Annotated in this window: 46 protein-coding genes and 4 pseudogenes; 25 read left to right on the top strand and 25 right to left on the bottom strand. The window is 60.1% G+C overall.

From position 1 onward, the window contains the following. From Q0072_RS09500 to Q0072_RS09460, 9 genes and pseudogenes are all read left to right on the top strand, one after another. Nucleotides 1–710: pseudogene (locus tag Q0072_RS09500) on the top strand (coproporphyrinogen III oxidase); the annotation flags it as partial. Between the two features lie 48 nt (nucleotides 711–758). Then, the gene (locus tag Q0072_RS09495; RefSeq protein ID WP_298328966.1) at nucleotides 759–1,361 is read left to right on the top strand and encodes a hypothetical protein; all 603 of its coding nucleotides are present in this window, start codon (nucleotides 759–761) and stop codon (nucleotides 1,359–1,361) included. 36 nt (nucleotides 1,362–1,397) lie between these two features. After that, the gene (gene rsmI, locus Q0072_RS09490) at nucleotides 1,398–2,249 is read left to right on the top strand and encodes a 16S rRNA (cytidine(1402)-2'-O)-methyltransferase (RefSeq protein ID WP_298328963.1); all 852 of its coding nucleotides are present in this window, start codon (nucleotides 1,398–1,400) and stop codon (nucleotides 2,247–2,249) included. Beyond that, nucleotides 2,246–2,629, top strand: a complete 384-nt coding sequence (locus Q0072_RS09485) for a YraN family protein (RefSeq protein WP_298328960.1) — start codon at nucleotides 2,246–2,248, stop codon at nucleotides 2,627–2,629. The genes rsmI and Q0072_RS09485 overlap by 4 nt, the downstream gene beginning before the upstream one ends. 65 nt (nucleotides 2,630–2,694) lie before the next feature. Continuing rightward, complete coding sequence (gene gshB / locus Q0072_RS09480) at nucleotides 2,695–3,651, top strand: glutathione synthase (RefSeq protein WP_298328957.1); 957 nt, start codon at nucleotides 2,695–2,697, stop codon at nucleotides 3,649–3,651. Between the two features lie 187 nt (nucleotides 3,652–3,838). Continuing rightward, a pseudogene (locus Q0072_RS09475) lies at nucleotides 3,839–4,753 on the top strand (ATP-binding protein); the annotation flags it as partial. A 70-nt stretch (nucleotides 4,754–4,823) separates the two neighbouring features. Then, the gene (locus Q0072_RS09470) at nucleotides 4,824–5,249 is read left to right on the top strand and encodes a hypothetical protein (protein WP_298328954.1); all 426 of its coding nucleotides are present in this window, start codon (nucleotides 4,824–4,826) and stop codon (nucleotides 5,247–5,249) included. Between the two features lie 166 nt (nucleotides 5,250–5,415). Further along, nucleotides 5,416–5,895, top strand: a complete 480-nt coding sequence (locus tag Q0072_RS09465) for a Panacea domain-containing protein (RefSeq protein WP_298328951.1) — start codon at nucleotides 5,416–5,418, stop codon at nucleotides 5,893–5,895. Next, entirely contained in the window at nucleotides 5,849–6,286 is a 438-nt protein-coding gene (locus tag Q0072_RS09460; RefSeq protein WP_298328948.1) for a hypothetical protein, read from the top strand. The genes Q0072_RS09465 and Q0072_RS09460 overlap by 47 nt, the downstream gene beginning before the upstream one ends. A 17-nt stretch (nucleotides 6,287–6,303) precedes the next feature. Here Q0072_RS09460 and Q0072_RS09455 read toward each other — a convergent pair whose 3' ends face one another. Further along, complete coding sequence (locus Q0072_RS09455) at nucleotides 6,304–7,263, bottom strand: IS1595 family transposase (protein WP_298328945.1); 960 nt, start codon at nucleotides 7,261–7,263, stop codon at nucleotides 6,304–6,306. 104 nt (nucleotides 7,264–7,367) lie between these two features. Here Q0072_RS09455 and Q0072_RS09450 point away from each other — a divergent pair, with 104 nt between their 5' ends. After that, nucleotides 7,368–7,598 (top strand): DUF6471 domain-containing protein, encoded by a 231-nt coding sequence (locus tag Q0072_RS09450; RefSeq protein WP_298328942.1) that lies wholly within the window; start codon nucleotides 7,368–7,370, stop codon nucleotides 7,596–7,598. Here the strand turns inward: Q0072_RS09450 and Q0072_RS09445 are convergent. Continuing rightward, nucleotides 7,578–8,504: a hypothetical protein gene (locus tag Q0072_RS09445; RefSeq protein WP_298328941.1), complete on the bottom strand. Its 927-nt coding sequence runs from the start codon at nucleotides 8,502–8,504 to the stop codon at nucleotides 7,578–7,580. The two genes, Q0072_RS09450 and Q0072_RS09445, sit on opposite strands and share 21 nt — an antisense overlap. Before the next feature lie 126 nt (nucleotides 8,505–8,630). Here Q0072_RS09445 and Q0072_RS09440 point away from each other — a divergent pair. The 3 genes and pseudogenes from Q0072_RS09440 to Q0072_RS09430 all read left to right on the top strand — a co-directional run. Continuing rightward, nucleotides 8,631–9,302: pseudogene (locus Q0072_RS09440) on the top strand (ATP-binding protein); the annotation flags it as partial. A gap of 69 nt (nucleotides 9,303–9,371) precedes the next feature. Continuing rightward, a complete protein-coding gene (locus Q0072_RS09435) occupies nucleotides 9,372–10,928 on the top strand; it encodes a response regulator (protein WP_298328938.1) in 1,557 nt (518 codons plus the stop codon). A gap of 76 nt (nucleotides 10,929–11,004) precedes the next feature. Then, entirely contained in the window at nucleotides 11,005–12,699 is a 1,695-nt protein-coding gene (locus Q0072_RS09430) for an MFS transporter (RefSeq protein ID WP_298328936.1), read from the top strand. Between the two features lie 37 nt (nucleotides 12,700–12,736). Here Q0072_RS09430 and Q0072_RS09425 read toward each other — a convergent pair whose 3' ends face one another. Beyond that, nucleotides 12,737–15,019 carry an NADP-dependent malic enzyme gene (locus tag Q0072_RS09425; RefSeq protein WP_298328933.1) on the bottom strand — a complete coding sequence of 761 codons (2,283 nt, stop codon included), beginning with the start codon at nucleotides 15,017–15,019 and terminating at the stop codon, nucleotides 12,737–12,739. A gap of 257 nt (nucleotides 15,020–15,276) precedes the next feature. Between Q0072_RS09425 and mutS the strand changes: the two genes are divergently transcribed. The 7 genes from mutS (at nucleotide 15,277) to Q0072_RS09390 (ending at nucleotide 27,440) form a co-directional block, all read left to right on the top strand. Next, entirely contained in the window at nucleotides 15,277–17,982 is a 2,706-nt protein-coding gene (mutS, locus tag Q0072_RS09420; protein WP_298328930.1) for a DNA mismatch repair protein MutS, read from the top strand. Between the two features lie 15 nt (nucleotides 17,983–17,997). After that, nucleotides 17,998–20,877: a [protein-PII] uridylyltransferase gene (locus tag Q0072_RS09415; protein WP_298328927.1), complete on the top strand. Its 2,880-nt coding sequence runs from the start codon at nucleotides 17,998–18,000 to the stop codon at nucleotides 20,875–20,877. Nucleotides 20,878–20,958: 81 nt separating this feature from the next. Further along, nucleotides 20,959–22,656, top strand: a complete 1,698-nt coding sequence (locus tag Q0072_RS09410) for a PAS domain-containing methyl-accepting chemotaxis protein (RefSeq protein WP_298328924.1) — start codon at nucleotides 20,959–20,961, stop codon at nucleotides 22,654–22,656. 689 nt (nucleotides 22,657–23,345) lie between these two features. Next, nucleotides 23,346–24,041: a hypothetical protein gene (locus tag Q0072_RS09405; RefSeq protein ID WP_298328921.1), complete on the top strand. Its 696-nt coding sequence runs from the start codon at nucleotides 23,346–23,348 to the stop codon at nucleotides 24,039–24,041. 106 nt (nucleotides 24,042–24,147) lie between these two features. Then, nucleotides 24,148–25,734, top strand: coding sequence for a murein biosynthesis integral membrane protein MurJ (gene murJ / locus Q0072_RS09400; protein ID WP_298328918.1), 1,587 nt, complete (start codon nucleotides 24,148–24,150; stop codon nucleotides 25,732–25,734). Nucleotides 25,735–25,872: 138 nt separating this feature from the next. Beyond that, nucleotides 25,873–26,868, top strand: coding sequence for a tryptophan--tRNA ligase (gene trpS / locus Q0072_RS09395; protein ID WP_126422228.1), 996 nt, complete (start codon nucleotides 25,873–25,875; stop codon nucleotides 26,866–26,868). Nucleotides 26,869–26,882: 14 nt separating this feature from the next. Continuing rightward, complete coding sequence (locus tag Q0072_RS09390; RefSeq protein WP_298328913.1) at nucleotides 26,883–27,440, top strand: copper chaperone PCu(A)C; 558 nt, start codon at nucleotides 26,883–26,885, stop codon at nucleotides 27,438–27,440. Here the strand turns inward: Q0072_RS09390 and Q0072_RS09385 are convergent. From Q0072_RS09385 to htpX, 7 genes are all read right to left on the bottom strand, one after another. Next, nucleotides 27,437–28,183 (bottom strand): dienelactone hydrolase, encoded by a 747-nt coding sequence (locus Q0072_RS09385; protein WP_298328910.1) that lies wholly within the window; start codon nucleotides 28,181–28,183, stop codon nucleotides 27,437–27,439. The two genes, Q0072_RS09390 and Q0072_RS09385, sit on opposite strands and share 4 nt — an antisense overlap. Beyond that, complete coding sequence (locus Q0072_RS09380; RefSeq protein ID WP_298328907.1) at nucleotides 28,183–28,971, bottom strand: dienelactone hydrolase; 789 nt, start codon at nucleotides 28,969–28,971, stop codon at nucleotides 28,183–28,185. Before Q0072_RS09380 ends, Q0072_RS09385 begins: the two co-directional genes overlap by 1 nt. Before the next feature lie 210 nt (nucleotides 28,972–29,181). Continuing rightward, entirely contained in the window at nucleotides 29,182–30,786 is a 1,605-nt protein-coding gene (purH, locus tag Q0072_RS09375; protein WP_298328904.1) for a bifunctional phosphoribosylaminoimidazolecarboxamide formyltransferase/IMP cyclohydrolase, read from the bottom strand. 148 nt (nucleotides 30,787–30,934) lie between these two features. Beyond that, nucleotides 30,935–32,668 (bottom strand): heparinase II/III family protein, encoded by a 1,734-nt coding sequence (locus Q0072_RS09370; protein ID WP_298328901.1) that lies wholly within the window; start codon nucleotides 32,666–32,668, stop codon nucleotides 30,935–30,937. Between the two features lie 4 nt (nucleotides 32,669–32,672). Next, nucleotides 32,673–33,332: a ribulose-phosphate 3-epimerase gene (gene rpe / locus Q0072_RS09365; RefSeq protein WP_298328898.1), complete on the bottom strand. Its 660-nt coding sequence runs from the start codon at nucleotides 33,330–33,332 to the stop codon at nucleotides 32,673–32,675. 9 nt (nucleotides 33,333–33,341) lie between these two features. Continuing rightward, on the bottom strand, nucleotides 33,342–34,736 hold the full coding sequence (locus tag Q0072_RS09360) for an RsmB/NOP family class I SAM-dependent RNA methyltransferase (RefSeq protein WP_298328895.1): 1,395 nt from the start codon (nucleotides 34,734–34,736) through the stop codon (nucleotides 33,342–33,344). Between the two features lie 245 nt (nucleotides 34,737–34,981). Further along, nucleotides 34,982–35,878 (bottom strand): zinc metalloprotease HtpX, encoded by an 897-nt coding sequence (gene htpX, locus Q0072_RS09355; RefSeq protein ID WP_298328893.1) that lies wholly within the window; start codon nucleotides 35,876–35,878, stop codon nucleotides 34,982–34,984. Nucleotides 35,879–35,979: 101 nt separating this feature from the next. Between htpX and Q0072_RS09350 the strand changes: the two genes are divergently transcribed. After that, complete coding sequence (locus Q0072_RS09350) at nucleotides 35,980–36,219, top strand: DUF1674 domain-containing protein (protein WP_298328890.1); 240 nt, start codon at nucleotides 35,980–35,982, stop codon at nucleotides 36,217–36,219. A 25-nt stretch (nucleotides 36,220–36,244) separates the two neighbouring features. Here Q0072_RS09350 and pyrF read toward each other — a convergent pair whose 3' ends face one another. Further along, nucleotides 36,245–36,928, bottom strand: a complete 684-nt coding sequence (gene pyrF / locus Q0072_RS09345) for an orotidine-5'-phosphate decarboxylase (protein ID WP_298328971.1) — start codon at nucleotides 36,926–36,928, stop codon at nucleotides 36,245–36,247. 158 nt (nucleotides 36,929–37,086) lie between these two features. On the opposite strand from pyrF, the gene Q0072_RS09340 reads away from it, so the two are divergent. Then, entirely contained in the window at nucleotides 37,087–37,821 is a 735-nt protein-coding gene (locus Q0072_RS09340) for a MarC family protein (protein WP_232037042.1), read from the top strand. 2 nt (nucleotides 37,822–37,823) lie between these two features. Here the strand turns inward: Q0072_RS09340 and Q0072_RS09335 are convergent, their stop codons facing one another. Together Q0072_RS09335 and Q0072_RS09330 are read right to left on the bottom strand one after the other, a co-directional pair. After that, a complete protein-coding gene (locus Q0072_RS09335) occupies nucleotides 37,824–38,621 on the bottom strand; it encodes an SDR family oxidoreductase (RefSeq protein WP_298328968.1) in 798 nt (265 codons plus the stop codon). Further along, on the bottom strand, nucleotides 38,618–39,037 hold the full coding sequence (locus Q0072_RS09330; protein WP_013477548.1) for an Rrf2 family transcriptional regulator: 420 nt from the start codon (nucleotides 39,035–39,037) through the stop codon (nucleotides 38,618–38,620). The genes Q0072_RS09335 and Q0072_RS09330 overlap by 4 nt, the downstream gene beginning before the upstream one ends. A 161-nt stretch (nucleotides 39,038–39,198) precedes the next feature. On the opposite strand from Q0072_RS09330, the gene Q0072_RS09325 reads away from it, so the two are divergent. The 3 genes and pseudogenes from Q0072_RS09325 to Q0072_RS09315 all read left to right on the top strand — a co-directional run bounded on the left by Q0072_RS09325 (nucleotide 39,199) and on the right by Q0072_RS09315 (nucleotide 43,092). Continuing rightward, nucleotides 39,199–41,220: a potassium transporter Kup gene (locus Q0072_RS09325; protein ID WP_298328883.1), complete on the top strand. Its 2,022-nt coding sequence runs from the start codon at nucleotides 39,199–39,201 to the stop codon at nucleotides 41,218–41,220. A 54-nt stretch (nucleotides 41,221–41,274) separates the two neighbouring features. Beyond that, entirely contained in the window at nucleotides 41,275–41,775 is a 501-nt protein-coding gene (locus tag Q0072_RS09320) for a DUF2199 domain-containing protein (RefSeq protein ID WP_298328881.1), read from the top strand. A 75-nt stretch (nucleotides 41,776–41,850) separates the two neighbouring features. After that, nucleotides 41,851–43,092 (top strand): annotated as a pseudogene (locus Q0072_RS09315) (argininosuccinate synthase). A gap of 85 nt (nucleotides 43,093–43,177) precedes the next feature. On the opposite strand, the gene Q0072_RS09310 reads toward Q0072_RS09315, so the two are convergent. The 12 genes from Q0072_RS09310 to Q0072_RS09255 all read right to left on the bottom strand — a co-directional run bounded on the left by Q0072_RS09310 (nucleotide 43,178) and on the right by Q0072_RS09255 (nucleotide 54,585). Further along, on the bottom strand, nucleotides 43,178–43,624 hold the full coding sequence (locus tag Q0072_RS09310; RefSeq protein WP_298328879.1) for an NUDIX domain-containing protein: 447 nt from the start codon (nucleotides 43,622–43,624) through the stop codon (nucleotides 43,178–43,180). Nucleotides 43,625–43,637: 13 nt separating this feature from the next. After that, complete coding sequence (locus Q0072_RS09305; protein ID WP_298328877.1) at nucleotides 43,638–43,919, bottom strand: type II toxin-antitoxin system RelE/ParE family toxin; 282 nt, start codon at nucleotides 43,917–43,919, stop codon at nucleotides 43,638–43,640. Further along, nucleotides 43,897–44,190: a ribbon-helix-helix protein, CopG family gene (locus Q0072_RS09300; protein ID WP_298328875.1), complete on the bottom strand. Its 294-nt coding sequence runs from the start codon at nucleotides 44,188–44,190 to the stop codon at nucleotides 43,897–43,899. The genes Q0072_RS09305 and Q0072_RS09300 overlap by 23 nt, the downstream gene beginning before the upstream one ends. Nucleotides 44,191–44,307: 117 nt before the next feature. After that, complete coding sequence (gene gyrB / locus Q0072_RS09295; protein ID WP_298328873.1) at nucleotides 44,308–46,755, bottom strand: DNA topoisomerase (ATP-hydrolyzing) subunit B; 2,448 nt, start codon at nucleotides 46,753–46,755, stop codon at nucleotides 44,308–44,310. Nucleotides 46,756–46,757: 2 nt separating this feature from the next. Further along, on the bottom strand, nucleotides 46,758–47,882 hold the full coding sequence (gene recF / locus Q0072_RS09290; RefSeq protein WP_298328871.1) for a DNA replication/repair protein RecF: 1,125 nt from the start codon (nucleotides 47,880–47,882) through the stop codon (nucleotides 46,758–46,760). A gap of 4 nt (nucleotides 47,883–47,886) precedes the next feature. After that, nucleotides 47,887–48,393 carry a GNAT family N-acetyltransferase gene (locus Q0072_RS09285; protein WP_298328869.1) on the bottom strand — a complete coding sequence of 169 codons (507 nt, stop codon included), beginning with the start codon at nucleotides 48,391–48,393 and terminating at the stop codon, nucleotides 47,887–47,889. Nucleotides 48,394–48,395: 2 nt separating this feature from the next. After that, nucleotides 48,396–48,677, bottom strand: a complete 282-nt coding sequence (locus Q0072_RS09280) for a DUF1778 domain-containing protein (RefSeq protein WP_298328867.1) — start codon at nucleotides 48,675–48,677, stop codon at nucleotides 48,396–48,398. A 101-nt stretch (nucleotides 48,678–48,778) separates the two neighbouring features. Then, nucleotides 48,779–49,900, bottom strand: coding sequence for a DNA polymerase III subunit beta (gene dnaN, locus Q0072_RS09275; RefSeq protein WP_298328865.1), 1,122 nt, complete (start codon nucleotides 49,898–49,900; stop codon nucleotides 48,779–48,781). 145 nt (nucleotides 49,901–50,045) lie between these two features. Continuing rightward, on the bottom strand, nucleotides 50,046–51,470 hold the full coding sequence (gene dnaA, locus Q0072_RS09270; protein WP_298328864.1) for a chromosomal replication initiator protein DnaA: 1,425 nt from the start codon (nucleotides 51,468–51,470) through the stop codon (nucleotides 50,046–50,048). Nucleotides 51,471–52,109: 639 nt separating this feature from the next. Then, nucleotides 52,110–52,376 (bottom strand): 30S ribosomal protein S20, encoded by a 267-nt coding sequence (rpsT, locus tag Q0072_RS09265; RefSeq protein ID WP_013479861.1) that lies wholly within the window; start codon nucleotides 52,374–52,376, stop codon nucleotides 52,110–52,112. A gap of 171 nt (nucleotides 52,377–52,547) precedes the next feature. Further along, nucleotides 52,548–53,429 carry a bifunctional DNA-formamidopyrimidine glycosylase/DNA-(apurinic or apyrimidinic site) lyase gene (mutM, locus tag Q0072_RS09260; protein WP_298328860.1) on the bottom strand — a complete coding sequence of 294 codons (882 nt, stop codon included), beginning with the start codon at nucleotides 53,427–53,429 and terminating at the stop codon, nucleotides 52,548–52,550. A 235-nt stretch (nucleotides 53,430–53,664) separates the two neighbouring features. Then, nucleotides 53,665–54,585 (bottom strand): aldo/keto reductase, encoded by a 921-nt coding sequence (locus Q0072_RS09255; protein ID WP_298328857.1) that lies wholly within the window; start codon nucleotides 54,583–54,585, stop codon nucleotides 53,665–53,667. Nucleotides 54,586–54,934: the final 349 nt, after the last annotated feature.

Below are 54,934 nucleotides of genomic sequence, written 5' to 3'. Positions count from 1 at the left end.
CGCGGGAAGCGCTTACGGGGCTAGAGACCGCCTTGTCTGTCTTTGAGCGGGTGTCGCTGGACCTGATCTATGCCCTGCCGGAGCAAAGCCTAGAAAACTGGGAAGATGAGCTGCGGCGGACCGCGAGTCTTGGAATTGAACATATCTCGCCCTATCAACTGACCATCGAATCCGAGACCGCCTTCGGGCGCGCCGCCCGGCGGGGGCAGTTGCGCATTCCCGACCCCGAACAGGGCGAGGCCTTCTATGATACAACCCAGTCTGTCCTGAGCGAGCTGGGCTATGAGGCCTACGAGGTGTCGAACCATGCGCGCGGCGTGGCCGCACGGTCCCAACACAATATCAACGTCTGGGAAGGCGTGGACTATGTGGGTATCGGACCCGGCTCTCACGGGCGTGTAAGCTTTGACAATTCGCGCCATTCGACGGTCGCTGAGCCTGATCTCAAAGCCTATATCGCGCGTGTCCGCGAAACAGGCCACAGCGTGACCCCTGAACCCTTGTCGCTCGATGAGGCCAGCGAAGAGGCGCTGATGCTGGGTCTGCGTCTGATCGAAGGGGTGCGGCTTGAACGCATTGCCGGGTTACCGCTGAACAAGCGCGATGAGTTGATCGCGGAGGGCTTTTTGGAACTGACGCCGGAGCGTTTGCGCGCCACGCCGAAGGGGCGGGTGGTCCTCGACCGGCTGCTTCTGGAGCTTCTGTCATAATTTTTGCCGTTTTGTTGCTTAAACAAGCGGTGAAAAAGGGGGCTTCCCATGCACAAATGGCGCAGAATTCTGATCGGACTGACCGTTCTGGTGGTCGTTATCGGCGGTCTTGTCTGCTGGGACGTCTATCGGGCGCAGGTCGTGGCTATCGACACCCTGACCTATGCCAGCGCCGGTAAAGTGGCCCGCGTCGAACCCCTGATCGACGGCACGGCCATTACCAACCGTCTGTATAACGAGATCGCGCCTTATGAGGTCATCCCGGTAGAGACGCCCAAGCCCGCCGAACACAAGGAAGGCTTCCTGCAACGCATGTGGGACAAGGGCACGTCGCTGTTTGGCGGCAAACCCAAACCGGCCCCTGAGCCCGAACCGCAAAAGACCATCGACCTGCATCTGTGTGCCCAGACGGCGGGTGAGGCTCAGGGCTTTGTCACCCTGCTCAAATACCTCAAGCCGCAACCGGCCAAACTCAACTGGAAACCCGATCCGCGTATCCGTTACGGCAGCTTTGCCGCCCGTCAGTACCGCATCAGTGGCGACGACTATCTGGTCGTGTCGCGCAATGGCCTCGACTGGAAGGTGACGGGGCTGGAACTGAGTGTGGCGCGGCGCAAGGCACTGGCCCGCACCTGCGCCGGCATTATTTAGGCTTTCCAAACGGCGGCCCATGCGCCAGATAGGGGCATGAGCGATTTCTTTGCCCCACCGCCCCGTCCTGTCGAAGGCGGGCTGTATATTATTGCCACGCCGATCGGCAATCTGCGCGACATCACCCTGCGCGCGCTCGATGTGCTGCGCGCCGCCGATGTGGTGCTGTGCGAGGACACGCGGGTGACCGGCAAGCTGCTCTCGGCTTATGATCTCAAGAAAAAGCTGATCCGCTATGACGACCATTCGGGGCCACAGGTTATTCCGGAAATCCTGACCCGCCTGCACGCCGGTGAAATCGTAGCCCAGGTGTCGGATGCCGGCACGCCTCTGGTCTCCGATCCGGGCTTCCGGCTGGTCAATATGGCGCTCGAAGCCGGGGCAAGGGTGCATCCCATTCCGGGCCCGTCGGCGGTGATGGCGGCCTTGTGTCTGGCCGGCTTGCCGACGGACCGGTTTATGTTTGCGGGGTTTCTGCCCAACAAATCAGCGGCCAGGAAGACCTTTCTGTCTGATTTCAAAACACTTGAATCGACAGTGGTTTTCTTCGAAACCGGCCCGCGTTTGCACGAATCCCTTCGCGATATGCGCGCCGTTCTGGGCGAGCGCCCGGCGGCGGTGTGCCGCGAACTGACCAAACTCTATGAAACCTGTGTGCGTGGCACGCTTGGCGAACTTGTCGAGTGTCGCGAGCTTCAGGAGCCGAAGGGCGAGATTGTGGTGCTGATCGGGCCAGGTCAGACCGAGGCAGCCTCTGCCGACGATCTGGATGCGGCCATCATCGACGCGCTTAAAACCCTGCCGCCGTCCGAGGCCGCGGCTCTGCTGGCGCAGAAGTTCGACCTGCCGCGCAAGGTCATTTACAAACGGGCGCTGGATTTGAAATGAAACAGCCCAATGCCCACAAGGTTGAACGCGGGCAGAAGGCGCACAAACGCGGGCATCTGAGCGAATATATCGCGCTTGTTCATCTCCTGCTCGCCGGGCATCGCATCCTGGGGTTTCGTCTGAAAACGCCGGAAGGTGAAATCGACATTCTGGCCCTGCGCGGCCAGCGGCTGGCGGTCATTGAGGTTAAGCAACGCCGCACCGTTATGGAAGCCCTGACAGCGGTCTCCCCCACTCAAAGATACCGTTTATGGCAGGCAGGTCATCAGCTTCAGGCCCGCCGCCCGCAACTGGCCAAACTCAGCCTGCACGTTGATCTCTATGTCGTGACGCCACGGGGTGTGCGCTATGTGCGCGACGCCTTTGCCGACGGAATCTGACTCCCGTCCCCTTGTGCTGACGCTCAGGCTCTATAAATAGATGGCAAGAAACGAGAGGTACCCCTATGACCCTGCGCGTTGCCGTCCAGATGGACCCCATCGAAACCATCAATATCGCCGGGGACACCACCTTCCTGCTGATGATGGCAGCGCAGGCGCGGGGCCACGAACTGTGGGTCTATGAACCGCAGCACCTGTCGCTGGAAGACGGTGAGATTTTCGCCCGTGCGCGTAAGGTGACGCTGCGGCCGGTCAAGGGCGATCACGTTACGGCTGGGGCGCATCAGAAACTTAATCTCGGCAGCGATGTCGATGTGGTGCTGATGCGTCAGGACCCGCCGTTCGATGTGGCCTATATTACCGCCACCTACCTCCTCGAAATGATCCATCCGAAGACGCTGGTCGTTAATGACCCGCGCAGCGTGCGCGATTGTCCGGAAAAGCTGTTCGCTCAACACTTCCAGGGCCTTCAGCCGCCGACCCTGATCAGCGCCGATCCCGAAGCCCTGCGCGATTTTCAGCAACGCCACGGTGACGTGATCCTGAAACCTCTGCATGGGGCGGCCGGTGGCGGTATCATCAAGCTCAAGGCGGACGACCGGAATCTCGATGCCCTGATCGAACTGCACGCGGCGATTGGTCGTGAGCCTCTGGTGCTGCAAAAATTTATTCCGGCCGTGTCGGCGGGCGACAAGCGCATCATTCTGGTTGATGGCGAAGTGGTCGGAGCCATCAATCGTGTGCCACAAAAGGACGCGGTGCGTTCCAACCTGCGCGTTGGCGGCACGGCGGTGCCCACGACGCTGACGCCGCGTGATCTGGAAATCTGCGCTGCAGTGGGTCCGGCCCTACGTGAACGAGGCCTGATTTTTGTGGGACTTGACGTGATCGGGGATTATCTGACAGAAATCAACGTGACGTCGCCGACGGGCGCGGTGCAACTTAAAGCGTTTGACGGCATAGATGCGGGCGACGCTCTGTGGAACGCGGTGGAACGTAAGCTGTCCACAGCCAAGGCCTAGAATCTAAAGGAAAATATCCGAGATTTCGCAGTTATGGCAGGTCGTATATTACAGTTATATGTAATTATGCCATTTTGTTCGATTTTTGTTCTTGATTTGTCTAAATTCATTCCCTAGGGTGTGGATAAGATTTGCGTAAGCGTGGCGCTTTGGCGTTTCCTTATGCGGCTATCCATCGGAGGGGACTATGCCGGCGCGTGTGACAACCGTGGCGTTTGAGGGGGCGAAGGCGCATCGCGTCGAGGCCGAGGTGCAAATCACCTCAGGCAATCTGGCCTTTGTGGTGGTCGGGCTGGGGGACAAGGCAGTGGCGGAAAGCCGTGACCGGGTACGCGGAGCCTTTGCCGGTATGGGTTTGAGCATTCCCGCCAAGCGCATTGTTGCCAATCTGGCCCCCGCTGATCTGCCGAAGGAAGGCTCGCATTACGATCTCCCTATCGCACTGGCCCTGATGGTGATGATGGGCGTCATCCCGCAGGATGCGCTGGATGGCTATGTCTGTGCCGGTGAGTTGAAGCTGGACGGGCAGATCGGGGCTATGGCCGGGGCCTTGCCCGCGGCGATTGCCGCAGGCTCTTACGGCATGGGGCTCATCTGTCCGGAAGCCAATGGCCGTGAAGCCGCCTGGGCCGGCGATGTGCCCATACTGGCGCCGCGCTCGCTGATCGACCTGATTGCGCATTTCAAGGGTCAGGCGGTGCTCAGCGCGCCGCAACCCGGCGAAGTGATATCAAAAGGGGCGCAGCCGGACCTCAAGGAGGTCAAGGGGCAGGAGGCCGCCAAACGGGCCCTCGAAATCGCCGCCGTCGGGGGACACAATCTGTTGTTTGTCGGCCCGCCCGGATCGGGCAAATCCATGATGGCGCAGCGACTGCCCGGTATATTACCGCCCCTGACCGCCACAGAGTTGTTGGAAACCTCACAAATCTGGTCGATGGCGGGGCTGCTGGAAAAGGGCAATCTGACGCGCGAGCGTCCGTTTCGTTCGCCCCATCATTCCGCTTCGATGGCGGCGCTTACGGGCGGTGGCTTGCGCGCCAAACCGGGCGAGGTGTCCTTGGCGCACAATGGCGTCCTGTTCCTTGATGAATTGCCGGAATATTCCGGCATTATGTAGCAAATACACCAACGTTTGTCACGCTATAAAATACGTTTCCGGTTATGTTCCTCTCATGGAAAGACCGAACACCGTAGCGGGCCTCATGGCCAAGCGAGACGAGCTTTTTAAGCTGCGTAAGGCGCTTGAAAAAGACCTCCACAAAGTCACCTGTGACATTGACCACCTAGACGCGGCAATTGCCCTGTTCGATCCAGAACAGACACCAAGGGCCATACAGCGCTACGTGACGAAGCACAGGGCGAAGAAGGGCAGCGTTCAAAGGTTCGTTCTGGATTATCTGCGTAAAGCGTCTGGGCCTGTTACGTCTAAGGACATAACGACGGCATGGCTTGAAGCGCGAAACCTGCGAACAGACGACGAGACTTACGTCATCATCCGTAAGCGCATTGGGGCATGTCTGACTAAGTACCAAGAGCGCAAAACGGTTGTAAGCGCAGGCCACATAGGCGAATACAAGGCTTGGGTGTTAGCGGTTTAGCGCATTGTGAAGATGTGCATATTGCGCATAATCGTCACTTTCACGTTTGTGGTGACAGTTATGGATTGCAAAATATACCAAACGGACGCATATATGTGAACGGAACAAACAAGAAACTTGACAAAGCGTTAAAGTTCCGTGTTGGCGATTCGGAAAGGAGGTCGTTATGTCAAATCATCGCGCGTTGGCTGTCGCGAACCATTTCCTGCGCTTGTCGCCTTCGATTGGCGGCGATCAAATGAAGCTGCAAAAGCTGGTTTACATCTCTCACGGGTTTAATCTGGCCATCAATCACGAGCCTTTGGTCCGAGATCGAATAGAGGCATGGGACGGCGGTCCTGTATTTCGATCAATATGGGATCATATTCGAGATTTTGGTTTGAAAGACGGGTTGCTAGTAAGTCCCATCACAAAGCAGCCGTATGAGGCAGAGCTTACTCCAAACGAGTGTGAAGTCTTAGAGCATGTTTGGGGGAGATACGGTTCATACAAGGGTGCCGACTTGTCACACATGACTCATAAGTCTGGAACTCCATGGTATCACGCGTACGCCCAAGGCCGTAACACTCCGATTTCAAATGAAGCTATAGAGCGTCATTATGCGCTTTTGGCTCAGGCGGGGCGCGAAGAAGCTGCCCAAGCCTAGCCCAAAGGACATTGATACTGCACCAGATTCGCTGTCATCAAGTAGCGAGTCTGGTGCGTCGCTGACTGTTACGATCAATTGGCAGAACGAATTCATCGATCTTAGCGAGCGTCACGAAAAACTGAAAATTGAATTCGATGAATACAAACGCACAGAAAATGGGGCAGTGATATTAAACCAGCTAATTGTACCTTACTCCCGTAAGATATTCCGTTTTATGGTCGGGTACAGTTTATTTGTTGGATTTCTTGTATTCTCCAATATGTTCTGTCCGGTTGTGAATCCAGTTAGCGATACGGTCCTGAGTTTTTTGGTTGGTAGTACTGCGGTAACAGTAATCGGACTGGTCGGGATGATCGTCAAGGGCATCTTTACCGGCGCTCGCAAATAGATTTTATATCGAGACGATTAATTCGTCCTCTGCCAGTACCCTTTCCACTGGCGCGACACAGGATGCGCAGCCGCAGCGCCCACGATCATCATAAATTGCTCGCCATTGGAAACGCGGCGGAAGTTTTCGCGCCACGCCATTTCGTTTGCATAGGCCGACAGGTACTTACCGGCGATATGATGGTGAGTGCCTGTCTCAGCGCGACGGAGGCGGCTGAAATAGCTTTCGGCTTGGTTGGTGCAAGCGCCGTCCAGTGAATAGGCTTCACTATGATTGATGCGCTTCGTCATGAAACGAGCGGACAGGTTATCCCAATGGCTGGCCTCGTCGGCATGAACGGTCGCGCCCTGATCCACATTGGCAGCGACCAGAGCAACGCCTTGTGCCTCTGACTTGGTAACGAACGGCATGGCGCGACCGTCACGCTCGCGCATGATGACGACGACTTGACGCTTGCCGGATTGGTTGGCGGTCTTGCGACGGTCGCGGCGGTTTTCCTTCTCATTGGCGGGCTTCACGTAGCCACCAAAGTACGCGCCGTCCACTTCAACCTCACCGTCCAGCTTAGAACGATCAGAGGCCGCGCCCATAGCCTCGCGCAGCTTGTGAGCCATGACAAAGGCCGTCTTGTACTGAACGTCCAGATCACGGCTCAGTTGAAGCGCAGAGTAGCCCTTAGCGCCATTGGTGAAGATGGCGATTGCGGCGAGCAGGTCACGCAGCGACAGCTTTCGACTGGCAAAGATCGTCCCGGACGTGACGGAGAATTGAGCCTCGCAGCCCTTGCACTTCCACAGCTTGCGGGCTTTGTAGGTGTAGACCTCAGCGCAGCCGCACTTATGGCAATAAGGTTCCCCGCCGTTGTCGCTCCAACGGATAGCCTTGAACGCTTCAAATGCTTGATCGTCCGACATGCGCATTACCTTCACCAGCGAGAGGGTGCGAGCGGCGGAAGAAAGGAGGAAATGTTGAGCCATTGTCACTATATCAGATACGTATGTATCGTATATAGTGCGTTGACGTATCTCTGACAAGGGCATATGTATCGCAAACGATACTTTTTTAATCAGGAGCGTTACAAATGGCCGAAAAAACGGATTGGGAGATGATGGCAGCGAACCTGTTGAAGGCCGAACTGAAGCGCAAGGGCGTCACTTACGCTCAGCTTGTGGACAAGCTCGCTGCAATCGGAGTTGACGAGAAAGAGGTAAACGTGCGGAATAAGCTCTCTAGGGGCAAATTCACAGCGGCGTATCTTCTGCAATGTCTAAGCGCGATTGAGACTAGCAGTTTACATATAGGCTTGAATTAAGAGAAATTCTTTTGCCACCATTTTTCCTTCTGCATCCTCTTCGGAGGTTAGAAGGATGTCGCCTTTGATTTCATCGTGGCCGAATATTTTTTCCGGTTTCAACGTTTTTTCCAAATGCATAGGAATACGTTCGTCAAATAGATCTGGGCAATGACCGGCCCATCCGCTTTTCTTTCTGTCTTTGTCCATGGCGTGAAGAATGATCCGAACACCTTGGTGAAATTGGGAGCTTGTTTCCGCGTCGTCATTATCTTCTATTTCATACGGCAACCCAGATGCGGCTTGCGCATCCCGTGTCGCGTCTTGTCCAACAAGAACCTGACCTCTGGCGTCACGAATGCTTGCGAATGTCTGGTTTCTAGTTGGAGCAAACATTTTTTGGGATGAATTTACCAACACGCGCTCGCTTCTTCCCTTAAACAGCACTTCAAGGGCCACAATTAATCGTTTAGATGTAACTCCAATAATTTTAGCAGCTTGGCTTGTTAAGCTTTCTTTGGTTTCTTCAATGTTCGCCTTTGACTTTCCAGGAAATAGCGTATCCAACGCTTTTGAAATTCCATAAATTGCGACAAGCATAACAAGAACGGTTACGAGCGTATCGTACCGATCTGGAATTTTTGTGTTAGTTAGAGCTTCAATTAGTTCCGGCACCTCCTTCTCAAGCTCCTTTTGATATGTTAGATACAAACCAACAGCAAATGCTTCTTTCAAAGGGCTCTGCTGGCTGAGATAAACTACGGAGACTTTTTTTGTTTCTATTTGAAGTCCCGGCACAAGTTCGGAAATAAGATCGGATGTAGCTCGCAACAAGCGAGCATGTGCCTCTATTGACTTCACCAAATCTTCTACCGACACGGGGTCTACAATTTCGTATTCCACTCCGTGGTTCAACGTGATTTCCATGCGATACCACTCCCCTGCCACTGTTCGGGCAATTGATCACGATACGCTCGGGTTGTGGAGTCATAATTTACCTCGAACATTCCGAGGCATTACGGGGATCACACCGCTTGGTGTGTTTCCTACATAATGCCGGAATATTCGCCACAAGCACTCGATAGCCTGCGGCAACCGCTGGAAACCGGCGAAGTCGTGGTGGCGCGCGCCAATCACCACATCCGTTACCCGGCGCGGGTGCAATTGGTCGCCGCCATGAACCCCTGCCGCTGCGGCTATGGTGGAGTGGGTAAGGGGGCTTGTGGCAAAGCCCCAAAATGTCAGCGCGACTATCAGGGGCGCGTGTCCGGGCCAATGATGGACCGTATCGACCTGCAAATCGACGTACCGCCAGTGACGGCCGCAGACATGGCCCTGCCACCACCCGCTGAAGGTTCGGCGGAGGTCGCCGCCCGTGTACAGGCCGCGCGTCATATCCAGACCGAACGGGCGCGCCGCCTGGGCTTGCCGCCGGAAGCCGCTGTCAATGCCACGGCGTCGGGTTCGGCGCTGGAGGCCATTGCACCCTTGGATGAGGCGGCGCGCACCCTGTTGGTACAGGCGGCGCAGCGGGCCAACCTGTCGGCGCGGGCGTGGACGCGCTGTGTGCGACTGGCGCGTACCATTGCCGACATCGAAAGCGCTCTGAGCGGCGAGGAAACACCCATATTGCGCCGGCATGTGGCCGAAGCGCTGATCTATCGACGGGCGGCATCCGAACCGCAGCCGACCGCCGTTTTGTCGGGAAAAATACCGACCGCTTGAGCCGACGTTAAGGATTTGCCGTTAGGCTGCGAAGGACTTCAAAACGAAGTACGGAGACACGCGAACCCCATGTCCAGACGCCAGATGTCCCTCGCGCCGGATCAGACAGACAGCCGTCTGATGACCGAAGCCGAAGCCCGCGAGGCGGCGCAGAAGCTCAAGGCGCGCGAGGATTTCTTCAAGCTGATGAGCCATGAAATCCGCACACCGCTCAATGGCGTGCTGGGGATGCTGTCGCTGCTCAACCGCACGTCGCTGACCGCTGAACAGCAGTCCTATCTTCAGACCGCGCGGGAGTCCGGAGAGCACCTGCTGACTCTGGTCAATGATCTGCTCGACTATGCGCGTATCGAAGCCGGGCATATCCATCTGGAAAGCCATCTGGTCGAACTCGAACCCCTGCTCCAAAGCGTGGCTGAGCTTCTCTCGCCGCGCGCCTATGCGGGGGGTATTGAAATCGCCTGGAGCCTCGATCCTCGGCTTGAGGCCATTGAAATTGACGAAGGGCGGTTGCGTCAGATTCTGTTCAATCTGGCGGGTAATGCGCTCAAATTCACCCAGTCCGGCGGCGTTCTGATGGATGTGACGCTGACGGAGGCCGGGGCGGTGCGTTTCGGCGTTCGGGATACAGGGGCCGGTATTCCTGAAGAGGCGAGGGCGCGTATTTTCGAGGCCTTCGGGCAGGTCGATCCGTCGCACGCCGGGGCGCAGTACGGCGGGGCGGGATTGGGGCTGGTCGTCGTCAAAAAACTGATCGAGGCCATGAACGCGGAACTCGACCTCCAGTCCGAACCGGGCAAGGGGTCGGAATTTACCGCAACCTTCCCGGTGGCCTGCACCTTGCGTGCCACGCCTGAACAGCGCTCGACCCCGGATGTCATATGCGTCACGACCAATCCGGTGCTGGCTGAGGCGGCTCAATCGCATCTCGACAGTTGCGGCATCCGCGTGCGTCAGGCCAGCCAGCTTAAGGGCATTGGCCGTCGTTCACGCGCTGTGGTGCTGGCGGACCGCCGCGGTCTGCCTGAACCGGTGCCTGCGCCCAACAACCGCAGTCTGATTCTGCTGGCCCCAGAAGAACGCGATGAAATTCCGGCGTGGCGCGATAAGGGCTGGGCCGGCTACCTGATTAAGCCCTTGCGTCGCAGTTCGTTGAAGGAGCGCATAGAGACGCTTTCGCTCAAACCGCTTCCCAATGAAGAACCGGCAGCCGCAACCGAGGACGATCGTATCGTGCCGGTGGTTGCCCCTGGCGTGCAGGTGCTTCTGGTTGAAGACAATCCGGTCAATGCGCTGCTGGCGCAGATCCTGCTGCAACGCGAAGGCTGTCGGGTGGAGCGTGCCGCCAGTGGTGAAGAGGCGCTGCGTCTGATTGAGACGCAAAACCTCTATGATATTGTGTTCATGGACCTTGGTCTGCCGGGTCTGGACGGTATCGGCACCACGAAGGCCTTGCGCGCCAAAGGCGTGAGGGTGCCGATCATCGCTCTCACCGCTAATGCTTACGAAGAAGACCGGCGTGCCTGTCTGGCGGCGGGTATGGACGACTTCCTGACCAAGCCCATTGAGCTGCCGGCGCTGCGCCATCGCCTGAGCCAATGGTGCGGGCGCGCCAACGCGGCCTGACAGGTCTTTTTTGCGCGCTTGCCAAATCAATGGCTTCCCCCGATGATCAGCGGTTAGATCATTACCGAGGATACGCATGACCACGACGCCACCCGCCCAGCCTGAGACCAAGACTTTGTGGCAGGCCGTGAAGCCCTTCTTCACGCGCAAGACGCTGGCCATGATCTTTCTGGGTTTTTCGGCAGGCCTGACCCTAAGTCTGATTTTTGATACCCTGTCGATATGGCTGCGCGACGAGGGTCTGTCGCTTGAGGTCATCGCCTTCTTTTCGCTGGCGACCTTTGCCTACAGCCTGAAATTCATGTGGGCCCCGCTGGTCGATCGGGTGCGCATCCCCGGCCTCACAGCGCTTTTGGGCCACAGGCGAAGCTGGATGCTGATCATGCAGGTGGCGATCCTGCTGGGCCTGTGGACCATATCGGGGCTTAATCCGCAGGATCATTTGATGCTGATGGCCCTGATCGCCGTCTTGCTGGGTTTTTTGGGGGCAACGCAGGATATTGTCATCGACGCGTGGCGGATTGAAAGCGCGGGCTCTGGTGGGCAGGCGGTATTGACAACGGCCTATACGTGGGGGGCACGGGTTTCGACCTTTGTGGCCGGTATCCTGCCGCTGATTATTGCCGAACATTATGGCTGGCGACCGGCCTATGCCCTGATGGCGGCCATGATGCTGATTGGTATTACGGGAACCCTTCTGGCGCGCGAAGGCGAACACATTATCCGGCCTATCCACTACGGGGATTTGCCACCGCATCCGGTCACCGAGGCGCTCGAATGGGGTGGGCGCGTGCTGCTCATGCTGCTGGCGGCCTCGCTGATGGGGTCGGGGCTGACCGGCAATATCAGCCTGTTCCAGTTCATTTTTCCGTCTGCTGAAGCTTTTGAAGCCGCCAAAGCCGTGTGGACCAGCCGTGAAACCGGTATTTTTCTGCAGTTCCCGGCGGTGCTGATCGGGTTGAGCCTGCTGTTTGTGGCTTGTCTGCCCTTGCCGCGCACGCCGACGCGTCCGGGGGCCTATCTGCGTCAGACCTTTGTTGAACCGATGGCCGATTTTCTGGTGCGCTACGAAAACCTCGCTTGGCTGATCCTAGCGGGTATCTGCGTCTATCGTCTGTCGGACTTTTTGCTCAATATCAACGGTGCCTTTTACCGTGATCTGGGTTTTGACCTCTCGGTGATAGGCGAAGTGCGCAAGATTTTCGGCGTCATCATGACCATTATCGGGGTAACGGCCGGCGGGCTTTCCATGACCCGACTGGGCATGAAAAAGAGCCTGATGATCGGGGCCTTTGCCTGCGCGGCATCCAACTTCGCCTATGCCTGGCTGGCGACGCAGGGCAACAGCATTCCGGCCTTTTCCATCGCTCTGGCCATCGACAATATTTCGGGCGGTTATGCCGGGGTGGTGCTGGTCGCCTATATGTCGTCTCTGATTTCTGAGCGCTTTGCCGCTCCGCAGTACGCCCTTCTGTCGTCGCTTTACGCGCTTCCGGGCAAGCTGCTGGCGTCACAGTCGGGGCGTATCGTCGAGGGCGCAGCGCGTGGCGCCGATCAGGGGAATGTCGCAACACCCTTCATGGGCTATCTGCATAACCTGCCCGCCATCAGCTTTGCCAAGCCTGCGGAGGCTCTGGGCGTCAGCCGCGAAGCGTTGGGGGCGGGCTATATGCTGTTTTTCACCTATACGGCGCTGGTGGGACTGGTTGCTGTTGTGCTGGCTATCTGGCTGATCCGGGTGGGGGCCGTAAAAGAACAGGGCGAAGCCTGACGGCTCCGCCCTGATGCGTCTCAGCGAGAGCCCTAGCTCAGCTGTTGATATTGGCCCGGATGTCATAGGCCGCGAAGGTGGCCATGGTCAGGATCTTGGTCACCGAATCCGACAGCTGACAGATCTGCACCGGCTTCGACAGGCCCAGCAGCAGCGGCCCGACGACGGTCGCCCCGCCCAAGGCCTGTACCAGCTTGGTCGAAATCGATGCCGAGTGGATGGCCGGCATGACCAGAATATTGGCCGGGGCGGTCAGGCGCTGGAACGGGTAGTTGGCCCACAGAGCCGGATCGAGCGCCACGTCGGGCGGCATTTCGCCTTCGAATTCGAAGTCAACGCCGCGTTGCTCCAGAAGCTCAACCGCCTTGGCCACGCGGTCGGACCGCTCACCCGCCGGGTTGCCAAAGGTCGAATAGGACATGAAGGCGACGCGCGGCGTGTGGCCCATACCGCGCACGGCCATGGCCGCTTCGACCGCGATTTCGACCAGTTCTTCAGGGTCAGGCAGTTCGGCCACGGTGGTGTCGGCGATAAACACCGTTTTGCCGCGCGCCAGCACGATGGACATACCCATCACGCGCCCGCCGGGGGCCGGATCGACGACGCGCAGAACCTCTTCAAAGGCCTGATCGAAGGAGCGGGTGACGCCGGTGACCATGCCGTCGGCGTGGCCGGACAGCACCATAGCGGCGGCGAACGAGTTGCGGTCCTGATTGATCAGGCGGTCCACGTCGCGCTTCAGGAAGCCTTTGCGTTGCAGGCGGCTATAGAGCAGTTGCGAATAGGCCGCATTGCGGTGGCTCAGGCGGGCATTAACGATTTCGATATCCTCTTCCGCCGGGTCGAGACCCGCCGCACGCATATTGGCGGTGACGAGGTTTTCGCGGCCGCAAAGGATGGGCGTGCCCAGACCCTGCGCCTTGAAGGCGTGGGCGGCGCGGATGACCGAGATGTCTTCGCCTTCGGCAAAGACGATGCGCTTGGAGGGGCGCGACCGCACCGTGGCGGTGATATTTTGCAGGAAGCCCGCTGACGGATCGAGGCGCTTTTCCAGCGTCTTGCGATAGGAATCCATGTCCTCGATCGGCTTGCGCGCCACGCCGGTGTCCATGGCGGCCTGTGCCACGAAGGGCGGGATATACCAGATCAGACGCGGATCGAACGGCGTCGGGATGATGTAGTCCTTGCCAAACTTCAGGTGACGGCCCTGATAGGCGGCGGCCACTTCGTCCGGCACGTCTTCGCGGGCCAGTTGCGCCAGCGCCATGGCCGCGGCCAGCTTCATCTCGTGATTGACGCGGCGGGCGCGCACGTCCAGCGCGCCGCGGAAGATGTAGGGGAAGCCCAGAACGTTATTGACCTGATTGGGATAGTCCGAACGGCCCGTAGCGACGATGGCGTCGTCGCGCACCTTTGCCACGTCTTCCGGCGTGATTTCCGGGTCGGGATTGGCCATGGCGAAGATGATCGGCTGCGGCGCCATGGTGGCGACCATTTCGGGCGTGATGACGCCCTTGGCCGACAGACCGAGCACCACATCGGCCCCGACCATCGCCTCAGCAAGCGTGCGCTTGTCCGTATCGGTGGCGTGGACCGACTTCCACTGATCCATCTCGACCGTGCGGCCCTTATAGACCACGCCGTGAATATCGACGACCGTGGTGTTTTCCGGTTTCACGCCCATGGCCTTGATCAGGCCGATGGAGGACAGACCCGCCGCGCCCGCGCCGCACAGCACGACCTTGGTGTCCTCGATCCGGCGGCCGGTGATTTCCAGCGCATTGATCAGGCCGGCGGCGGCAATGATGGCTGTGCCGTGCTGATCATCGTGGAAGACGGGAATGTCAGCGAGGTCCTGAAGCGCCGACTCGATGATGAAGCATTCCGGAGACTTGATGTCTTCGAGATTGATGCCGCCGAAAGACGCCGTGATGTTCTTGACCACGGTGATGAATTCATCGGGGTCCTGCGTCGCCACTTCGATGTCGAACGAGTCGATATCGGCAAAGCGTTTGAACAGGACGGCCTTACCTTCCATCACCGGCTTCGAGGCCAGCGCGCCCAGATTGCCAAGACCCAGAATGGCGGTGCCGTTGGAAATCACCGCGACCGTATTGCCCTTTGACGTATAGTCATAGGCGGCGTCCGGATTTTCGGCGATCTTGCGCACCGGTACAGCAACACCCGGCGAATAGGCCAGCGCCAGATCACGCTGCGTCGCCATAGGCTTGGTCGGCTGAAGTCCGATCTTCCCGGGGGTGGGATATTGGTGGAAATTCAGGGCTTCTTCGTCGCTGACCTTGGTCTTGTCGATGGGCATTCCGGCGTTCCGTCTCGCGGTTTATTTGTCTGACAATTATGGGTTTACTTAGGGTGTTAGTATGGCAGTATAGGCTTGGGATAAACACCCTATTCCCCCCGAAACCGTCAAAAAAGGTTTTACTTCATTTCAATATCTGAAACGGAGGGCGGAATTCCGCACATAAGCCGCGCTGGCGGATGAGGACGGCTGTGGAAATCCGCGCAATGCTACATTTCGCGCTGGTGAGCCTTGTTAACACTGATTAACCTGTCCCTATGAACGCGACCCCCTCTTCCGAAAAAGACCTTAAAGCGCAACTCGACGGTGCGACGCCGGTTATGGCCCAGTATCTGGAGGTCAAGGCCGCCAATCCGGGTTCGCTCCTGTTCTTCCGAATGGGCGATTTTTACGAGCTGTTCTTTGAGGATGCCGAGCAGGCGGCGGGGGCCCTGTCTCTGGCGCTCACCAAGCGCGGTAAGCATCAGGGCGAAGACATCCCCATGGCCGGCGTGCCCGCCCACGCTGCCGAAGCCTATATCGCCAAGCTGATCCGCCTGGGGTTCCGCGTGGCCATCTGCGACCAACTCGAAGACCCGTCCGAAGCCAAAAAGCGCGGCTACAAGGCGGTGGTGAAACGCGGCATTACGCGCATCGTCACGCCGGGCACCCTGACCGAAGACAGCCTGCTGGAAGAGCGCGGTGCCAACCGTCTGGTGGCCCTGTCACAGCGGGCGGGCGTGATGGCGCTGGCCTCGCTGGAACTGTCCACGGGCGAGGTGGAATGTCTGGAACTGACGCCGGAGACGCTGGGCACGCACCTGTCGGCGCTGCGCCCCTCCGAAAGCCTTGTATCCGATCGTATCCTTCAGGATGAAAACCTCTACGCCCTGCTGAAATATTGTGGTGGCGCGATTCAGCCGCAACCGGCGTCTCTGTCCGATCCGGCAGCGGGGGAGGCGCGGCTGAAGCGGCTCTATGGCGTCGAAACGCTGGATGGGTTCGGGGCGTTCAGCCCGTCCGAACTGTCGGCACTAGGGATGCTGGCGGCCTATATCGACCTGACGCAGGCGGGTAAGGCGCCGGTACTCAAGGCCCCCAGAAAGGTCGCTTCTGTGGCCTATCTGGCCATCGATCCGTCCACCCGCCTAAGTCTGGAGATCGAGCGCACGCAAAAGGGCAGCCGCGAAGGCTCGCTGATGTCGGCCATCGACCGCACGATCACGTCCGGCGGTTCGCGTTTGCTGGCGGCGCGTTTGTCACGCCCGCTGAACAATCCGGTCGAGATCAATCGCCGGCTGGACGCCGTGCAATGGTTCCTCGCTCAGCGGTCGCTGCGTCAGGAGGTGCGCGGCCGTTTGCGCGGCATGAGCGATATGGCGCGCGCCCTGTCGCGGCTGGGTCTGGGGCGGGGCGGGCCGCGTGACCTGAAGGTCATCCGCGACTGCCTCGATCTGGCCAGAGATATGGTTGGCCTGTTGCAGCCGAATGATCCGGAAACCCGGCTTGACCCCGACTGGCCCGCGGAAATCCATGCCCATGTGGAGGCCCTGACGGCTTCGGAAAACGTGCTGGACCTGTTGTTCAAACTCGACATGGCGCTGGTCGAGGAGCCCCCCCTTACGACGCGCGATGGCGGTTTTATCAAGCCCGGCTACAACAGCCACCTTCAGGACGCTATCAGTCTGCGCAACGACTCGCGCCAGATCATTCTGCGCATGGAGTCCGACCTTCAGCAGGAAACCGGCCTGCCACTGAAGATCAAATACAATGCGGTTTTGGGCTATTTCATCGAACTGACGGCCAAACAGGCCGAGGCCTTAAGCGACGCTCATCGTCAGCGTTTTATCCATCGTCAGACGCTGGCCAACCAGATGCGTTTTTCGACGCCGGACCTGATCGATCTTGATGCGCGTATCGCTCGCGCCGGGTCCGATGCGCTCAATCTCGAACTGGCCATTTTTGAAGACCTGCGCGAGGAAGTCCGCCGCAACGCCCATCCGTTGCAGGATATGTTCGACGCCTTCTGCGCGCTGGATGTCGCGGCTGCGGCCTCCGAATGGGCCGAAGACCTTGAGGCCACCCGTCCCGTGGTAGACGACAGCCTCGTCTTCGATGCCAAAGGCGCCCGCCATCCGGTCGTGGTGGCGGCCTTGCGCGCCGAAGGCAAGCCGTTCACGCCCAACGACTGCTGTCTGGATGCGTCGGGTCAGAGCGGTCCGCGGCTCGACCTCGTGACCGGGCCGAACATGGCCGGTAAATCGACCTTCCTGCGCCAGAACGCCCTGCTGGTGATCATGGCGCAGGCCGGTCTGTTTGTTCCGGCGGCATCGTTCCGGCTGGGTGTGGTGGATCGCCTCTTTTCGCGCGTCGGCGCCGGTGATGATCTGGCGCAGGGCCGTTCCACCTTCATGATGGAGATGGTTGAAACCGCTGCCATCCTGACTCAGGCGACGCAGCGTTCCTTTGTCATTCTGGACGAGATCGGGCGCGGTACGGCGACCTTCGACGGTCTGGCCATCGCCTGGGCCTGCGCCGAGAACCTGCATGAGGTGGTCAAAGCGCGCGCCCTGTTTGCCACCCACTATCATGAACTGGCTCAGCTTGAATCCTTACTCGCCCATACCCACAATATCTCCATGACGGCGCGCGAATGGAACGGCGAGTTGATCTTCCTGCACGAAGCCAAACGCGGCGCAGCCGATCGCTCCTACGGCGTGCAGGTGGCGCGTCTGGCCGGAATGCCGCCGGTGGTGGTGGCCCGCGCCAAAGACATACTGGAGCGACTGGAGACCGATAAGGCGCATCAGCTCAAACTGGACGATCTGCCCCTGTTTGCCACGGTTCAGGCGCAGGTTGCGGTTGCTGCGGTGCAAAAGTCCGCCGAAACCGAGCTGGAAAAGGCGATCAAAGGCATCAATCCGGACGACCTCAGCCCCCGTGAGGCCCTGGAAGTTATCTATCGTTTAAGGGGTCTGGTGTAACGTAGGTAAAGATAAATGCCGCCCGCAGGTGAACCCGCCCCCATGCTGACCAAGACCAGTCCCGCCCTGCTGAGCCACAGTATTGACGGCGCGTTGCTGCGTCGCAAACTGACCGAGGCCTATGAGGACTCGACCGGTGACGTGGCCGACTTGCGGCGCAAGGCGGTGGCCATTCTCAAGCGCGAATGGGATATGGCGCGCGAAAGCCTGCTCTCACACGTTGAGGACCACCGCGGCGGACTATCGACGGCGCGTGAACTGTCGAAGCTGGCTGACGAGATCATCACCGCCCTGTGGGACTTTACCCTGACCCACGTCTATCGCGCGCGTAATCCGACCGAGGGTGAGCGTCTGGCGCTGGTCGCGGTAGGCGGCTATGGGCGCGGCGAACTGGCTCCTTATTCCGATCTCGACCTCTTGTTTTTGCGGGCGTGGAAGGAAACGCCGCACTCCGAAAGCGTGATCGAATTCATCCTCTATTCGTTGTGGGATCTGGGCCTCAAGGTCGGGCACGCCTCGCGCACGGTCGATGAAAGCCTCAAAATGGCGCGTGAAGATCACACCGTCATGACCGCGCTTCTCGAATACCGCCCTCTGGCTGGCGATAGCGGGCTGGTGCAGTATCTGAAAGAAAAGCTGGCGCTCGATGTCATGCGTCACGGCGCGTCTGATTTCGTCACGGCCAAGCTGGAGGAGCGCGATTTCCGTCACGCCAAGGCCGGGACGACGCGTTATGTCGTGGAACCGAACCTCAAAGAGGGCAAAGGCGGCTTACGCGACCTGCATACCCTGTTCTGGATCGCCAAATACCTCGCCGGGGCCACCCCCGCGCCGGTGCTGCGCGAAAGCCAGAAACCGCAGGCGGCGGGTGGCTGGGGCGTGCTTGATCCGCTTCTCACCGAAAAAGAGCGCATGGCCTTTGTTCAGGCCTTCGACTTCCTGTGGAAGGTACGCATCCTGATCCACATGACGGCGGGCCGCGCCGAAGAACGCCTGAGCTTCGATCTTCAGCCGGAAATCGCCCGCCGCATGGGCTATGTCGAAGCCGATGGCGAACCGGCGGTCGAACGTTTCATGCGCCGCTATTTTCTGGTGGCCAAGGAGGTGGGGGCGCTGACCCGCATCTTCTGCACCAAGCTGGAGGCGCAGCAGACCAAGCCGCTGCAACGCCTGACGCACTTTTTCCAGTCGGGGCTTTTGTCACTTAGCAAGCCGGAACATCCGGGCCTGATCATCGACTCGGGCCGTCTGAGCGTGCAGAGCCCGGACGTGTTCAAAAAGGCCCCCATCGCCATGTTCAAGCTGTTTCGCATGGCGGACCGGCTGGAGATGGACCTGCACCCGGACGCCTTCACGGCGGTGGCGCGTAACCTGAAGCTGGTCAATGCGGCGCTGCGCCGTGACAAGGCCGTGGCCGAGGTCTTTCTGGATATACTGGTGCGCGGCAAAAACCCCTATCGTACCCTGTCTCTGATGACCGAGACGGGACTTCTGGGGCGCTATATCCCTGAGTTCGGGCACATCGTGGCCCAAACCCAGTTCAATATGTACCACACCTATACGGTCGATGAGCACACGCTGCGCGCCATCGGCATCATCCGCGACATCGAACTGGGGCAGCATAAGGAAGATCACCCGCTGGCCACCTCGCTGATCCCCAATCTGGCCAATAAGGACACCCTCTATCTCGCCATGTTGCTGCACGATGTGGGCAAGGGCGGCGAACTGGGGCAGGAGATTGAGGGCGAAATCGCTGCCCGGCGCGCCTGTGCGCGGCTGGGCCTCGAAAAGTGGCAGATAGATCAGGTGGCGTGGCTGGTGCGCCATCATCTTGTCCTGTCCGACTATGCGCAAAAGCGCGATGTGTCCGACCCCGAAACCGTGGCCTCCTTTGCGCGCATCGTCGAAACGCCCGAGCGTCTGCGTCAGCTTCTGGTTCTCACGGTCGCCGACATCCGCGCCGTCGGGCCGGGTGTGTGGAACGGCTGGAAAGGGCAGTTGATGCGTGAGCTACAGGCCGCCACCGAAGCCGCCTTCCGCGGTGGGCGTGGCAGCGAAGGCGACGCCGTGACCCAGGTGCGCGAAGAGATTCAGGCGCGCGCCGCTGCCCTGCGCGAGTCTTTGAGCGCCGGGGATGCGCAGATGCGCGGCTGGCTCGATACAATGGAAGAGTCGTATCTGTTTGCCTTTTCCGCCGACGAAATCCGCCAGCACGCCCGTCAGGTGTGGAGCGCCGCCGAAGGCAAGGCCTCGGCTCAGGCCTATATCGACCATACGCGCAATGCCGCCCGCTTCTGCATTACGGGGCCGGACCGTCCGGGTCTGTTTGCCGATCTGGCGCGTTGTTTCACCAATATGGGCGCTAACGTCGTGGGCGCGCAGGTCTTCACCTCCACCACAGCGCAGGCGCTCGACGTCTTCTATGTGCAGGACACGCAGGGCAAGCCCTTTGGTCATGACGATCCGGGTCGTCTGCGTCAGATGGAACAGGCGCTGGAAAAGGCCGTCGGGGGTGAAGTGGCCGCGCCCCTGATCCATAAGGCTATCAATGCCCACCGCACGGCGGCTTTTGCCATTGCACCGACCGTGGTGTTTGATGACGAGTCCAACCCGCAAATGACCATTATCGAGGTGTCGGGCCGCGACCGTCCGGGGCTTCTGGCCGATGTGGCCAGCGTGCTGGCGCGCGCGCATCTCGATACCGCTTCGGCGCATATCGACTGCTACGGCGAACGCGCGGTCGATGCCTTCTATGTGGTCGATCATTTTACGCGCAAGCAACTCACCAAATCGCAGCGCGACAAGGTCCACCGTGCCCTGACCGATGTGCTGGACCCGCCCTCGGCCCCGACCCGCTCCGCCCCGACGCGGGCACGGGCGTCGATGGCGCGGTAACGGGCCCGTCATTACAAGACTTAACCTCTTATTGAGAAGCTTCCGTAACAATGTCACCCATTGTGTTACGGAGTGCCGCCCATGTGGTCAGCGTTTGGTGGAAAAAAGTCGCATAAGGCGGATGGCCTTAATCAGGACCTGCTGACGGCGATTAATCTGAGCCAAAGCCTTATCGAGTTTGATCTTGAAGGGCATGTGCTCTCCGCCAACGCCAATTTTCTCAACCTGATGGGCTACTCGGCCTCTGAACTGGTGGGCAAGCACCATTCAGCTTTCGTCGATCCGGGCGAGATGCAAAAGCCGGCCTATCGCCAATTCTGGGCGGACCTGAAACGCGGCATTCCCCAAAAGGGAGAGTTCCGGCGTCAGACCAAAGACGGGCACAACGTCTATCTGGAAGCCGTGTATAACCCCATTCTCGATCGATCGGGTCAGCCTTACAAGATCGTCAAAATCGCGTCTGACGTGACCGCCCGCAAGCTGCGCGACCTTGATCTGGAAGGCAAGGTCACGGCGATTTCACGCTCTCAGGCTGTTATCGAATTTGCCCTTGATGGCACAGTGATTACGGCCAATGATGCCTTTCTGAAGGTGATGGGTTATGGGCTCGACGAAATTGTCGGACGACATCACCGCATGTTCGTCATGGAAAACGACGCTAGGAGTGCGGCCTATGCCGACTTCTGGCGGCGACTATTGGCGGGTGAATTCGTCTCTTCGCAGTTCAAGCGGATGAATAAAGACGGGCGCGAGGTCATCCTTCAGGCCACCTATAACCCCATACTGGGCATAGATGGCCGCCCCCTGAAGATCGTCAAATTTGCCTCTGACATCACCCAGCAGGCTCAGAAAGACGCCGACCTTTTGAGCCAGGTCGAAGCCATTTCGCGCGCTCAGGCGGTCATTGAATTCAGTCTGGACGGCACCATTCTCAACGCCAATGACAACTTCCTGAAGGTCATGGGTTATGGGCTGGACGAAATCCGGGGCAAACACCACCGGATGTTCGTGGATGAAGCCACCGCCAACAGCGACGCCTATCGCGAATTCTGGACCAGGCTGGCGCGCGGCGAATTCATTTCCGCAGAATTTCAGCGCCACGCCAAGGGCGGGCGATCCGTCTATATTCAGGCCTCTTACAACGCCATTCTGGACGTGAATGGCAAGCCGTACAAGGTCATAAAATACGCCACCGACGTCACTGCCCGACGCGTAGCGCTCAACCGGACGACGGAGCTGTCCCACTCGCTACAGGACCTGTCGGCAGCGGTTGAGGAGATGGCGGCCACGGGCCGATCGATTTCTGACACCATGTCGCAAACCAAGGCGGCCGCCGATCAGGCCAATCAGTCCGTTAACGAAGCCGACGACAGCGCCCGGCAACTGGCCGTTGCGGCGGCGCAGATGGACGGCATCGTCGAGATGATCAGCAACATCACCAGCCAGATCAATCTTCTGGCGCTGAACGCCACCATCGAATCGGCCCGCGCCGGCGAAGCCGGGCGCGGCTTCGCCGTTGTGGCGACCGAGGTCAAAAATCTGGCCACTCAGGCGCGCAGGGCCACCGAACAGATTGTCGGCGAAATCGCCGGCGTGCGCGCCAGCTCTGCCGCCGTGGTCAATGCGCTCGACGCCATTCGCACCACCGTTTCGAACGTTCAGGAGCAGGTCCTGTTCACAGCGGGCGCCGTCGAAGAACAAAGCGCCACATCTCAGGACATGGCGCGCAACATGCAGATCGCCTCCTCAGAAGCCGAAAACATCGTTCGGGCTGCCTGAGCGCTCGGCGTAAGTGCTTAAGGTCAAGGAATGAATCGAGCACGGTCTCGTGGCCCGATTATGTGGCTTTAGTCGCAAAATTTAAGCCTTTATCGCTTAAAAAGCAGGGACAGCGAGGGGGCACATGGAACGGATATTAAATTACTCGCCCCGCTCAGCCGCCATGCGGGTGTAGCGCTGCTTTAATTCCCTAATCAGAGTGTCGTGTGGGATTAGAGCGGAATGATTTTAGGTGGAAACGGCATAGCGCGATAGCGCCTCCCCTGATTTCAGGGGAGGGTGGCGCGTAGCGCCGGGTGGGGTTAAAGCAGGGGTGTTAACCCCACCGTCTTTGACGCCTGAGCGGCGTCAAATCCACCTCCCCTGAAATCAGGGGAGGTGCTTGAATGATGATTCCATTAAAAGTCATACCGATCTAGCGCCCCGGCGGCCTCTTCGGACAGGCCGCTGTGCAACGCGCGGTCCAGTCAGAGCTTCACAACACTCATATGGCGGGCTAACTTGATGAAAGACAGGCGCCCGTCGGGTGCTCAAATTGGGAATGTCGGGTGAATTTTTCAGGGCGAAATCCAACTAGGCGAAACCGCAAAATAGGTTGCAAGAGCCAAGGATATAAACGCCGAAAATCTTTTGGCATTCCGAACCCCAGTAACGATTCTAGGTGCTTTTATGAAAAGCTCAACTCTGCCGTGGAATTCGAATATGCCTTGAACTCGCAACGTTTTACCGTATTCGTCGAGCCAACTGCTCCGGGATGGAAATACTTCCTCTCTGTCCAAGATATCATCGAGTTGTTGAAGCTAATTCCAGAGGCGGATCGCGCAGGTCTTTCGGTTGTGGTCTTCCGCCAACCCAAGCGTAAAGAGCGCATTTTTAGCCCCGTATGGGGCCGCATGGCCTACTGGGCGGAATTCGGGCGTCATACGGGGATGAGCGTTGTTATTGAGGCGCAGCCTCTCGACTACAACTATCGGCTAAAAAAACATGTCGGCCCAGTATTTACGCAGGAACTTGACGCGTTGCGCCGAGACGGCCATCGCGTTGATATAACATCCAGATACATCGAAATCTCATGCCCGCCCGAAGCTATCAGGGCTACGCAACTCTTTCGGACCGTGCCGCATGAGATTGGTCATCACCTTGACTATCAGCAGAAGGTGGAAGCCGCGTTTGATCGTAACGAAGGTGAATTGGATGATCTTATATCACTTTTTTTCGCGCGCCCGCAGCAAGAGCGTGAGGCTTTTGCCGACAGGTACGCAGAAGAGGTCATGGGCGCTTTCCGTCGTCACGGCATAGTTCCCTTTCCACCGCTAAGTAACCGCGTTGAGGCGGGCCTTAACCCAGACTGGTTTTTCTTTGATGCGGTTTCAAAATATCCGTAATATCGGCAAAAACCGGCCGTCCCGCCCCATTAACCCCTCTCCGCTTGCTAATTCCTGCGGCTAGGGTAAGAGCGAAACCGATTGCTCTCCTTTAAGGCCATACCGCGTGTCTCAGGAAACCGGGTCGAAACCCACCAGCGTTGTGCGTTCCTCGCTTGTCTTTGGCGGCATGACTTTGGTCAGTCGCGTCATGGGCTTTGCCCGTGATCTGGTCATCACCGCCGTCATGGGGGCGTCAGGCAATATCGCCGCCGATGCCTATGCCACGGCGCTGACCTTCCCTAACCTGTTCCGTCGTATCTTTGCCGAAGGCGCCTTCACCGCCGCCTTTGTGCCGGCCTATTCGGCGGCGCTGGAAACCGAAGGCCCCGAAGCGGCGGATCGACTGGCGCGCGACGCCATGGCCACCATGACGATGATCGCCATTATCCTCAGCGCGCTGGCCATGATCTTCATGCCGCAGGTCATGGCCGTGTTTTCGCACGGCTATGCCGACGATCCGGCCAAGATGCGTCTGACCATCATTCTGACCCAGATCACCATGCCCTATCTGCCGTGCATGACCATGGTGGCGCTGTTGTCCGGGGTGCTGAATGCGCGCGGACGCTTCGCCCTGTCGGCCTTTGTGCCGACCCTGCTCAACCTGTTTATGCTGGTCTTTGTGTGGTTCGGTAAGGACCCGATACACGCCTCCTATCTGGCGGCCATCGGGGTTTTGACCGCCGGTGTGGCGCAGGCGGCGCTGCTGGTCTGGGGCTGCCGCAGGACGGGGGCGCGTATCGGGTTTGTGTGGCCAAAGCTGACGCCGCAAATGCGCGGCCTGCTGCTGCTGGCTGTGCCGGGTGCGTTGGCCGCCGCCGCGACGCAGATCAATGTCTTCGTCTCCTCGCTGCTGGCGTCGGGCGTCAATGGGGCGCGCACCTGGCTGAGCGTCGCCGACCGTCTGTATCAGTTGCCGCTGGGGCTGGTCGGGGTGGCCATCGGCGTAGCGCTGTTGCCGACCCTGTCGCGGGCGGTGCAGTCGGGCGATACGGAGCGTTCGCAAAGCGTGATGGACGATGCCGTGCTGTTTGCCATGGCCCTGACCCTGCCCGCCGCGGCGGCGTTGATCGCCATGCCCTTCTTCCTGATCGACGGCCTTTATACGCGGGGGGAGTTCCTGTTGCACGACGCGCAGGAAACGGCCCGTGCCCTGCTGCATTATGGCTGGGGCGTGCCGGCCTTTGTGCTGGCGCGTGTACTGACCCCGGCCTTTTTCGCGCGTAAGGACACCTATGGGCCGATGAAGTTCGCCCTGGTGTCGGTGGGGGTCAATCTGGCCTGCGGCCTGACCCTGTTCCCGTTGATCGGGGTGGCGGGTCTGGCCATCGGCACCTCGGCGGCGGCCTGGGTCAATGTCGGCCTGATGTGGTGGACGCTGAGCCGTCGCAAGACGTGGTCACTGGGCCCCAAGGCGGCGGCGGGCCTGCTGAAGATCATCATGGCCGGGGCGCTGATGGGGGCCTTCTGCGCGCTGGCTTCGCACTATCGCGCGGTGATCGAAGGCGCGATTGAGCCCCTGACGCATCATCTGACCAAGGAAATCGCCATTGTGGGCGTTTGTCTCGTCGGACTTTTCGTTTATATCGCCCTTCTGTTCGCAACACGGGCCGTCCGCCCGTCCGACATCAAGAAAGCCCTGCGTAAGGGGTGATACCAAGGGTCATTGAAAATGACTCTTGGTATTCGTTTCGAGAATGTCTTATGTCTTTGATATATATGAGACATTCGCGAGTTTTTAAACGGCCGGATGCGTCAGCATCTTCGGGCGTTGGTATAAGAGGGTCCACACATGCGTATTCTGTCCGGTATTCAGGCGTCCGGTTCGCTCCACCTCGGCAACTATCTCGGCGCACTCAAAAAGTTCGCCGATATGCAATCCCTTGAGGCCACGCGCTTCTACATGATTGCCGATCTGCACGCGATCACCGTCTGGCAGGACCCGGACAAGCTGTTGTCGCAGACGCGCGAAATCGCCGCCTGCTACCTCGCGGCGGGCGTGGACCCGGCCAAGTCGGCCATCTTCCCGCAATCGGCGGTGCGCGCCCATTCGGAGCTGGCGTGGATTTTCAACTGCGTGGCGCGTCTGGGCTGGCTCGACCGCATGACGCAGTTCAAGGACAAGGCGGGCAAGGACAAGGAACGCGCCTCGATCGGCCTCTATACCTATCCGGTGCTTCAGGCCGCTGACATCCTGCTGTACAAGGCCACCCACGTACCGGTGGGCGAGGATCAGCGTCAGCACCTTGAACTGACCCGCGACGTGGCCAAGAAGTTCAACCACGACTATAAGGTGGACTACTTCCCCCTGCCGGACACGCTGTATCAGGGGCCGGGCGCGCGCATCATGAGCCTACGTGACGGGCTGGCCAAGATGTCGAAGTCCGACCCTTCGGACAATTCGCGCATCAACCTGACCGACGATGCCGACACCATCGCCTCCAAGATCAAGAAGGCCAAGTCGGACGCCGAGGTGCTGCCGACCGAGGAGACCGGTCTGTCTGAGCGCCCGGAAGCCAAAAATCTGGTCGGTATCTATGCGGCTCTGGCCGGGGTGTCGGTGCAGGACGTGCTCAACGACTTTGGCGGCAAGGGCTTTGGCGCGTTCAAACCGGCGCTGGCCGAGGTGGTGGTGGACAAGATGTCGCCTATCTCCGAGCGTCTGCGCGGGCTATTGAATGATCCGGCAGAGGTTGACCGCGTGCTCAAGCTGGGGGCCGAAGCGGCCGAAGCGGCGGCGGAACCGGTGGTCAGGGACGTCAAGAAGATCGTTGGACTGTGGGGCTAAATTTGGAGGACACCATGCGTAAGTTTATCGTTCTGTCTGTGGCGGCGCTTTCGCTGGGCGCTCTGGCGGCTTGTGACGGCGGTCATTCGACCGCTGAGGTCAAGACCGAAACGGAATCCAACGGCGTCACCACGGTGAAGACCAAGACCGATGTCGATGGCGTCAAGACCGAAAGCGGCCTTGAGCTGACGCACTATGCGGTGCGTGCGGCGCTGGGGCAAAACCCCAATACGGGCGGCTATGTCACCATCAAGAATATCGGCAAGGACGACGACCGTCTGGTCTCGGTGGCCTGTGATTGCGCCGAAAAGGTCGAGTTGCACACCATGAAGATGGACGGCGACAAGATGATGATGTCGCCCGTGCCGGAAGGCTTTGAGGTCAAGGCCGGTCAGACGCTGGAACTGAAGCCCGGCGGCAATCACATCATGCTAATGGGGCTTAAGACCCGTCCGGCCGATGGCGAGACGCTGAGCCTGACGCTCAACTTCGCCAAGGCCGGGACGGTGAAGATCGAGGCTCCCGTTTCGAACGCGCCTCTGTCCGGTGCAGCGGAACACAGCGGGCACTAAACTTTAAAGCGGCTCACAAACTCAGCGAAGGCGGCCCGCACGGTGGACACCGAGTGTGGGTCGTATTTCATGAAGCCGAAGCGATCGGCCCCCAGCTCATCAAAGGCATGGGTGGAATCGACGACAACCGTCTCCAGCGGCACGCCCTGAGCCCGCAGGCGACGCACGGCTTTCAAAGACAAGCTGAAACGCGCCAGATGATCCTTAAGCGCAATGACCATCAGGGTCGGGATTTGCCGCCGCCACGCCTTATCCATCGAACGGGCGAGGAAGTTGACATAGGGATACATCAAGAAGAGGCCACGCACCTGCGTCAGCGGCTCCGGGCTGGGGTCGCTGAGCCGCGCTTCACCGGCACGGGTCAGGGGTTGCGTCATCAGGTCCATGATCGCCCATGCCCCGTGGCTCCAGCCGGCGAGCAGTATGCCGTTCACCTCCGGCCGTTGCGACAGGCCCCACAGCAGGGCCAGCACGTCGCCTGAGCGCGTATAGCCCCTCAGCCATAATCCATTGCAGGCCAGAAAGGCCGCCAGTCGCCGCTTCATCCCACGCGGGGCATAGGAATCGATGATCACCGCTCTCAGGCCCAGCGATACGGCGTAATCGGCAAACAGGGTGATGTTGCGGCCTACACCGCCGCAGCCGTGAAACAGCACAACGGTCAGGCGCGGCGCAGAATCGGGCGCGCCGCGCACCGTGACGTGCGGCCATAACCGCTCAAACCGCTGTTGCAGGCTGTCCATCAGCTTGCGGCAACGGCCCGTGTCGGCACGTCCATCTCAAACACCTCCTGCAGAAAGCCGAGCAGGCCTTCGGTGGTGCCATCCACCGCGGATTGATCGTGGTGCATGGGGTTGAAGCCGCCGAAGCTTTCCTCGTCATAGGCATGGGTGGCGTCGAAGCTGAGGATATCAACGTTCAGGCCGTCGGTTTTCAGTCGCTCCAGCACCGAAACGGCGCGGGCATAGGGGGTCAGGTGGTCCTTTCGTGCCAGCGCGACGCGGGTGCGCGGACGGTAGAGCCAGGGGTGACGCAGGCTGCGCGCCGGGAAGCTGATATAGGGATAGACGAGGAACAGGCCGCGCACGTGGTCGATCAGGGTCGGGTCGGGATCGGCCAGCTTGGCCTCACCGGGACTTTTGAGCGGCTCGGTCATCAGGTCCATGATCGACCAGCCACCGTGGCTCCAGCCCGACAGGACAATTTGATCCGGAATAACTTCGGGCAGGGCTGAAATGCCCTTGATGGCCGCCAGCACGTCGCCGGAGCGCTCATAGCCTTGCAGGGCCAGCCCCGTACAGACCAGCGACACGCCGTGCGACCGGCCCCAGCCCCGCGCTTTGAGCGAATCGACGACATAGGCCCGCACACCGATGGCGGCGGCGGCTTCGGCGTAGTGATAGATGTGCGGGCGAACGCCACCGCAGCCGTGGAACAGGATCAGGGCCGGGCGCGGTGCGGTATCGGCCGGTCCGAACGCCTCGGTACAGGGCGACAGCCGCGCCCACCGCTCAGCCAAAGTCTCAGGCATGAAAAATCCCTCGGAAAGACGTCCCCGAGGGATAGATACCACGCGATATGACTTTGTACATCCTTCCCTGTGAAGCAAGGGAGTCGGCTCGTTGGTGAAACGCCGGGCAAGCGAAGCGTCCATGCGGAGTCTCAAGGCTTGCCCCACCCACCGCTTCGCGGTCCCCCCTCCCCGCTGTCGCAGGGAGGGATGTAGCGGAAATTACTCCGGTTAATGCCGGAAGACGCGGATGCCGGTAAACGCCATGGTCAGGCCCGCCTCATCGGCAGCGGCGATGACATCCGCGTCCTTGATCGAGCCGCCCGGCTGAATCACGGCCGTGGCCCCGGCAGCCGCCGCTTCGAGCAGGCCGTCCGGGAAGGGGAAGAAGGCCTCCGACGCACAGGCCGAACCCTTGGCCAGCGACTCGCTCAGGCCGATCTTTTCCGCCGCTTCCTGTGCGCGCAGGGCGGCGATGCGGGCGGAGTCGCGACGGTTCATCTGACCGGCCCCGATGCCCGCCGTGCGGCCGTCCTTGGCATAGACGATGGCGTTCGACTTGACGTGCTTGGCGACGGTGAAGGCGAACAGCATGTCCTCGATCTCGGTCGGGGTCGGTTGACGCTTGGTGACGATCTTAAGGTCGGCGGCGGTGATACGCGCCGTGTCGCGCGACTGCACCAGAAGCCCGCCCGCCACGCTGCGGAACACCTGACCGCCCGACAGCGGATCGGGCAGGGAACCCGTGACCAGCAGGCGCAGATTCTTCTTGGCCTTGACGATCTCCAGCGCTTCGTCGTCGGCTTCGGGGGCGACGATCACCTCGGTGAAGATTTCGACGATCTTTTCCGCCGTGGCGGCGTCCAGCTTGCGGTTCAGCGCCACAATGCCGCCAAAGGCCGACACGTCGTCGCATTCCAGCGCGCGCTTATAGGCGGTCAGCAGATCCGGGCCGACGGCCACGCCGCAGGGATTGGCGTGCTTGACGATGACGCAGGCCGGTTGCTCAAATTCGGCCACCAACTCGATCGCCGCATCGGTGTCGGCGACGTTATTATAGCTCAGTTCCTTGCCCTGAAGCTGCTTGGCCGTGGCGACACCCGGACGGTCCTCGCCGGTTTTGTAGAAGGCGGCCGATTGATGCGGGTTTTCGCCGTAACGCATGGTTTGCAGGCGCGCACCCGCAAGGGTCTTGCGCAGCGGATAACCATCTCCCAGTTGTTCTGCGAACCAGGTCGAAACGGCGCTGTCATAGGCGGCGGTACGCGCAAAAGCGCGCGCGGCCAGCGATTTACGCAAAGACAGACTTGTCTGACCATCGCCTTGCATGGCGGCGATCACTTCATCCATGCCGGCCTTATCGACGCAGACGGCGACATAGGGGTGGTTCTTGGCTGACGAACGGATCATGGCCGGCCCGCCAATGTCGATGTTTTCAATGGCCGCTTCAAAACCGCCGCCCGAAGCCACAGTGTTTTCAAAGGGATAGAGGTCGATCCACACGATGTCGATAGGGGCGATATCGTGATCGCTCAGCGCTTTGGCGTGCTCCGGTGCGTCACGATAGGCCAGAAGACCGCCATGCACCTTGGGGTGCAGGGTCTTGACGCGGCCATCCATCATTTCCGGAAATTGCGTAAGGTCGGACACGTCCTTGACGGCGATGCCGGCCTTGTCGATAGCGGCGCGCGTTCCGCCGGTTGAGATGATTTCGACACCCGCCGCCACCAGAGCCTGCGCCACCTCGATCAGGCCGGTCTTGTCCGACAGGGAAATAAGCGCGCGCTTCGGCGTAACCAGATCGGGGGCGGGCGGGAAATCAGGGGCGGCGGGCATAGGCGCATCCATACTAAAGAAGGGGAAAGATGCGCGCGGTTTACACAAGGGGGGCGCAAAAGAAAACCCACAATCCCCCTTCATTTGTAACGGAAAATGTGAGGTCAGAGAGTGAAACGTTTAAGCTGTTTTCCTGTCTGACGAAGCCTCACGCCTCCGCAGGCGACAGCTTCCAGCGGATGCGCAGAGGGGTGGCCAACCGCACCGTGCCGCGCAGCAGAAGCGTCGTCGATTTGCGCGGCTGACCACGTTCAAAGACACTCGACTCTTCGATACTGACCTCGCGCGCGTCATGCCGGAGCCACCAGCCGCGTCCCCCCGGCCCGCGCAGCAGGATAGAGCGCTTGTCACGCGCCAGTGAGGCCTGCACCTCCGGGTGCAGCACAAAGCGCAGGGCATAGGGGGCCTGTTCCGGCAGGTCCTTCTTCGGCTCGACCGGGATCAGCTTTTCTTCGCCACGCAGTTCGTCGCGCTGCGGATCAACATACAGGCGGCGTTCGTGCTTGATGCCGAAAACGGGACGCCAGCCTTCGTGCTCCATCTCGATCAGCGAGCCTGCGTCTTCGGATTCGATGCGGCGGCTGCGGATGCGATAGCGCAGCCCCTCAAGGCCGAAATGCAGCAACTCCCCAAAGCGCCCGGTGATGGGGCTGAGGATGGGCAGATCGCCCAGTGTCAGGGTGTTGGCGGCATTGATAATGCGGAATTCGTGGTGGTCCGAATGCCCCGGTGCCCAGCCCGGCGTGACAAACAGCTTGTCACGCCCGCCTGACACCTCGAAATTCATAGGGTGATCGCAAGCCGCGTAACCCAGAGCCCCAAAGCGCGGTTCGCCTGTATCGACGAAGACGGTCAGCGAGCGCCCGATCAGCCGCTGATAACGGCCATGCTCCAGCGATACCGGCAGGGAGGTCGGGGCCAGAGGGCGCTTTTCTTCGTGCAGCAGGGCCGGGGCCACCTGTTCGGCCAGCAGGGATTCTGACCCTTGAAAGGCGCACAGCGACCCATCCGGATGCGACAGGGTGCGCACAAAGCGGCTGAGGCGTTCGATGGCGGTTTCGAGATATTCCGGAATGACCAGCCCGCGCTGGTTCAGCCCGTCCTCGATCAGCAGCAGATCATAGAGCAGTTCCAGCCCCGCCTGCACGCTGCGTGACGCGTGTGAACCGTCGGGCAATATGGTGCGTTTCAGGGCCTTGGGCAGGATGTTCAACCCCTTGCGCCGCAGACTGTCGCCCGCGCGGCCGGACAGGACGCAGCCGACCAGCACCAGCGCCGTGGCTTTTTGCGCGTACCAGGCCAGATTGCGCGGCAACCGCCACAGATGGCGGGCCTGTTCGGCCATGGACTGCGCCAGACAGTGGGCTTCGGCTTCGGAGGCATAGGCCGACAGGCGGCGCGCAAAGACGCTCAGGTTAATCAGGCGGCGCGCCAGCACCCCCTGATCCCAGGCAAAGGGTGTCCATTTGCGGAAGGTCTTGTCCCACAGCAGGAAGAGGCGCAGGCCTTCCTTCACCCCATCCTCGCCTTGCGTGAACAGGTGGCGCAGCCAGCAGAAGCGGTGAAGCTCAATCGCAAAGGCACGGGTGGGGGAGGGGCGGTTCCATGGATCGCCTGTGCCCTGCACGCTCATGCGCGCGCCACCGAGGCTATAGCGACCCGACATCATGGCCTTGCCCAGGTGCGGATTGGGCGGGCGGATTTCGTGGGGAGCGGCGATAAAGCCTTCGATGGCGGGGCCGCGTAAGGACAGGCGATAGCCCGGCATCCCGAAGATTTCAGCCGCGGCCTGACGGCGCGCCCACGCCCGCACGACCTTGCCCCACGGTATACGCACCGCGGCATGACCGGCTATGGCAATGGGCTGCTCATAGACCTGCATCGGGTCAGAGACCCTTGAGCGACTTGATATTGGCGGCGTAGGCGTCCGGCCCGCCCTTGAAGACCGCGGTGCCGGCGACCAGCGCCGTGGCCCCGGCGGCCACGCAGGCAGCGGCGTTTTGCAGGTTCACGCCGCCATCAACCTGAAGCACGGCGGGATGGCCCAGCGCGTCCAGCTTTTTGCGCACGGCTTCGATCTTGCGCAGCTGGCTTTCGATAAAGCTCTGCCCGCCAAAGCCCGGATTGACGCTCATCAACAGGATCAGGTCGAGGTCGTCCATGATCCATTCCAGACCCTCGAGCGGCGTCGCGGGATTGAGCACTACCCCGGCCTTGGCCCCCAGGTGGCGGATCTGCTTCAGCGTGCGGTGCAGGTGCGGGCCCGATTCCGGATGTACGCTCATATAGTCGGCCCCGGCGGCTCGGAAGGCCTCAAGGTAGGGATCGACCGGCGTCACCATCAGGTGCACGTCAAAGGTCTTTTGCGTATGCGGACGCAGGCTTTTCACCACATCCGGCCCGATGGTCAGGTTGGGCACGAAATGCCCGTCCATCACATCAATATGAATCCAGTCGGCCCCAGCGGCGTCGATGGCGCGCACCTCCTCGCCCAGCTTGGAGAAGTCGGAGGCCAGAATCGAGGGGCAAATCAGCGGCGTGGTCATGCAGAACTCTTAAGCGGGGTTGCGTTTCAGGTGCGCGACGAAGAACCCGTCCTGCCCTCCCTTACGCTGATGCGGCAGCAATCTCAACCAGCCTTCGGGCGCAAATGAGGCGGCGGGTATGTCCGGGTGCTGATCGGCGCTGTGGCGGACAAGGGTGAAGTCCTTGTTCCGGCGCAGGAAGGCCAGAATCTGCGTTTCGCCTTCCTCACGTTCCAGCGAACAGGTGCAGTAGAGGAAGTCGCCGCCGGGTTTGACACGCGGGGCCAGCGCATCAAGCAGGCGATGCTGAACATCGGCCAGCTTGGCGACATCGGCGGGGCGGGTGGCCCACAGCACGTCCGGCTGACGGCGATAGGTGCCGGTGGCCGAACAGGGCGCATCGACCAGCACCACGTCGAAGGCGCGTGGATCATCGAAGGTCGAGGCGTCGGCATTGTGGATTTCGGCGCTCATGCCAATGCGCGACAGATTGTCCTCAACGCGCTTGAGGCGGTTTTTGGACCGGTCGATGGCGACGGTCTGCGCGCCTTTGGCGATCAGTTGCAGCGTCTTGCCGCCCGGTGCGGCGCAGACATCGAGCGCGGTTTTGCCGCTGAGGTCGCCCAGCAGATTGACCGGGGTAGCGGCGGCAATGTCCTGCACCCACCACTTCCCGGCCTCGTAGTCAGCCCACTGACGCAGATCGCCGCGCAGGCTTGAGCGCAGATTGACCGGACCGACGGCTTCGCCTTGAAGGGCCTCAGCCAACGCATCACGGTCGGCTGCACTGCGGAAGCTGAGGTCGGTCGCCGGTTCCTCGGTCAGGACGCCGGCCATGCCCGCCGCATTGTCCTCGCCATAGGTTTGCACCCAGCGCTGCCATAGCCAGTCGGGCACAAGGCGCTTTGGATTAACGTCGGACAGCTTGCCGTCACGGATCAGGCCACGCAGGATGGCATTGATCAGCCCCTTGAATGGGCGGGTCTTGTTTTCACGCTCGGCGATTTTCACCGTCGTTGAAACGGCGGCGAAGTCGGGCACCTGCATGAAGAAGATTTGCGCCATGCCGATGCGCAGAAGTTGACGCACCGCTTCGGGCGGCATCTTCTGCGTCTTCTTGTGAATGACGTGATCAAGCTGCCCCAGACGGCGCAGCACCAGCAGGGCCAGGGCGCGGGCAAAGGCGCGTTCGGTTTCCGACAGTTTGATGAAGTCGGCGCTGGCTGCGGCTTCATCAAAGCCGCTGCGTTTTTCAAGCGCCGCTTCGATCAGGGTAATGGCCGCTACGCGCGCCGCGATGCCGATATCGTTTTCCATGCTTTCCGCAGCGTCCGGCTTCGGGCGGCTGGGGCGGGCGGAAGGGCGGGGCTTGGCGGCGGGTGGGCGGAAAGGCTTGCCAGAGGGGCGGCCGGAATGTTGGGACATGCAAACTCTCAAAAGATGCTGTGCGTTACGTCTGTCTCCCTGTTGAACGGGGAGACAGTGGCCAGAAAGGCCGGATGAGGCGCCGCTATATCAGCAAAAGTCCTGCGCCCCAACCCGCACATACCAAGGGTCATTGGAAATGACTCTTGGTATGCCTTTCGAGACTGTCTCATGTCACCGACACATATGAGACAGTCTCGAGTTTTCAACGGCCGGATGCGGTCGGCATCTTCGGCCGTTGGTATTTATGTCGTCGGCACGCTGGTCATGCCACCTCGACGGTTGCCCATCCGCACACCCAGTTCCATCAGGGCGCGCACACGGTTGTCCGTTGCCGGGTGGGTCGAGAAGAGATTGTCCATCCGCTTACCCGACAACGGGTTGATGATAAACATGTGCGCCGACGCCGGATTGCGTTCCGCTTCGTGGTTCGGGATGCCGTGGGCGTACTGTTCGATCTTGTGCAGGGCGCGGGCGAGGCTTTCCGGATCGCCGCACAGCTCGGCCCCGACGCGGTCGGCCTCGTATTCGCGGACCCGCGAAATGGCCATCTGCACCAGCATGGCGGCCAGAGGTGCGACAATGGCCATCAGGATGGCGGCAATCGGATTGATACCGTCTTCATCATCGCTATTCCCGCCAAAGAACATGGCGAAGTTAGCGATCGACGAAATGGCACCGGCCAGCGTCGCCGTTACCGTCATGATCAGGGTGTCGCGGTTTTTCACATGCGCCAGTTCGTGCGCCATCACGCCGCGAATCTCGCTGCGGTCCAGCATCCGCAACAGACCGGTCGTGGCGGCCACGGCGGCGTTTTGCGGATTGCGGCCGGTGGCAAAGGCGTTGGGCTGATCATTGTGGATGATATAGACCGCTGGCATGGGCAGGCCCGCCCGGTGACTCATTTCGACGATATCGTCGTAATAGGTACGGATCAGGCCATTCGCACTGGCCGGATCGACGGGTTCGGCCCGGTAGGCCTTCAACACCATCTTGTCGGAGTTCCAGTAGGCAAACGCATTCATGGCCAGGGCCAGGCCAAGCGCGATCAGCATACCCGTAGGCCCGCCAATCGCCAGTCCGATCGCGCCAAACAGCGCGGTCATACCCGCCAGAAGCATAAAGGTCTTGAACGGGTTCATGGGTAAGAAGCTCTCCTGAGTGTTAAGTATTAGGGTTGCGACGGCATCCCTTGCGAAATACATATAAGGAAAGCGCAGACAAATTTAAGGCACTTACGAAAATGTCATCTGAAAAAAACGACGAGACGACTTCGCAATCGATTGATGATGCTGAAAAAGCGGTGGAGCCAGAGCGCGTTTTGACACCGGCGGCGCAGCGCGCTCTGGCCGAAGCCGCCGAACGCCGCGCTCAGGCGGAAAAAGAGGCGGTCGAGCGGCCTTACGAAGACGGCGGCCCAGCCGGTCTTGAGCCCACACGCTTTGGCGACTGGGAACGCAAGGGTATCGTCAGCGATTTTTAAGTCGGAATCCCCTGATTACAGGGGCTTACCCCTGCAACTCCGCCAATATCGCCTGAACCGCCACCACAGGGTCGGGAGCGCGGGTAATCGGACGGCCGATGACCATGTGCGTCGCCCCATTGCGGATGGCATCCGCTGGGGTGGCGATGCGCTTCTGGTCATTGGCGTCGGCCCAGGCCGGACGCACGCCGGGGGTGACAATCAGGAAGTCAGCCGGGACGCGGGCGCGGATCATCGTGGCTTCGTGCGGGCTGGCGACCACGCCGTCCATACCGGCTTCGACCGCCTGATCGACCCGGCGTTTGACCAGGTCTTCCAGCGCCATGCCATAGCCCATCTCATCGAGATCATCCTGCTTCAGTGTCGTCATGACCGTGACGCCCAGCAGTTTGGTGTGGCCCTGACGGCCGCGCACAGCCGCCTTCATCACCTGCGGCTCCGCATGGACGGTCAGCATATCGCAGGCCCCGCGCGAAATGGCTTCGGCGGCCCCTTCGACCTGAGCGCCAATATCGTGCAGCTTCCAGTCCTGAAACACCTGTTTGCCGCGCGCGCCCAGTTCCTCGGTCAAAGACAGACCGCCCTGTCCCAGAAGCGTCAGGCCGATCTTGTAATAGCTGACGTGATCGCCCAGCGCCTCAACCAGATGGCGGGCAGAGGCGAGATCGGGCTCATCAAGGGCAACGATGATACGGGGATCGGCGGGCAGGGTCATAACGGCGCTCCGGAAACAGTCGGTTTCCCTTACACCGGATTTTTCAACGCACAATGGGGAAAACGCGCCCCCCGACCTCAGTCTCTGCGAAAGTTTTTCCTGTAACCGGATAGACGGGTCTGTTACACATTGAATCGGTTGCAGGAGGGTGAATGATGTCGGGCGGCTCCTTGGGTCTGGTTGAGCTTTATGTGAACTTCTTCATCACCCTGTTCGCCCTGCTCGATCCCATCGGCAATGTGCCGATCTTTGCGGCAGCTACGCGCACGCAGTCGGAATCGGCGCGGCGCTGGCTGGTGGTCTATATCTCAGCCTTTGCCGCCCTGTTCCTCAGCTTCTTCTTCTTTACCGGTCTGGCCCTGCTTCAGTTTTTCGGCATTTCGATGGACGCCTTCCGCATTGCCGGCGGCATCCTGCTGTTCCTGCTGGGGCTCGACATGACGCGTGGCGATTTTCTGGCCATGTTCGAAGAGACCGAATCCCTGACCGAAGATACGGTCGATGCGCACGGGGCCCCGATCCGGGGTCGTGACCGCGCCAAGAAAACCTTTGAAAAGTTCGTCGTGCCCTTTGCCATCCCGCTGCTGATCGGGCCGGGCGCCATCTCGACCGTCATCATTCAGGCGGGTGAGGCTCAGAAATACGGCATTACGGGTATGGCGGTCGGCCTTGGGGCCATCGTCACCACCTCGCTGGCGGTGCTGCTGACCTTCCTGTTTACCGGGCATATTTCCAAGATGCTCGGCCGCGTCGGCATGGTGGTGGTCATCCGCGTGCTGGGGCTGATCCTGTGTGCCTTGTCGGTGCAGATCATCATTTCGGCCATTTCGACCGTCACGCACGACATTATCGTGCCGGCGGCGGCGCACCCTTATAGCGGGTCGTAGTTTTAACGCACCATCTTGCGCAGGTGGTTGGAGATCAGCTCCAGCGCCCAGTCATCGGGGATGATCTTCAGCAGCGCCGACAGGAACTTGTTAGGCGCGCCCGGCACGCAGATGGCGCGGTTGGCTTCGGCGGCCTGATAGCCTTCGCGGGCCACCTCATCAGCGCCCATCCACATCCATTCCGGCGTCGCCTGACTGATGCGCTCACGCGAGCCCGTGACGTCGTGGAATTCCGAATAGGTATAGCCGGGGCATAGGGCGCTGACGTGCACGCCGTGGTCGCGCGCCTCAAGATGCAGACCTTGCGAAAAGCGCGTCAGATAGGCCTTGACCGGGGCATAGAGGGTGTCGCCCGGCGAGGCGGGCAGGTAAGAGGCCAGAGACGACACATTGACGATGCGGCCGAACTTCTGTTCGATCATGCTTGGCAGGACCAGATAGGCCAGCTCGGTCGGGGCGTGCATCAGTACCCGCAGAAAGGCCTCATGCGACGAAAAGGCATTGCCGATAAAGCCTTCGGGCAGGCCATAACCGGCATTATTGACCAGCCCATCGACCTTGCGCCCCAGCGAAGTCACATAGTCGATCAGCTTTTGCGGCGCGCCCGCTTCGGACAGGTCCGCCACGACAAAATAGGCTTCGACGCCAAAGCGCAGGCGAATTTCCTCGACCAGCTTTTCCAGCCGCTCCTGACGGCGGCCCGTCACCACCACGTCCCAGCCGTGGCTGGCATAGACGCGGGCGAAGGCCAGGCCAATGCCCGATGTTGCGCCGGTAATGAGGGCCAGTCTGCGCATCAGATATTCCGGATAAGGTCGGCGACGGTGATTTTCGAAAGGGTTTCAGTCGCGGCGGCATTGGCCGCTTTCATCGCGCCCGATACCGCCTTGGGGATGGCCTGACCGACAGGGCAGCCATCGGCTCCCGGCGGGGCCGAGCCCAGATGGGCGCAACCGTGCACGGCGTGCAGCACCTGATCCAGCGGGATGGTTTCAGCAGGTTTAAGCAACCATGTGCCGCCGGAGACACCTGAACAGGTATCGACCAGACCGGCCTTGGCCAGTTGCGTGGTCATGCGACGGATAACGACGGGGTTAGTCGGGATAGAGGCCGCAAGAACAGACGAGGATACCGCCTGTTCACGCGAATAGGCCCCTTTGTGGGCCAGATAGGCCAGGGTATGCGCGGCGACGGGAAATCTCTGACTGTCGGACATGATCCCTCTGTAATTACGATAATTTGACTGCTATTCCTAGTGGAATCGGCACATGTGAGGTGAGGCCTGATGCAATGTGGATTGAATCTGTCTAGAAATGGGCGTAAGAGGCCCGCCGTTCAAGCGAGGACCCTCCTGTGTGGTCTCTCAGGAGATATTGCATGATCGGGGATACCCCTCCCGAAGCCAGTCCCTCCCCGGACGCTTCGGTCTCCACCGGCGACAAGCCCGGAGCGGACGTCGCGTCCGCGCACAAACCCTCACAACCGCATCCTACCGAAGGCCAGGCCAAACACGCGGGTTTCTGGGCGCTGGCTTTGGGGTCCATCGGCGTGGTGTTTGGCGACATCGGCACCTCGCCGCTGTATGCCTTCAAGGAAGCCTTGCACGCGGCGGCGGGCGATGGCGTGACGCGCTCGGAAATTCTCGGCGTCGTGTCGCTGGCCCTGTGGGCGCTGATCCTTGTGGTGACGGTTAAATACGTCATGTTCATCATGCGTGCCGATAACAAGGGCGAAGGCGGCGTTTTGTCGCTGATGGCGCTGGCGCAGCAAGCCATAGGTAAGCGGACGGCGGTCATATTCACCCTCGGTGTGATCGGTGCGGCGCTGTTTTACGGTGACGCCATCATTACCCCGGCCATATCGGTCTTGTCGGCCGTTGAAGGGTTGCGCACCATCGATAATATTGCGCCGTCTATCACGAACGAAGTGGTGATGTTCATTGCCCTGATCATGTTGATTGGGCTTTTTCTCATCCAAAGCCATGGCACGGAAAGAGTTGGACAGCTTTTTGGTCCTATCTGCACGGTGTGGTTCGCCGTCATGTTCGCCCTTGGTGCGTTTAATCTGGGGGCTCATCCCGACATTATTGCGGCTTTCAGCCCTTGGTACGCTGTCAAGTTTCTGCTGGAACATGGCATGGCCGGTTTTCTGGTCCTTGGGGCTGTTTTTCTGACGGTCACCGGGGCCGAGGCCCTGACCGCCGACATGGGCCATTTTGGGCGCTGGCCCATTCAGGCAGCCTGGCAATTCTTCGTTTTGCCGTGTCTGATGATGAATTATCTGGGGCAGGGCGCGCTGGCGCTAAGCGTTCTGGAAGCCTCTCAGGCGGCCGGTAAGCCCTTTCCGGAGATGAACTGGTTCTTTGAACTGGCTCCAGAGGTCCTGCGTCTGCCGCTGGTTTTGCTGGCCGGGATGGCGACGGTCATTGCGTCACAGGCAGTCATCACCGGGGCCTTTTCGCTCACTCAGCAAGCCATTCAACTTGGTCTTCTGCCGCGTCTGAACGTCAAACGGACCTCGGAAACGCAGGAGGGTCAGATTTTTGTGCCCCAGCTCAACACCATGCTTCTGGTGGGCGTGATTGTAGTGATGCTGACCTTCCAGACGTCGTCGGCTCTGGCGCACGCCTATGGTCTGGCCGTGACGGGGACCATGGTGGTTACGACGCTGATGGCGGCCATCGTCATGCGTCAGATGTGGAAATGGGGCTGGCCGCGCGTTTTGGCCTTCATCATCCCGTTTATGATCCTCGATCTTGCCTTCCTCAGCGCCAACGCCTTGCGTTTCTTTACCGGCGGCTGGCTGCCGGTGCTGATCGGTGTCGCGCTATTTACGGTCATGGCGACCTGGGTGCGTGGCTCGCAGATACTGTTCGACAAGTCCCGCCGCGACAGCGTCCTGCTGACCGATCTGATCGACATGTTGAAGGCGCGCCCGCCGCACCGCGTGCCGGGTACGGCCATCTTCCTCACCTCTGACGCCGAAGTCGCGCCCGTGGCCCTGATGCACAATCTCAAGCACAACAAGATTTTGCACGAGAAGAACATCATCCTGACGGTCGATACGCGCAACATCCCGCGTGTGCACGAATCCGAGCGCATCACCATCGAAAAGCTCGATGAGGATTTCAAGCGCGTCACGGTGCACTATGGCTTTATGGAGAGCCCCAACCTGCCCAAGGCCATGGGTATCTGCCGCAAGCAGGGCCTGAAGTTCGACATCATGGCCACCAGCTTCTTCCTCGGTCGCCGTAGCGTGGTGGCCTCGGCGACGTCGGGTATGCCGCTGTGGCAGGATCGCCTGTTCATCTTCCTGATGCGCAACGCCACCAACCCGACCGAGTTCTTCCATATCCCGCCGGGGCGTGTGGTGGAGCTTGGGACGCAGGTCAGCGTATAGTTAAGTCCAGCCCCGTCCGGCTCACCGGATGGGGCTTTTATTTGGGGGAATTCGTTGTTCGGGATCAAATGGAAGTGCCGTCATTGCGGCCAGGCACATGATGATATGCCTGTGTGCTTCGGGATTGAGGCACCTTGGCGGGCGCTGGTGTCGGAAGAGGCGTTTCAATCGCGTGTCGAGCTTTCTGACAGTTGGTGCGTCGTTGACGACGAGCATTTTTTTGTCAGGGGACATATAGAAATCCCTATCATAAATCATGCGACGCCCCTGACCTTCTCGGTCTGGTCCTCCCTCAGCGAAGAGAACTTCAATCGCAGGCAAGACCGATGGAACGATCCGGATCGGGGTGATGATCCGCCCAGTTTCGGCTGGTTATGCAGCCCTCTCCGGCCTTATGATCAAGTTCTTCACCTTTCGCTTTTGGTTCAGGACCGCGAGCCGGGCACGGTGCCACTTTTCACGGTAACACAGATCGACCACCCTCTGGCCATCGATCAGAAAAACGGCATTACCGTAGCCCAATGGCATAAGATGGCCCTCTCGCTCCTGCATTAATCCTTGCATCTTGAGGGGAGGGGTCTTAAAGGCGCGAGCAACTGTTTTCACCCCCCTGACCGGAGTGGTTGCCCCATGACCTCCCCTACTGAAAAGCCCGTCAAGAAAGTCGTCCTCGCCTATTCGGGCGGCCTCGACACCTCGATCATCCTAAAGTGGCTTCAGACCGAATATAATGACTAGGTGGTGACCTTCACCGCCGATCTCGGTCAGGGCGAGGAGCTGGAGCCCGCGCGCAAGAAGGCCGAGCTGCTGGGCATCAAGCCGGAAAACATCTATATCGAAGACCTGCGCGAAGAGTTCGTGCGCGATTTCGTCTTCCCGATGTTCCGCGCCAACACCGTCTATGAAGGCCAGTACCTGCTCGGCACCTCGATCGCGCGTCCGCTGATCGCCAAGAAGCAGATAGAAATCGCCCGCAAGGTCGGTGCCGATGCCGTCTGCCACGGCGCGACGGGCAAGGGTAACGATCAGGTGCGTTTCGAGCTGGGCTATTATGGCCTTGAGCCCGATATCCGCGTCATCGCCCCGTGGCGTGAGTGGGACTTTGCGTCGCGTGAATCCCTGCTGGCCTTTGCCGAACAGCATCAGATCCCCATCGCCAAGGATAAGCGCGGCGACGCGCCCTTCTCGGTCGATGCCAACCTGCTGCACTCCTCGTCCGAGGGTAAGGTGCTGGAAGACCCGGCGGTTGAAGCCCCTGAGTTCGTCTATCAGCGCACCATCTCGCCGGAAGCGGCACCGGACAAGGCCGAAGTCTTCACCATCGACTTTGAAAAGGGCGATCCGGTCGCCATCAATGGTGAAGCCCTGTCGCCGGCGGCGCTGCTGACCAAGCTGAACCAGTTGGGCCACGACAATGGCGTCGGTCGTCTGGACCTCGTCGAAAACCGCTTCGTCGGCATGAAGTCGCGCGGCGTCTATGAGACCCCAGGCGGCACTATCCTGCTGGCGGCGCACCGCGGTATCGAGTCGATCACGCTGGACCGCGGGGCCATGCACCTGAAGGACGAGCTGATGCCGAAATACGCCTCGCTGGTCTATAACGGCTTCTGGTTCTCGCCGGAGCGCGAGATGCTTCAGGCCGCCATCGACTATTCGCAGGCCAAGGTCACCGGCCGCGTGACGGTGAAGCTGTATAAGGGCAATGTCTCGGTCATCGGCCGCGAAAGCCCCTATAGCCTCTATGATCAGGACCTCGTGACCTTCGAAGAAGGCAAGGTCGCATATGATCACCGCGACGCAGCGGGCTTTATCAAGCTCAATGCCCTGCGCCTGCGTGTCGCGGCCAAGCGCGACGCCCGCGACGCCAAGTAAGGCTTTTAAGTAACGGGGTCTGGGGCCTACGGCCCCAGAGTCTTTTCAAGCAATAAAAAACCCTGCTTTCGCTAAGCAGGGTTTTTTATTGCTCAAAGGTTCGTGGGGTCGCGGACCCCACACCCCTTAACTGGAGTCGTTCCACCGCTAACGCCATGAGCTGCTTCGAGAGTGGTGCCAGCGGCAGATTCGGTGTCGCAAGCGGATCAATCCATTGTATTTCCGCGATTTCCGCCGCCGCACAGACGGGTTTGTCTGTTTCGATCCAAAAGGCCTGCGAGTCCACGGTAAAGCCGTTTTCATGGACCGCCGGAGCCGTGAAATGACCCAGATAGACAGCTTCGTCTTCCGTGATCTCCAGCCCGATTTCTTCAAGCAATTCGCGGCGCAAGGCCTCCATGGCCGTTTCGCCGGCGTCTATCTTGCCGCCGGGCTGAATGAAGGTCGCTGAGCCGTGCTTGCGCACGACCAGCGCCTGCTTACGCTGCGGATCGACCACAACCGCTGTGGCGAGGTGAATGACGTTTTTCATCGTGCTCTTTTCGTTATGTCTGGGGCCGCTCCCGGCGTTCATGCCAGACCCGCAGAATTTCAACATCGTCGCCAACGGTTCGATACACGATGATATAGGGCCAGCCGACCACAGACCATTCCCTGTATCGGCCATCGGCGTGCAGCCGGCCGATACGAGGACGACTGCCGATCCGTTCAAAGGCACCTGTCAGAGCGATTTGCAGATGTCTGGCCGCTTGGGGATTGCGTGCATGGATATAGGAAAAAGCCTGCCCGATATCCGCCAAAGCGTCAGGAAGAACGATCAGCGGCATATTTGAAAACATCGGGTTCAGGCGGTAAGGCGTTCGGGTCGTTCACCAGCGCTTCCATCCAGGTTTGCACGTTTGCCGCCGACACGAAAACCCCCTTGTCGGCTTCGACCAGGGCCGCTTCAATGGCTGTGTGATAGGCCCGACGATCCTCGACATAGGCTTCGACCGCTTCCTTGATAATGAAGGCGCGCGAGCGTTTGCTGTCTGCGGCGATGCGGTCCACCTCAGCGCGCAGGTCGTCAGGCAGGCGAATGGAGAAGGTATCAGCCATGATAACACCTCGTATTGCGAGTGAACACATCGTATCGCAAACTGACACTTCCAGCGATAAAAAACCGCCGAAGCGCTGAGACTTCGGCGGTTTCGGAAGAGAAGGTTTGAGTGGTCCTTACGCGTCCACCTCGGCATCGAGCGCATTGTCCTGAATGAACTCGCGGCGCGGTTCGACCAGATCGCCCATCAGCTTGACGAACAGGTCGTCGGCTTCGTCGGTCAGGTTGACTTTGACCTGAAGCAGGGTGCGGGCGTCCTTATCCAGCGTGGTTTCCCACAACTGATCCGGGTTCATCTCACCCAGACCCTTATAGCGCTGGATGCTCAGGCCCTTACGTCCGGCATCGAGAACGGCGGCCACGAGGTCCAGCGGGCCGCGGATGTCGGCGGCCTTGTCCTTGCGGCGGAAGGTCGAGACCTCAGTGAACAGGTCACCCAGTTCCAGAGTCCGCTCATTGAGGCGGCGGGCGTCCTGCGAATGGATCAGGCCGTCATCCAGAACGATCTTTTCCGACACGCCGCGACGCACGCGGGTAAAGACATAGCCGCCGTGGCTGGTCGTATTGGCTTCGACGCTCCAGTCGCCGTCGCCATCCTCTTTAAGGCGATCGAGACGCTTGGCGACCAGCGCCAGATCGGGTTTGTCCCCGAACAGGCCACCCAGAGCCGCCTGTTCGATGGCGAAGGCCGGGGCGCGGCTGGCCAGACGATCCACACTGCCCTTGAAGGTCTTGGCGATACGCACCTGAGCCTCAAGGTCCTGAGCGGTGATACGCTCACCGTTGCGCAGTTCCAGCACCGCCTCAGATGTACCTTCCTCGATCAGGAAGGCGTCCATTTCGGTATTGTCCTTCAGGTAGCGCGACGACTTGCCCTTGGCGACCTTATACAGCGGCGGCTGGGCGATATAGAGGTAGCCGTTTTCGATGATCTGCGGCATCTGACGGTAGAAGAAGGTCAAAAGCAGGGTGCGGATGTGCGCGCCGTCCACGTCAGCATCGGTCATGATGATGATCTTGTGGTAGCGGAGCTTCTCGATATTGAAATCGTCGCGCCCGATGCCGGTGCCGAGCGCCGTGATCAGCGTGCCGATCATTTCCGACGACAGCATCTTGTCAAAACGCGCGCGTTCGACATTCAGAATCTTACCGCGCAGGGGCAGGATGGCCTGATTTTCGCGGTTGCGGCCCTGCTTGGCCGAGCCGCCGGCCGAGTCACCCTCGACGATAAACAGTTCGGACTTGGCCGGGTCGCGTTCCTGACAGTCGGCCAGCTTGCCCGGCAGCGAGTTGATGTCGAGCGCCGACTTGCGGCGGGTCAGTTCGCGGGCCTTGCGCGCCGCTTCACGGGCGGCCGCCGCTTCGATGATCTTGGAGACAATCTGTTTGGCTTCGACCGGATTTTCCTCAAACCACTGCGACAGCTTCTCAAAAACGATGCCTTCGACGGCGGGACGCACTTCGGAGGAGACCAGCTTGTCCTTGGTCTGCGACGAGAATTTGGGGTCCGGCACCTTGACCGACAGCACGCAGGTCAGGCCTTCACGGGCGTCTTCGCCCGATACTGACACCTTTTCCTTCTTGGCGAGGCCGGAGGATTCCATATAGGCTGACATCACCCGCGTCAGCGCGCCACGGAAGGCCGCCAGGTGGGTGCCGCCGTCGCGCTGCGGGATGTTGTTGGTGAAGCACAGCATCGTCTCGTGATAGCTGTCGTTCCATTGCAGAGCCAGATCGACCTCGACTTTGTCACGCAGGCCGCGCGCGTCGATCGGTTCTTTGATGATTGGCGATTTCGACTTGTCCAGATGCTTGACGAATTCGACGATGCCGCCTTCGTAATGCAGGATGATGTCGTAGGGCTCGGCCTCACGCAGATCGGCAAAGCGGATATGGACGCCGGAATTGAGGAAGGCCAGCTCACGCAGGCGGTGTTCCAGCGTCTTACGGTCGAAATCAATGAAGGTGAAGGTGCCTGTGTCCGGGCCGGTCTTCAGCGACGGCAGGAAGGTGACGATGGTGCCAGTCAACGGGTTGCCGTTTTCGCGCAGGGGCGCGTCGCCGGTGACCTCGACCGAGCGCACGGTTTCGCCCAGTTCAAAGCGCGCCTCGTGCGTCTTGCCATTACGGAAGATTTTCAGCTCAACGTAATCGGACAGCGCGTTGACGACCGACACGCCGACGCCGTGCAGACCGCCGGAAACCTTGTAGCTGTTCTGATCGAATTTACCGCCGGCATGGAGCTGCGTCATGATGACTTCGGCCGCCGACACGCCTTCTTCGGCGTGGATATCGACCGGCATCCCGCGCCCGTCGTCGGACACCGAACAGGACCCATCAGCATTGAGGATCACTTCGACGCGCGTGGCGTGACCAGCCAGCGCTTCGTCGATGGCGTTATCGACGACTTCATAGACCATGTGGTGCAGGCCCGACCCGTCATCCGTGTCGCCGATATACATGCCGGGGCGCTTACGCACCGCATCCAGCCCTTTGAGAACCTTGATCGAATCCGCGCCATAGGCGTTTTCGACGATTTCCGGATGCTCTTCGTTTTCGGCCATGCCTAGTCCCTAAATTCTACCCAATGGCCCCCTTCGACACGAACCCCAAGCGCACGCCCGGACAATCCGTCGAAGAGGCTTTCGTCCGTGCCTGTAAACAGGGTTTGCAGGCCCAGACGATCGGTTTCATCAAACAGCGCCGCCCGGCGAATCGGGTCGAGGTGGGCTGCGACTTCGTCAAGTAACACTACAGGATTCGGTGCGCTTTTGACACGCGAAAGTCTCGACCCCTGCGCCAAAATCAGGTTCAGAACGAGGGCTTTTTGCTCCCCTGTGGAACAGTCCGCCGCCGGACGGTCCTTTTCGCGGTGAAAGACGCTGAGATCGGTGCGATGGGGGCCAAAAAGCGAGCGCCCCGCCGCCGAATCACGGGCGCGGGCGCGGGCAAATCCCTCACGCAAAGCCCTATTCAGGGCATCGGGTTCACGGGCATCCGACGCTTCGTTGATCAGCCCCAGATCGGCCTTGGGGAAGGCGCTTTCGTGCGCTTCGATCTCAGCCTGAAGATCGCTTAAGGCGGCGCGGCGGGCGACAATCATTTCGCTTCCGGCCTCGGCCAGCCGTTCCTCCAGTGCATCAAGCCATACGGCGTCAGCCGGCCCCTGCACCAGCAGCTTCAGGCGCTCCCGCAAGGCTTTTTCATAGGCGCTGACCGTCGTGGCGTGTGAAGGCGTGGCGGCGAAGACCAGCCGGTCGAAAAAACGCAGACGTTCGGCGCGCGCCTCAAGGAAGATACGGTCCTGTGCCGGGGTCAGCCAGACCAGGCGAATATGATCGAGCAGGCGGCCTGCCGGGACGGTCTGCTGATCGATGCGCACCAGACGTTTTTCAAGGCTGCGCGGGTCGGACCCCGTTCCGATGCGGATATCGTCCTCGGTGCTTTTTAGCTCGACCGACACGCCCCAGGCGCGCCCCCTGGCCTCCTGAGGCAGGCGGCGGCCCAGATCGCTGACGGCGGCCCCGCGCAGCCCCCGACCGGGGTTGAGGACGCTGATCGCTTCGAGGAAGTTGGTTTTACCCGCCCCATTAGGCCCGAACAGATACAGCGACCGCCCGGCCAGATCGACATCAAGCCGGTCATAGCCGCGAAAATCGGTCAGGCTCAGGGCGTGAATTCGGGTTTTCATGCGCTTAGCCTTGCGGGCTCGCGGCTGCACGCAAATCCTTGATCAGGGCGAACAGATGCAGAGGGTCGGAAGGCGACGGGATGAAATCGTGGCGCTGGTAAAAGGCCCGCGCCCTATCGTCCTTGGCGTGGACGATCAGGGCGCGAATACCCGCAATATCGGCGGCCTGAAGCGTGCGGCGAATGGCGTCTTTCAGCAGACCGCTACCCAAGTGTTGGTTTTGCCAGGAGCGACTGACCGCCAGACGCGCCAAAAGCATGACAGGGACAGGATGTTGCGCGAGCCCTTTTTTAAGTCTTTCCGGGGCGTCGGCGTAATAGACCTCACCGACTACCAGCGAGTAAAATCCGATGACCTCATCCCCGCGCAACCCGACATAGGTTACGGCGGAATTGGCGGTCTGATTGACAAGAGCAAAACGCGCCAGAAAGCGGTTCAATGCCACCTCGCCGCAGTCGAAGTCCTCGACGGCGTGTCGCTTGGTCAGTTTTTCAATCCGGAAAGCGGTCACTATCAGGAGCGCTCGAACGGGCTCTGGGATTCGAACAGGCGACGGATCGCCGGCAGATCACGCGGGTCGGCGTCCAGAGCGTTGCTGAAAGCCTCCCATGTCTCGGCGGTAAGGGCGAAGGCGCGTCTTTCGGCCAGAGTTTCCTCGGCCTTGGCCAGAGCGCTTTCCAGAACAAATTCACTGACCGAGCGATGCGCCGCCTGTGCCGCCGCCTGCAAATAGGACTTGGCCTGCGGCGTGATGCGCAGATCGAGCTTCTGATTACGGGGGGGCGTAGCGGGCATATCAGTCTCCTGCCCGATATTTAGCATATACGTCGGACGTTGTCATGACAAAAGGCCGCGAAACTATGTTCACGGCCTTTTGCGGTACTCTTAGCGTCGGATTATACCCGCAGCGGCATCAGCACGTACTGGACGCCCTGATCGGCGGTATCGAGCACCAGGGTCGGAGACGCCGCATCATTGAGGCGCAGTTCCACCTGCTCACCGGCGATCTGCCCCATCACATCGAGGATGTAGCGGGCGTTGAAGCCGATTTCGAGCGCGTCGGAATCGTAGTCGATTTCCGCTTCTTCGACGGCCTGACCGGCTTCGATATTGCGCACGGTGAGCGTCAGACGGCCCGGTTCAATGGCCATCTTCACCGAGCGGCTCTTTTCCGCCGAGATGGTCGAAACGCGATCCACGGCGCGTGACAGGATGCCCGTGTCAATACGCATCAGCTTGTCATTGTTCTTCGGGATGACGCGGCCATAGTCCGGGAAGGAACCGTCGATGATTTTCGACGTCAGGGCGGCGGTGCCGAAGTTGAAGCGGATCTTGGCAGGCGAAACGGTCAGTTCGACATAGCCCGTGCCATCGTCCAGAAGGCGGCGGGCCTGATCAATCGTCTTGCGCGGGATGATGACCCCGGCGCTACCCATCGCACCATCGGGCGCCGGCATTTCGGCGAGGGCCAGACGGTGACCGTCGGTGGCCACGGCGCGCAGGTAGCCCGAACCGTCCTCGGTCAGGGTGTGCAGGAACAGGCCGTTGAGATAGTAGCGCGTCTCTTCGGTGGAGACGGCAAAGCGCGTCTTGTCGATCAGGCGCTTCAAGTCTTCTTTCAGAACTGCATAGGTCGTACCGTCGTGATCACCCGACATGACCGGGAAGTCTCCGGCGGGCAGGACGGGCAGGGCGAAGCGCGACCGCCCAGCCTGAACCGAAAGGCGCGGATCGTCGCCGGCCTGATAGCGCAGTTCAACATCGGCCCCATCGGGCAGCTTGCGTACGATTTCGTACAGGGTATGGGCGGGCGCAGTGATCTGACCCGGCACGGCGACAATGGCTTCGGCCGAATCAACGATCTCCATGTCGAGGTCGGTGGCCGAAAAGGACACCTGAGAACCTTCGGCCGACAGGAGCACGTTCGACAGTATGGGGATGGTGTTGCGGCGTTCCACCACGTTCTGCACGTGGCCCAGTGCCTTCAGGAGTGCGCCACGTTCAATGATTAGCTGCATCTTGGCATCCCAAAATTATTGGCCAAAATTATTGACCAGCCTTTGCGGCTGTACAGGTATAGAGCAAAAGGCCGGGGCAGATGCCCCGGCGCTTCGCAAGACCTTAAATGTTTATTAAGCGGCGTCAACCGGTTAAACCGGCAAATCAGCCACGCAGCTTACGGGTCAGGGCTTCGACGTCCTTAGCGATCTGTTCGTCGCTTTGCAGCAGCTCCTCGACCTTCTTCACGGCGTGCAAAACCGTGGTGTGGTCACGTCCACCGAAACGGCGGCCGATATCCGGATAGGAACGCGTCGTGTGCTGCTTGCACAGCCACATCGCCACCTGACGCGGGCGGGCGACCGAGCGCGTCCGGCGCTCCGACAGAAGATCCGCCTGCTTCAGGGCGAAGTGATCCGCCGTCAGCTTCTGGATTTCATCGACCGTCACGCGGCGCTCCGCCGATACCTTCAGGTTGGGTTGCAGCAAGGCCATAGCTTCGTCCAAAGTCAAACTCCCCAGACGCGCACCGGCCGAAGCGGCCAGGGTATTAACGGCCCCTTCCAGCTCTCGGATAGAACCCGGTACGCGATCTGCTAAAAATTGCAGTACATCATGTTGCGGCTTCTGGGCGACGCCCAGACGCTTAGCGAGTTGATCGAGCTTGCGCTCGATAATGCCCATTCTCAGGCTTTGATCGGCGACATCCAGAGCGCAGACCAGTCCGGAGGACAGGTGCGATCTGAGACGCGCTTCGATTTCGTTGAGGTGTGACGGCGGACGGTCCGCCGTGAACACCACGCGCTTATTGTTTTCCAACAGCGCGGTCAAGGTGTGAAACAGCTCTTCCTGCGACGAGGTCTTGCCGCCGATAAAGTGCACATCGTCGATCAGAAGCAGATCGGCGCTGCGCAGCTCATCCTTAAAGGCCGCAGTCGAGCGGTCCTGAAGCGATTTCACAAAGGTCGAGGTGAACTTTTCCGCGGTCAGATAGACGACTTTTGCGTCCTGACGGCGGGCCTTCGCTTCCCAGGCGATGGCGTTCAGAAGGTGCGTTTTCCCATAGCCGTAAGGGCCGTGGAAGAAGACCGGGTTAAAGTGTCCATCCGCCCAGGTGGCGACCTGACGCGACATGGTGTAGGCGAATTCATTGCCACGACCCGGCACAAAGGTCTCAAACGTAAGGCGTTCCTGAAGCCCGGCCACGCGGGCCGCCGCGTCGTGAAAATTGACCACGGGGGCCATGGAGGGGGCCACCGGCGCGCTGTCCACGCGGGTCACCGGTGTCATGGGGGCAGCCTTCGACTGATCATCGAATTCAGCGCGCGACTTCAGCTCAAGGGAGCGATGGTCCGGATCGTGCTGCGCCCACAGCTCATTGGCGCGGCGCAGAGCATTGCGGGCAAACCAGTCGCGGGCATACAGCGTCGGCGTCACCAGCACCGGGTCGCCCAGCGGGTTCTGTCGCAGCGCCGACGGCGCGACGTAGGAGTTGTACGGCCCCTCACCCAATTCATGACGAAGCGCGGATGCGACTTTAGTCCATACCATTTCAGGCTGGATCGGCGACCAGTTGTTTACGCCTGGCATGTTATCAAAGCCCCGATCATTTTTCCCCAACTCTTACGCTATGCGGCGACGGCTTCAGACAGGCTGACACAGGCTCTGAGAGAGCCCCTGACACCCGAAGAGGGAGAGCCGCCTCCGGTTACAAAAACCCTTGGCGTTCACACCTTAACCAGTGTCAGGCTGTGTCCACCCCCGATCTGATCCGCGTTCCGGCAAAACCTAAGTCGTTGGTTTTGTGAAATTTTGGCAACAGACTCTCGTTTGGTGCAAGGCATTGCCCTGCACCACCGTTTCATCCGTATTGGGATGGAAAGGCGAGATGGGTTCACCTTAGCTTTCCCGGCGGTCAGGTCAACGAGGATATTTGCTGACCAGCGCTGATATTTCTGTTGACTCTGATAACGTCTTCCCCGGTAAGGAGAAATTTACAAACTGTTAAGACGTTGTCATTTTGACGCAGGGGTTAAAAAACTTTTACGCGCAAAAAGACGCTTCACCACAGAGTGGTAAAGACATCAGGTCATTGAAAAGTTTAGGAAAACCAAAGTGCGGACGCTCAGCAAGATTGTCCGGACGCATCACAGTCCCAAAGACAACAAACATCAGCGCACGGAGCGGATCGCTCAGTGCCTGATGCTTGTCATAGTCAGGAAAAGGAAATTAGGCGGCCAGCTTCTTGAGAGCGGCGGCCAGACGCGACACCTTGCGGGCGCCGGTATTCTTGTGCACCACGCCCTTCGACACGGCGCGCATCAGTTCGGATTGCGCTTCGATGAAGGCGGTCTTGGCAACGGCGGCATCGCCAGCGGCCAGAGCTTCTTCGAACTTGCGCACGTAGGTACGGACGCGCGAACGGCGCGCCTTGTTGACTTCGGTACGGCGGGCGATCTTGCGGATCGCTTTCTTGGCGCCGGGATTATTTGCCATTCATCACCTCAGGGGACGATAAGTTAAGGGAGCCGCGGCGCCAGCCTTCTAAAGGGGGCCGCGACACGAATTTCAAGGGGGCGGGATATAACCGAAGGGCGCAGGCAGGTCAACGCTTTCGGGGCAAGAATCATCCACAGAACGACTCTTTTTTCGCCTCATCCGATCTCCTTAACCTTTCTGACACGCCGGACAGTAAAAAGTCGAGCGTCCAGAATGGGTTTTGCGGGCAATGGTGCCCCCGCAACCGGGCCGCAGGCAGGGCTCATCCTCGCGATCATAGACGCGGAAGCGGTGCTGGAAATAGCCCAGTTCGCCGGAAGCTGAGGCGAAATCGCTGATCGAGGAGCCGCCGGCCGCCACGGCCTCTTCCAGCACCTCCCGCACGGCCAGGGTCAGCTCAGCCGCCTTGGCGTGGCTTAGCCGCTCACCGGGCAGGTCGGGCGACAGGGCGGCCCGCCACAGGGCCTCACAGACATAGATATTGCCCAACCCTGAAATCAGCGTCTGATCCATCAGCAGGCTTTTCAGCGGTGTGCGGCGGGTGCTGAACAAGGCGTGCAAGGCATCGGCATTCAGCGCGTCGGACAGGGGTTCGAGACCCAGCCCCTTGTACCAGCCCTGCGCGTAAAGTTCGTCAGGGCGCAGCAACAGCATGAAGCCGAAGCGGCGCGGATCGTAAAAATCGATCAGGCGCGTCACACCGGCCTTGGTCGCCAGCACCTGAACGTGCAGGTGTTTGGGATCAGGCCGCACCGCGTGGTAATAGTTCCCATCAAGCGCAAGGCTTTGCCCGTCAATATCGGTGACCTGAAACCGTCCGGTCATGCCGAGGTGGGTTACCCAAACGGCTTGCGTATCGAGGTGAAACAGCAGGTACTTGGCGCGACGCTCCAGCCGCAGGATTTCAGCGCCCTCCAGTTGCTCGGCAAAGCGCTCCGGGAAGGCATAGCGCAGATTGGGCCGATGCAGACGCAGGCCGCTCAGCCGCGCGTGCTCTAGCGCAGGCATCAGGCCGCGTCGGACGGTTTCGACTTCGGGCAGTTCGGGCATAGACGATCCGGTATGAAAATGTACCTGCCTATGTAGATTATTTTAGCCACGAAAAACACGAAAAGAGGCACTGAGCCGTTTGTTTTTTCAGCACACGGATGTTCTCGTTTCGTGGCCAAAGCCCTGGCGGGTTTAGAGCATTTGTCGGCTCAGTTGAGCCGCCGAGCAGCTCTAAATTTTTTGGTTTAACGCGCTTTTTTATCCGAAAAGTGCGTCACACTTTTCGGAAAGCACTCTAAGCGGCGCAGATGACCGAGCGGCGTTCACGCAGGCGCGGGTCGTCGCTGAGGTCGGCGTGCCAGAGCGACGGGTTGAGCGCGATCGGGTCTTCGATGGCAAAAGCGTGCCAGGCGAGGTCCGGGCGCGGACGATCTGAGGCGGCGATGACCGCGCGCAGTTCGGCGGCCGAGGTGACGCCGACGATGACTGAGGACACACCCTTGAGGTTCAGGGCGTAGCTGAGGGCCGCGTGCAGGGGGTCGGTCGCGGTTTCCAGCAGGTGGCGGCGGATGCGCGACAGTTGGGGCCCCAGCGGTTGCAGATTGGCAGGCAGGGCTTCGCGCGGCGTGAACAGCAGGCCTTGCAGGAACACCGAGCGCACCTGCACCTCGATGCCCATGCCGGCCAGCGCTTCTAGAGCGCCTTCGCGCACCAGCCGCTGATCGAGGATCGAGGTGGGCACCTGAATGAGATCGGGCTTGAAGCGCTTGGCCAGGGCCACGGGTGAATCTTCGTAACGCGCCGAAATGCCGATGCGGGAAAACAGGCCGTCGGCCTTCAGCTTTTCCATACGCGCCCACAGGGCATCGCCTTGCGGGCCCATCAGGTCGGACGCATCGTCGATCATACCGACGCCAACGCGGGCCAAGCCCATATGCTCGACCGAACGCTTCAGGCGCGATTCTACCCAGTCGAGGCCTCTTTCGGCGCGGACGCTGCGGATTTGCGGCTTGAACGGTGAAGGGAAGGGCCAGCAACGGCCGAGTATGCGTTCGACATCGCCTTCATAGGGGGCGACGTCGATGGCCTTCAGGCCGCACTGGGCCGCGTATTGCAGGATCTGACGGACCTCGTCTTCGGACACGCGGCCGCGCAGGTTCGAGATGCCGTAGTCGCATCCGAATTGCGCCGATCCGAGGCCCAGAGCCGCTTTCATTGATCCTTACCCAAACCTTAATGATTCCAACAGGCTATGACCTGTGACATCCGGGATTCTGCGGTCAAAGGTTAAACAACCTCTGAACGTCGGCGGGTATTTATGACAAATTTGCAGGAAAAAGCGGTCTTCCACAGCTGAAAACCATAGGGTAAAAGCAAAAGGGTTAACGGTATTTGAAAACCGTTAACCCTTGAGCGTTTTCTGGCATTATTTCGTAAGCGTCAGGTGTTTAGAGCGGAATGATTTCAAATGGAATCATTCCGCTCAAGCCGCCATTGAGGCGGCGGCCAAGGTGGCAAAGCCACCGCCCGGCGAGGGGCGAAACAAAAATCTAGATCATTATGTT

Origin of the sequence: Asticcacaulis sp. (assembly GCF_027484505.1) — a bacterium.
In the GTDB taxonomy this organism is placed as follows: domain Bacteria; phylum Pseudomonadota; class Alphaproteobacteria; order Caulobacterales; family Caulobacteraceae; genus Asticcacaulis.
Note: the sequence above shows the minus strand (reverse complement) of the source record. Positions and strands in the feature narration are given on the sequence as shown.

Coding starts and splice junctions, on each gene's coding strand:
- purH (WP_298328904.1), bottom strand. CDS start 30,786: ATGCCCGCCGCCCCTGATTTCCCGCCCGCCCCCGATCTGGTTACGCCG.
- Q0072_RS09445 (WP_298328941.1), bottom strand. CDS start 8,504: ATGGAAATCACGTTGAACCACGGAGTGGAATACGAAATTGTAGACCCC.
- Q0072_RS09460 (WP_298328948.1), top strand. CDS start 5,849: ATGCGCTTTTGGCTCAGGCGGGGCGCGAAGAAGCTGCCCAAGCCTAGC.
- Q0072_RS09390 (WP_298328913.1), top strand. CDS start 26,883: ATGCGTAAGTTTATCGTTCTGTCTGTGGCGGCGCTTTCGCTGGGCGCT.
- Q0072_RS09450 (WP_298328942.1), top strand. CDS start 7,368: ATGGCCGAAAAAACGGATTGGGAGATGATGGCAGCGAACCTGTTGAAG.
- Q0072_RS09470 (WP_298328954.1), top strand. CDS start 4,824: ATGGAAAGACCGAACACCGTAGCGGGCCTCATGGCCAAGCGAGACGAG.
- gyrB (WP_298328873.1), bottom strand. CDS start 46,755: ATGGCCGAAAACGAAGAGCATCCGGAAATCGTCGAAAACGCCTATGGC.
- Q0072_RS09300 (WP_298328875.1), bottom strand. CDS start 44,190: ATGGCTGATACCTTCTCCATTCGCCTGCCTGACGACCTGCGCGCTGAG.
- htpX (WP_298328893.1), bottom strand. CDS start 35,878: ATGAACCCGTTCAAGACCTTTATGCTTCTGGCGGGTATGACCGCGCTG.
- Q0072_RS09325 (WP_298328883.1), top strand. CDS start 39,199: ATGATCGGGGATACCCCTCCCGAAGCCAGTCCCTCCCCGGACGCTTCG.
- Q0072_RS09370 (WP_298328901.1), bottom strand. CDS start 32,668: ATGCAGGTCTATGAGCAGCCCATTGCCATAGCCGGTCATGCCGCGGTG.
- Q0072_RS09360 (WP_298328895.1), bottom strand. CDS start 34,736: ATGTCCCAACATTCCGGCCGCCCCTCTGGCAAGCCTTTCCGCCCACCC.
- Q0072_RS09465 (WP_298328951.1), top strand. CDS start 5,416: ATGTCAAATCATCGCGCGTTGGCTGTCGCGAACCATTTCCTGCGCTTG.
- Q0072_RS09280 (WP_298328867.1), bottom strand. CDS start 48,677: ATGCCCGCTACGCCCCCCCGTAATCAGAAGCTCGATCTGCGCATCACG.
- Q0072_RS09495 (WP_298328966.1), top strand. CDS start 759: ATGCACAAATGGCGCAGAATTCTGATCGGACTGACCGTTCTGGTGGTC.
- Q0072_RS09350 (WP_298328890.1), top strand. CDS start 35,980: ATGTCATCTGAAAAAAACGACGAGACGACTTCGCAATCGATTGATGAT.
- Q0072_RS09305 (WP_298328877.1), bottom strand. CDS start 43,919: ATGCCGCTGATCGTTCTTCCTGACGCTTTGGCGGATATCGGGCAGGCT.
- Q0072_RS09255 (WP_298328857.1), bottom strand. CDS start 54,585: ATGAAAGCGGCTCTGGGCCTCGGATCGGCGCAATTCGGATGCGACTAC.
- Q0072_RS09340 (WP_232037042.1), top strand. CDS start 37,087: ATGATGTCGGGCGGCTCCTTGGGTCTGGTTGAGCTTTATGTGAACTTC.
- Q0072_RS09435 (WP_298328938.1), top strand. CDS start 9,372: ATGTCCAGACGCCAGATGTCCCTCGCGCCGGATCAGACAGACAGCCGT.
- mutS (WP_298328930.1), top strand. CDS start 15,277: ATGAACGCGACCCCCTCTTCCGAAAAAGACCTTAAAGCGCAACTCGAC.
- mutM (WP_298328860.1), bottom strand. CDS start 53,429: ATGCCCGAACTGCCCGAAGTCGAAACCGTCCGACGCGGCCTGATGCCT.
- rsmI (WP_298328963.1), top strand. CDS start 1,398: ATGAGCGATTTCTTTGCCCCACCGCCCCGTCCTGTCGAAGGCGGGCTG.
- dnaN (WP_298328865.1), bottom strand. CDS start 49,900: ATGCAGCTAATCATTGAACGTGGCGCACTCCTGAAGGCACTGGGCCAC.
- Q0072_RS09330 (WP_013477548.1), bottom strand. CDS start 39,037: ATGTCCGACAGTCAGAGATTTCCCGTCGCCGCGCATACCCTGGCCTAT.
- Q0072_RS09415 (WP_298328927.1), top strand. CDS start 17,998: ATGCCGCCCGCAGGTGAACCCGCCCCCATGCTGACCAAGACCAGTCCC.
- Q0072_RS09455 (WP_298328945.1), bottom strand. CDS start 7,263: ATGGCTCAACATTTCCTCCTTTCTTCCGCCGCTCGCACCCTCTCGCTG.
- dnaA (WP_298328864.1), bottom strand. CDS start 51,470: ATGCCAGGCGTAAACAACTGGTCGCCGATCCAGCCTGAAATGGTATGG.
- Q0072_RS09425 (WP_298328933.1), bottom strand. CDS start 15,019: ATGCCCATCGACAAGACCAAGGTCAGCGACGAAGAAGCCCTGAATTTC.
- Q0072_RS09385 (WP_298328910.1), bottom strand. CDS start 28,183: ATGGACAGCCTGCAACAGCGGTTTGAGCGGTTATGGCCGCACGTCACG.
- Q0072_RS09410 (WP_298328924.1), top strand. CDS start 20,959: ATGTGGTCAGCGTTTGGTGGAAAAAAGTCGCATAAGGCGGATGGCCTT.
- recF (WP_298328871.1), bottom strand. CDS start 47,882: ATGAAAACCCGAATTCACGCCCTGAGCCTGACCGATTTTCGCGGCTAT.
- rpe (WP_298328898.1), bottom strand. CDS start 33,332: ATGACCACGCCGCTGATTTGCCCCTCGATTCTGGCCTCCGACTTCTCC.
- rpsT (WP_013479861.1), bottom strand. CDS start 52,376: ATGGCAAATAATCCCGGCGCCAAGAAAGCGATCCGCAAGATCGCCCGC.
- gshB (WP_298328957.1), top strand. CDS start 2,695: ATGACCCTGCGCGTTGCCGTCCAGATGGACCCCATCGAAACCATCAAT.
- Q0072_RS09485 (WP_298328960.1), top strand. CDS start 2,246: ATGAAACAGCCCAATGCCCACAAGGTTGAACGCGGGCAGAAGGCGCAC.
- Q0072_RS09310 (WP_298328879.1), bottom strand. CDS start 43,624: ATGAAAAACGTCATTCACCTCGCCACAGCGGTTGTGGTCGATCCGCAG.
- trpS (WP_126422228.1), top strand. CDS start 25,873: ATGCGTATTCTGTCCGGTATTCAGGCGTCCGGTTCGCTCCACCTCGGC.
- Q0072_RS09430 (WP_298328936.1), top strand. CDS start 11,005: ATGACCACGACGCCACCCGCCCAGCCTGAGACCAAGACTTTGTGGCAG.
- Q0072_RS09380 (WP_298328907.1), bottom strand. CDS start 28,971: ATGCCTGAGACTTTGGCTGAGCGGTGGGCGCGGCTGTCGCCCTGTACC.